This window comes from Sphingobium agri (assembly GCF_023051225.1).
Taxonomy (GTDB): domain Bacteria; phylum Pseudomonadota; class Alphaproteobacteria; order Sphingomonadales; family Sphingomonadaceae; genus Sphingobium; species Sphingobium agri.
In genome coordinates, this window is sequence record NZ_JALKHS010000004.1 from 54,949 (window position 1) to 110,340 (window position 55,392).

60 protein-coding genes and 1 tRNA gene (1 of these 61 only partly in view) are annotated in these 55,392 nt (G+C 63.3%); 37 read left to right on the forward strand and 24 right to left on the reverse strand.

Going from position 1 to position 55,392, the window contains the following annotated elements; all coding sequences use genetic code 11:
• From MU848_RS01455 to MU848_RS01465, 3 genes are all read left to right on the forward strand, one after another.
• Positions 1–62: the end of a fumarate hydratase gene (locus tag MU848_RS01455; protein WP_201515677.1), read on the forward strand. The gene continues 1,459 nt to the left of window position 1, outside the view; only the last 62 of its 1,521 coding nucleotides appear in the window; the start codon falls outside the window, past its left edge; its stop codon occupies positions 60–62.
• Between the two features lie 239 nt (positions 63–301).
• A complete protein-coding gene (locus MU848_RS01460) occupies positions 302–1,321 on the forward strand; it encodes a fatty acid desaturase family protein (protein ID WP_247229755.1) in 1,020 nt (339 codons plus the stop codon).
• 262 nt (positions 1,322–1,583) lie between these two features.
• Positions 1,584–2,504 carry an EamA family transporter gene (locus MU848_RS01465; RefSeq protein ID WP_247229757.1) on the forward strand — a complete coding sequence of 307 codons (921 nt, stop codon included), beginning with the start codon at positions 1,584–1,586 and terminating at the stop codon, positions 2,502–2,504.
• 92 nt (positions 2,505–2,596) lie between these two features.
• Here the strand turns inward: MU848_RS01465 and MU848_RS01470 are convergent, their stop codons facing one another.
• A complete protein-coding gene (locus tag MU848_RS01470; protein WP_201515680.1) occupies positions 2,597–3,115 on the reverse strand; it encodes an outer membrane protein in 519 nt (172 codons plus the stop codon).
• Between the two features lie 413 nt (positions 3,116–3,528).
• Here MU848_RS01470 and MU848_RS01475 point away from each other — a divergent pair, with 413 nt between their 5' ends.
• The 7 genes from MU848_RS01475 (at position 3,529) to MU848_RS01505 (ending at position 8,370) form a co-directional block, all read left to right on the forward strand.
• Positions 3,529–4,257, forward strand: a complete 729-nt coding sequence (locus MU848_RS01475; RefSeq protein ID WP_247229759.1) for a cytochrome b/b6 domain-containing protein — start codon at positions 3,529–3,531, stop codon at positions 4,255–4,257.
• Positions 4,254–5,006: a molybdopterin-dependent oxidoreductase gene (locus tag MU848_RS01480; protein WP_247229761.1), complete on the forward strand. Its 753-nt coding sequence runs from the start codon at positions 4,254–4,256 to the stop codon at positions 5,004–5,006. The genes MU848_RS01475 and MU848_RS01480 overlap by 4 nt, the downstream gene beginning before the upstream one ends.
• Before the next feature lie 33 nt (positions 5,007–5,039).
• Positions 5,040–6,281: an SAM-dependent methyltransferase gene (locus tag MU848_RS01485; RefSeq protein WP_247229763.1), complete on the forward strand. Its 1,242-nt coding sequence runs from the start codon at positions 5,040–5,042 to the stop codon at positions 6,279–6,281.
• Between the two features lie 121 nt (positions 6,282–6,402).
• Positions 6,403–6,699 (forward strand): hypothetical protein, encoded by a 297-nt coding sequence (locus MU848_RS01490; RefSeq protein ID WP_097092417.1) that lies wholly within the window; start codon positions 6,403–6,405, stop codon positions 6,697–6,699.
• An 88-nt stretch (positions 6,700–6,787) separates the two neighbouring features.
• Positions 6,788–7,210, forward strand: a complete 423-nt coding sequence (locus MU848_RS01495) for a DUF350 domain-containing protein (RefSeq protein WP_097092418.1) — start codon at positions 6,788–6,790, stop codon at positions 7,208–7,210.
• Between the two features lie 2 nt (positions 7,211–7,212).
• Positions 7,213–8,067 carry a S1 family peptidase gene (locus tag MU848_RS01500; RefSeq protein ID WP_201515684.1) on the forward strand — a complete coding sequence of 285 codons (855 nt, stop codon included), beginning with the start codon at positions 7,213–7,215 and terminating at the stop codon, positions 8,065–8,067.
• A gap of 30 nt (positions 8,068–8,097) precedes the next feature.
• On the forward strand, positions 8,098–8,370 hold the full coding sequence (locus MU848_RS01505) for a DUF3297 family protein (RefSeq protein WP_097092420.1): 273 nt from the start codon (positions 8,098–8,100) through the stop codon (positions 8,368–8,370).
• 54 nt (positions 8,371–8,424) lie between these two features.
• On the opposite strand, the gene MU848_RS01510 is transcribed toward MU848_RS01505, so the two are convergent.
• The 4 genes from MU848_RS01510 to MU848_RS01525 form a co-directional block, all read right to left on the reverse strand.
• Complete coding sequence (locus MU848_RS01510; RefSeq protein ID WP_247229765.1) at positions 8,425–9,150, reverse strand: CHAP domain-containing protein; 726 nt, start codon at positions 9,148–9,150, stop codon at positions 8,425–8,427.
• A 78-nt stretch (positions 9,151–9,228) separates the two neighbouring features.
• On the reverse strand, positions 9,229–9,762 hold the full coding sequence (locus tag MU848_RS01515; RefSeq protein WP_201515687.1) for a CHAP domain-containing protein: 534 nt from the start codon (positions 9,760–9,762) through the stop codon (positions 9,229–9,231).
• 108 nt (positions 9,763–9,870) lie between these two features.
• Complete coding sequence (gene recF, locus MU848_RS01520) at positions 9,871–10,941, reverse strand: DNA replication/repair protein RecF (protein WP_247229767.1); 1,071 nt, start codon at positions 10,939–10,941, stop codon at positions 9,871–9,873.
• A gap of 78 nt (positions 10,942–11,019) precedes the next feature.
• The gene (locus MU848_RS01525; protein ID WP_315862403.1) at positions 11,020–11,676 is read right to left on the reverse strand and encodes a hypothetical protein; all 657 of its coding nucleotides are present in this window, start codon (positions 11,674–11,676) and stop codon (positions 11,020–11,022) included.
• On the opposite strand from MU848_RS01525, the gene MU848_RS01530 reads away from it, so the two are divergent.
• Complete coding sequence (locus tag MU848_RS01530) at positions 11,654–12,187, forward strand: peroxiredoxin (RefSeq protein ID WP_380800082.1); 534 nt, start codon at positions 11,654–11,656, stop codon at positions 12,185–12,187. The genes MU848_RS01525 and MU848_RS01530 overlap by 23 nt on opposite strands.
• 140 nt (positions 12,188–12,327) lie before the next feature.
• Here the strand turns inward: MU848_RS01530 and MU848_RS01535 are convergent, their stop codons facing one another.
• From MU848_RS01535 to MU848_RS01555, 5 genes are all read right to left on the reverse strand, one after another.
• Complete coding sequence (locus MU848_RS01535) at positions 12,328–13,242, reverse strand: dienelactone hydrolase family protein (RefSeq protein ID WP_247229771.1); 915 nt, start codon at positions 13,240–13,242, stop codon at positions 12,328–12,330.
• A gap of 63 nt (positions 13,243–13,305) precedes the next feature.
• Complete coding sequence (locus tag MU848_RS01540) at positions 13,306–13,692, reverse strand: gamma-glutamylcyclotransferase family protein (protein WP_247229773.1); 387 nt, start codon at positions 13,690–13,692, stop codon at positions 13,306–13,308.
• 305 nt (positions 13,693–13,997) lie between these two features.
• Positions 13,998–14,741, reverse strand: a complete 744-nt coding sequence (locus MU848_RS01545) for a DUF72 domain-containing protein (protein WP_247229774.1) — start codon at positions 14,739–14,741, stop codon at positions 13,998–14,000.
• Positions 14,742–14,799: 58 nt separating this feature from the next.
• On the reverse strand, positions 14,800–15,471 hold the full coding sequence (locus MU848_RS01550; RefSeq protein ID WP_380800084.1) for a peptidylprolyl isomerase: 672 nt from the start codon (positions 15,469–15,471) through the stop codon (positions 14,800–14,802).
• Between the two features lie 32 nt (positions 15,472–15,503).
• A tRNA-Ser gene (locus MU848_RS01555) sits at positions 15,504–15,593 on the reverse strand.
• Between the two features lie 124 nt (positions 15,594–15,717).
• Here MU848_RS01555 and hspQ point away from each other — a divergent pair.
• From hspQ to MU848_RS01580, 5 genes are all read left to right on the forward strand, one after another.
• Positions 15,718–16,089 (forward strand): heat shock protein HspQ, encoded by a 372-nt coding sequence (gene hspQ, locus MU848_RS01560; protein ID WP_247229776.1) that lies wholly within the window; start codon positions 15,718–15,720, stop codon positions 16,087–16,089.
• Positions 16,046–16,855, forward strand: a complete 810-nt coding sequence (locus tag MU848_RS01565; RefSeq protein WP_247229778.1) for a GDSL-type esterase/lipase family protein — start codon at positions 16,046–16,048, stop codon at positions 16,853–16,855. The genes hspQ and MU848_RS01565 overlap by 44 nt, the downstream gene beginning before the upstream one ends.
• 105 nt (positions 16,856–16,960) lie before the next feature.
• The gene (locus MU848_RS01570) at positions 16,961–18,889 is read left to right on the forward strand and encodes an OPT family oligopeptide transporter (protein ID WP_247230086.1); all 1,929 of its coding nucleotides are present in this window, start codon (positions 16,961–16,963) and stop codon (positions 18,887–18,889) included.
• Between the two features lie 134 nt (positions 18,890–19,023).
• Positions 19,024–21,807, forward strand: a complete 2,784-nt coding sequence (locus MU848_RS01575) for a TonB-dependent receptor (RefSeq protein WP_247229780.1) — start codon at positions 19,024–19,026, stop codon at positions 21,805–21,807.
• A gap of 3 nt (positions 21,808–21,810) precedes the next feature.
• Positions 21,811–22,881 (forward strand): phytase, encoded by a 1,071-nt coding sequence (locus MU848_RS01580; RefSeq protein ID WP_247229782.1) that lies wholly within the window; start codon positions 21,811–21,813, stop codon positions 22,879–22,881.
• A gap of 77 nt (positions 22,882–22,958) precedes the next feature.
• Here the strand turns inward: MU848_RS01580 and MU848_RS01585 are convergent, their stop codons facing one another.
• From MU848_RS01585 to queF, 3 genes are all read right to left on the reverse strand, one after another.
• Positions 22,959–25,589, reverse strand: coding sequence for a M1 family metallopeptidase (locus tag MU848_RS01585; RefSeq protein WP_247229784.1), 2,631 nt, complete (start codon positions 25,587–25,589; stop codon positions 22,959–22,961).
• A gap of 123 nt (positions 25,590–25,712) precedes the next feature.
• Positions 25,713–26,048 (reverse strand): endonuclease domain-containing protein, encoded by a 336-nt coding sequence (locus tag MU848_RS01590; RefSeq protein ID WP_281494264.1) that lies wholly within the window; start codon positions 26,046–26,048, stop codon positions 25,713–25,715.
• Positions 26,049–26,182: 134 nt separating this feature from the next.
• Entirely contained in the window at positions 26,183–26,650 is a 468-nt protein-coding gene (gene queF, locus MU848_RS01595; protein ID WP_247229788.1) for a preQ(1) synthase, read from the reverse strand.
• Between the two features lie 101 nt (positions 26,651–26,751).
• Between queF and MU848_RS01600 the strand changes: the two genes are divergently transcribed.
• From MU848_RS01600 to MU848_RS01645, 10 genes are all read left to right on the forward strand, one after another.
• Positions 26,752–28,020, forward strand: coding sequence for a hypothetical protein (locus tag MU848_RS01600; protein WP_247229790.1), 1,269 nt, complete (start codon positions 26,752–26,754; stop codon positions 28,018–28,020).
• Positions 28,021–28,198: 178 nt separating this feature from the next.
• Positions 28,199–29,047, forward strand: coding sequence for a 3-mercaptopyruvate sulfurtransferase (gene sseA / locus MU848_RS01605; protein WP_247229792.1), 849 nt, complete (start codon positions 28,199–28,201; stop codon positions 29,045–29,047).
• Positions 29,044–30,252, forward strand: coding sequence for a cystathionine beta-lyase (gene metC / locus MU848_RS01610; RefSeq protein WP_247229794.1), 1,209 nt, complete (start codon positions 29,044–29,046; stop codon positions 30,250–30,252). The genes sseA and metC overlap by 4 nt, the downstream gene beginning before the upstream one ends.
• Positions 30,249–31,541, forward strand: a complete 1,293-nt coding sequence (locus tag MU848_RS01615) for a mechanosensitive ion channel family protein (RefSeq protein ID WP_247229796.1) — start codon at positions 30,249–30,251, stop codon at positions 31,539–31,541. Before metC ends, MU848_RS01615 begins: the two co-directional genes overlap by 4 nt.
• Positions 31,542–31,675: 134 nt before the next feature.
• A complete protein-coding gene (locus MU848_RS01620; RefSeq protein WP_201515767.1) occupies positions 31,676–32,422 on the forward strand; it encodes a TorF family putative porin in 747 nt (248 codons plus the stop codon).
• Positions 32,423–32,529: 107 nt separating this feature from the next.
• Positions 32,530–33,042, forward strand: coding sequence for a sterol desaturase family protein (locus tag MU848_RS01625; RefSeq protein ID WP_201515768.1), 513 nt, complete (start codon positions 32,530–32,532; stop codon positions 33,040–33,042).
• 47 nt (positions 33,043–33,089) lie between these two features.
• Positions 33,090–33,719 (forward strand): nicotinate-nucleotide adenylyltransferase, encoded by a 630-nt coding sequence (locus MU848_RS01630; protein WP_247229798.1) that lies wholly within the window; start codon positions 33,090–33,092, stop codon positions 33,717–33,719.
• Positions 33,720–33,731: 12 nt separating this feature from the next.
• Positions 33,732–34,121: a ribosome silencing factor gene (gene rsfS, locus MU848_RS01635; protein WP_097092439.1), complete on the forward strand. Its 390-nt coding sequence runs from the start codon at positions 33,732–33,734 to the stop codon at positions 34,119–34,121.
• An 80-nt stretch (positions 34,122–34,201) separates the two neighbouring features.
• The gene (locus MU848_RS01640; protein ID WP_247229799.1) at positions 34,202–34,624 is read left to right on the forward strand and encodes a 23S rRNA (pseudouridine(1915)-N(3))-methyltransferase RlmH; all 423 of its coding nucleotides are present in this window, start codon (positions 34,202–34,204) and stop codon (positions 34,622–34,624) included.
• Between the two features lie 82 nt (positions 34,625–34,706).
• A complete protein-coding gene (locus MU848_RS01645) occupies positions 34,707–35,942 on the forward strand; it encodes a murein hydrolase activator EnvC family protein (RefSeq protein WP_247229801.1) in 1,236 nt (411 codons plus the stop codon).
• Between the two features lie 143 nt (positions 35,943–36,085).
• Here the strand turns inward: MU848_RS01645 and MU848_RS01650 are convergent, their stop codons facing one another.
• From MU848_RS01650 to coxB, 9 genes are all read right to left on the reverse strand, one after another.
• Entirely contained in the window at positions 36,086–36,955 is an 870-nt protein-coding gene (locus tag MU848_RS01650; protein ID WP_247229803.1) for a class I SAM-dependent methyltransferase, read from the reverse strand.
• Positions 36,952–38,352 (reverse strand): threonine synthase, encoded by a 1,401-nt coding sequence (gene thrC / locus MU848_RS01655; protein WP_247229805.1) that lies wholly within the window; start codon positions 38,350–38,352, stop codon positions 36,952–36,954. The genes MU848_RS01650 and thrC overlap by 4 nt, the downstream gene beginning before the upstream one ends.
• Before the next feature lie 44 nt (positions 38,353–38,396).
• Complete coding sequence (locus tag MU848_RS01660; RefSeq protein WP_247229807.1) at positions 38,397–39,038, reverse strand: SURF1 family protein; 642 nt, start codon at positions 39,036–39,038, stop codon at positions 38,397–38,399.
• 315 nt (positions 39,039–39,353) lie between these two features.
• On the reverse strand, positions 39,354–40,184 hold the full coding sequence (locus tag MU848_RS01665; RefSeq protein WP_097092445.1) for a cytochrome c oxidase subunit 3: 831 nt from the start codon (positions 40,182–40,184) through the stop codon (positions 39,354–39,356).
• Between the two features lie 43 nt (positions 40,185–40,227).
• Positions 40,228–40,803, reverse strand: a complete 576-nt coding sequence (locus MU848_RS01670) for a cytochrome c oxidase assembly protein (RefSeq protein ID WP_247229809.1) — start codon at positions 40,801–40,803, stop codon at positions 40,228–40,230.
• Entirely contained in the window at positions 40,803–40,934 is a 132-nt protein-coding gene (locus MU848_RS18945) for a hypothetical protein (protein ID WP_255254778.1), read from the reverse strand. The genes MU848_RS01670 and MU848_RS18945 overlap by 1 nt, the downstream gene beginning before the upstream one ends.
• On the reverse strand, positions 40,931–41,851 hold the full coding sequence (locus MU848_RS01675; protein WP_247229811.1) for a heme o synthase: 921 nt from the start codon (positions 41,849–41,851) through the stop codon (positions 40,931–40,933). The genes MU848_RS18945 and MU848_RS01675 overlap by 4 nt, the downstream gene beginning before the upstream one ends.
• A 114-nt stretch (positions 41,852–41,965) precedes the next feature.
• Positions 41,966–43,633 carry a cytochrome c oxidase subunit I gene (ctaD, locus tag MU848_RS01680; RefSeq protein WP_097092448.1) on the reverse strand — a complete coding sequence of 556 codons (1,668 nt, stop codon included), beginning with the start codon at positions 43,631–43,633 and terminating at the stop codon, positions 41,966–41,968.
• Positions 43,634–43,650: 17 nt separating this feature from the next.
• Positions 43,651–44,658: a cytochrome c oxidase subunit II gene (coxB, locus tag MU848_RS01685; protein WP_247229813.1), complete on the reverse strand. Its 1,008-nt coding sequence runs from the start codon at positions 44,656–44,658 to the stop codon at positions 43,651–43,653.
• Positions 44,659–44,934: 276 nt separating this feature from the next.
• Here coxB and pyrE point away from each other — a divergent pair, with 276 nt between their 5' ends.
• The 5 genes from pyrE (at position 44,935) to MU848_RS01710 (ending at position 48,689) form a co-directional block, all read left to right on the forward strand.
• Positions 44,935–45,516, forward strand: coding sequence for an orotate phosphoribosyltransferase (gene pyrE / locus MU848_RS01690; protein ID WP_097092450.1), 582 nt, complete (start codon positions 44,935–44,937; stop codon positions 45,514–45,516).
• A gap of 5 nt (positions 45,517–45,521) precedes the next feature.
• A complete protein-coding gene (locus MU848_RS01695; RefSeq protein ID WP_247229815.1) occupies positions 45,522–46,259 on the forward strand; it encodes a pyridoxine 5'-phosphate synthase in 738 nt (245 codons plus the stop codon).
• Positions 46,256–46,657, forward strand: coding sequence for a holo-ACP synthase (gene acpS, locus MU848_RS01700; protein WP_097092452.1), 402 nt, complete (start codon positions 46,256–46,258; stop codon positions 46,655–46,657). Before MU848_RS01695 ends, acpS begins: the two co-directional genes overlap by 4 nt.
• Before the next feature lie 47 nt (positions 46,658–46,704).
• On the forward strand, positions 46,705–47,586 hold the full coding sequence (gene lepB, locus MU848_RS01705; RefSeq protein WP_247229818.1) for a signal peptidase I: 882 nt from the start codon (positions 46,705–46,707) through the stop codon (positions 47,584–47,586).
• Positions 47,587–47,654: 68 nt separating this feature from the next.
• Positions 47,655–48,689: an AI-2E family transporter gene (locus MU848_RS01710; RefSeq protein ID WP_380800087.1), complete on the forward strand. Its 1,035-nt coding sequence runs from the start codon at positions 47,655–47,657 to the stop codon at positions 48,687–48,689.
• Positions 48,690–48,735: 46 nt separating this feature from the next.
• On the opposite strand, the gene MU848_RS01715 is transcribed toward MU848_RS01710, so the two are convergent.
• Positions 48,736–49,296: an FKBP-type peptidyl-prolyl cis-trans isomerase gene (locus MU848_RS01715; protein ID WP_097092455.1), complete on the reverse strand. Its 561-nt coding sequence runs from the start codon at positions 49,294–49,296 to the stop codon at positions 48,736–48,738.
• A gap of 73 nt (positions 49,297–49,369) precedes the next feature.
• Positions 49,370–49,576 (reverse strand): 30S ribosomal protein S21, encoded by a 207-nt coding sequence (gene rpsU / locus MU848_RS01720; protein WP_004208618.1) that lies wholly within the window; start codon positions 49,574–49,576, stop codon positions 49,370–49,372.
• Positions 49,577–49,797: 221 nt separating this feature from the next.
• On the opposite strand from rpsU, the gene MU848_RS01725 reads away from it, so the two are divergent.
• The 6 genes from MU848_RS01725 (at position 49,798) to MU848_RS01750 (ending at position 55,168) form a co-directional block, all read left to right on the forward strand.
• Complete coding sequence (locus tag MU848_RS01725; RefSeq protein WP_247229821.1) at positions 49,798–50,556, forward strand: class II aldolase/adducin family protein; 759 nt, start codon at positions 49,798–49,800, stop codon at positions 50,554–50,556.
• A gap of 66 nt (positions 50,557–50,622) precedes the next feature.
• The gene (locus MU848_RS01730; protein WP_247229823.1) at positions 50,623–51,873 is read left to right on the forward strand and encodes a putative DNA modification/repair radical SAM protein; all 1,251 of its coding nucleotides are present in this window, start codon (positions 50,623–50,625) and stop codon (positions 51,871–51,873) included.
• 76 nt (positions 51,874–51,949) lie between these two features.
• Entirely contained in the window at positions 51,950–52,306 is a 357-nt protein-coding gene (locus tag MU848_RS01735; protein ID WP_380800000.1) for a hypothetical protein, read from the forward strand.
• Positions 52,307–52,366: 60 nt separating this feature from the next.
• Positions 52,367–52,831: a hemerythrin domain-containing protein gene (locus tag MU848_RS01740; RefSeq protein WP_201515781.1), complete on the forward strand. Its 465-nt coding sequence runs from the start codon at positions 52,367–52,369 to the stop codon at positions 52,829–52,831.
• A 7-nt stretch (positions 52,832–52,838) separates the two neighbouring features.
• The gene (locus MU848_RS01745; RefSeq protein ID WP_247229826.1) at positions 52,839–54,242 is read left to right on the forward strand and encodes a UdgX family uracil-DNA binding protein; all 1,404 of its coding nucleotides are present in this window, start codon (positions 52,839–52,841) and stop codon (positions 54,240–54,242) included.
• Between the two features lie 74 nt (positions 54,243–54,316).
• Positions 54,317–55,168, forward strand: coding sequence for a D-amino-acid transaminase (locus tag MU848_RS01750; RefSeq protein WP_247229827.1), 852 nt, complete (start codon positions 54,317–54,319; stop codon positions 55,166–55,168).
• Positions 55,169–55,392 lie beyond the last annotated feature (224 nt).

Sequence of the window (55,392 nt, forward strand, 5' to 3'; positions counted from 1 at the left end):
GCCTCGCGCCGCTCGTCTGGCAGGAAAAGATCCGTAAGGAAGGCTTGCTGGAACAGGCCTGATCCCAGTCCCGCGATAAGGAAGAACAGCGACCGCGCCAGACCCGGCGCTGTTCTTCCTCCCGCCGCTTCCACCCACATTGGACAGCGCGAAGCACCTTACCCCCGTTCGCCCTGAGCCTGTCGAAGGGCCTCAGCGTCCTGCCGCCATGCCTTCTCCCAAGCCCCCGCCGTTGACGCAGCGCTGCTCCCCTCATAACGTCGCCGCGCCAAGCTGACGCCGCGCTCGGAGACGCATTCCCGTGGAAGATAACGCCAACCTCTATCCGCCCGGCTATCGCTATGCCCGGCGCGACATGCTGGCGACCGTGCGCAAGCTGTCCGTCATCGACGACCGTCGCAACGCGGTGCTGCTGTTCCTGCAATGGGCTGTCGCGATCGCCGCCGGCGCCGTCGCAATCCATCTCGACAGCATACCCGTCTATATAGTGGCGGGCTTCATCATCGGATCACGCATCCAATGCCTGGCGGTGATGATGCATGATGCCTGCCACTCGATGCTGTTCAGCAACCGCCGCATCAATGACTTTATAGGGGACATTTTCGTCGCCTATCCGCTTGGCTTCAGCATTCACCTGTACCGCGCGAACCACATGCATCACCATCGCTACACGAACACGATGCGCGACCGCGACTATCGGGTGCAGCAACGCGATCCCGATCAGCATTTCCCGAAACGGCCCCTCGCCATGCTGTGGCTGCTGGTGCGCAGCGTGACCGGCCTCAATTTCTATCGCATGGCCCGCGACAGCCGCATCTGGGCCCCCTTCGCCAATTTCCATAATCCGGGGCGCTTCGACTACAACTTTCCCCTCGCCTTGCGCATCCGCTACGTCGTCTGGGCCGTGCTTTTCTATGGCCTGATCCTGATGTCGCCCTGGCGCTGGCAGATATTGGGCCTTCTCCTGATCCCGCAATTCATCTGGGCCAATGTCTTCAACCGGATCAGGGCGATCGCGGAGCATAATGGCGTTGCGAACGAACGAGAACTGAACGGCACGCGGACGATCATCCCGACACTGCTCGACCGGTTCCTGATCGCGCCGCTCAATGTCAGCTACCATCTGGAACATCATCTGTTTCCATCCGTCCCCTGGCAGAATCTGCGCCGGTTGCACGCGCATCTGATGACCGACCCCAATTTCGCCGCCCACGCCCATATCACGCGCAGCTATTGGGGCGTGATGCGGGAGTTGATGCCGCCTTCTACCAAGGATGCGGGCGAACCGCAGGCCACGGCCAGCGCCAATCCGCAGGGCTGAACGGCGCGGCGCGGTACAAGGGCATCTGTGGCCCGGCCACTACAGCATGCGCAAAATCCATCCTATTTCCGCTGCACCGATCAATAATCGCCTGTCCTATTTCGGCAGGGATGCGTATCCCGTCGCTCTACGCGACGTGCCTCGCATCCGCACACGCGCGCTGGGGCACGCGCGCGCATACAGTGTGAACTTCGGGGCAAGAATGGCTGTTTTCCGCCGTTCTTCATCATGACAGCGCCGGGCAAGGCGCTATAGGACCAGCATGATAACTTCGCCCATCTGGCTCCCCGCCACCTTGCTCGCAGGCGCCACCCAGGCCTGGCGCACGGCGGTGCAGCGGCGCGTCAGCAAGAGCCTGTCGGTCAATGCCGCCGGGCTGGTCCGCTATCTTTACGGCTTGCCCTTCGCCCTGCTGCTGCTTGGTGGATATCATTGGGCCTTCTCGACGGCCCTGCCCTCGCCCGATGCCAAATTCCTGCTCTTCTGCGCTGCGGGCGGCCTCGCGCAGATCATCGCCACCAACCTGCTCATCATGGCCTTTGCCCACCGCAACTTCGTCGTCGGCACCGCTTATTCCAAGACGGAGGCGGTGCAGGGCGCGATCCTATCCTTCCTGCTGATGGGGGAGCGGCTTCATCCCCTTGCCTGGACGGGGATCGGTTGCGGCGTCGCTGGCGTGATGCTGCTGTCCGGGGGCGGCAAACGCATGGGGCCAGCCGATTTCCTGAGGGCGCTCGGTCAGCCCGCGGCGCTCACCGGCATCGCTTCGGGCTTCTTCTTCGCGCTGACGGCCATTGGCATCCGCCGCGCCACGCAGGAAGTGGGCGGCAGCGACCCGATCCTCGCCGCGCTCATCGTTCTGGTGGTGACGGTGGCGCTCCAGACTTTGATGCAGGGCGGCTATCTGCTGCTGCGCGAACCGGACGAGATGCGCAAGCTCTGGGGAAGCTGGCGCATTTCCGGCCAAGTCGGCCTGCTCTCTGCCATGGGGTCAGCCTGCTGGTTTACCGGCTTTGCCACAGCGCCGGTCGCGCTCGTCCGCATCGTTGGTCAGGTGGAAATCGCGTTCACGCTCGGCTTCGGCCATTTCTACCTTGGCGAGCGGATGACGCGCAGCGAGGTTCTGGGGCTGCTGTTGGTTGTCAGTGGCGTCGTGCTTGCGCTGGCCGGTTCGCTCTGGTGAACGTTGCGAGGCGCGCGAAACTGAATCATGCACGCAAACAAAAAGGGCGGCCCCAATGGGACCGCCCTTCTGTGTTTCAGATCCGAAAAGGATTAGAAACGGAAACCGATGCCGACGACGGCGGCATCACGGCTGCCTTCGTTCTCATATTCGGTGCGCTGATATTCAGCCGAGATGTAGGCGTTGCCGTTGAATGCATATTCCAGACCGCCACCGAAGCGAACGCCTTCGAGCGAAGCGCCGTTGTTGGTGTTCGAACCTTCGAAACGGGTGTTGGCGTAGCCAACCTTGCCGAACAGCAGAACCTGCGGGTTCAGGATGTAGCCCAGACGAACCGAAGCGGCCAGATCACGGCTGACTTCCGCGCCAACGACATCGGCGTCAGCCGTGCTGTCGCCCAGGGTCACTTCCGGACCGAAGGTGATCGAGGGGGTCAGGGCCACGTCGTAGCCAGCGCTCACGCCATAGCTCACGCCGTCCTTGAAGTCTTCGACGCTGTCATAGCCAACAGTCACGCCAGCGCGGGGGCCGGTGAAGGGAGCAGCGTCCTGCGCGAAAGCGGGAGCCGAGAAAGCGGCAGCAGCAGCGGCTGCGAAAATCACAGTCTTCATAAAGTCCTCATGCAATAAGAAGTGCGTTACTCAGGAAGTGAGCCACACTCTTGATAAGAACAGGCATGGTATCGAAGCATTTCAGCCCCAGGCGCCGCTATGAAGTGACCCCTTTTACGCCATCCCTGCTTGCCCCGATCTTGCGTCGTGAGCTGAAGCGCATATGGTGATCTTTGATCAATGTTGCAATATCGATATGAAGATTGTTGATTAATGATGCTATTTCGCAACAGTCATTCGTCTTCATCTTCCACATTCGACACGCATGCCGTCCGTGCCTGCCAGCCCCGGACGATGATCGTCCCTATCCACGGCGAATATGGCCAGAAGATGAACCGGCCAATCATTTCGGATACGTTCTGACCAAAGGCCGGCTTTTTGACGCGACTGATGCAAAAGGGTAACAGCATCTCATGGACAGCAGCCCCGCCTCCCCCAGCATGACGGCGCCGCTGGTGCTGCGCCACCGCTGGCAGGTTCGGCTGTGGCACTGGCTGAATGCCGGACTGCTCTACATTCTCTTCACCAGTGGCCTTGGCATCTTCAACGCCCATCCACGCCTCTATTGGGGCCATTATGGCGCCAATTTCGACAAGCCATGGCTGGAGCTGGAGCGCTTTGGCGGGTGGATCACCCTGCCTGCCCATTATGATCTCGCGATGTCCCGCCACTGGCACTTGGCGGCGGCTCCTCTCTTCGCCTTTGCCCTGCTCGCCTATATGCTCTGGGCGTGGTTCAGCCGTCATATCGGCCGCGACCTCGCCTTTCGCAGTGGTGAGCTGGCGCCGCGCCATGTGTGGCAGGACATCGCCGATCACGCCCGGCTGCGCTTTCCCACGGGCCAAGCCGCGCTGCGCTACAATGTCCTGCAAAAGGCGAGCTATGTCCTGGTCATCTTCATCGCGCTGCCACTGCTGATCTTCACCGGCCTCACCCTGTCGCCGGGCATGAATGCCGCCTGGCCGTGGCTGGTTGATCTGTTCGGCGGCAGGCAGTCGGCGCGCTCGATCCATTTCATCGCCGCCTTCCTGCTGGCGGCTTTCTTTCTGGTGCACCTTTGCATGGTGCTGCTTGCCGGTCCTGCGAACGAGTTGCGCTCCATCGTCACCGGCCGCTACCGCTTGCCAGAGGCGCGGCCGTGAGCCTTGTCCTGAACCGCCGCACATTATTGCTCGGCGCCGCTGCCACGCTTTCGGGATGCGATCGCTTGGCCCGCAACGAACAGGCGCGAGAGCTGTTGTTCTCGGCGGAGAATTTTCACAAATGGGCGCAGCGCAGCCTGATGGCGCGCGACGCGATGGCGCGGGAGTTCAGGCCCGACCAGATCTCGCCCTTCTTCCGGCCCAACGGCACTGCCAATCCGAACACACCGGAATATCGCGCGCTGTGGCGGTCGGGCTTTGCCGATTGGCGGCTCAAGCTTTCGGGTCTGGTTGGCCGCCCGCTCTCGCTCTCGCTCGCCCAATTGCACAGCCTGCCCCATCGTGAACAGATCACCCGCCACGATTGCGTCGAGGGATGGAGCGCCATCGGCAAATGGCGGGGCGTGCCGCTCAGCCTCGTCCTCGACGCCGCGCGGATGAGCGACAAGGCGCGCTATCTCGTCTTCAAATGCGCGGATTTGATGGGCGACGGGCGGCCCTATTATGAAAGCATCGACATGGTCGACGCCTTTCATCCCCAGACCATCCTGGCCTTCGCGCTCAATGATGAGCCGCTGCGCGTGGCCAATGGCGCGCCCTTGCGCCTGCGTGTCGAGCGGCAATTGGGCTACAAACATGCCAAATATCTGATGGAGATAGAGGCGGTCGACACGTTGTCCGGGATCGGCGGCGGCAAGGGCGGCTATTGGGAGGACCGCGCCAATTATGATTGGTATGCAGGCATTTGACGGCGACGTAATGACCTGACAGGTTGCCGCCCCATGAAACTGTTCGATCGCGTCATCAAGCGGCTGGTCACACGGGGACAGCTGACCATCATCTATCATGACGGCACGAAAGTGACCGCAGGCACCCCCGATCCATCTTTCCCTTCGCTGGCCCTCAAATTCCGGGACGCACGTGTCCCCTTCGACATCATCAAGGACCCGCGCCTCGGCATGGCGGAAGCCTATATCGACGGCCGCGTCGCGATCGAGGGCGGCGGCATCATGGAACTGGTCTCGCTCATCCGCGCCAACAACAGCTGGGAAAGCGGCAAGTCGATCAGCGCCAAGGGGCGGCTGAAACGCGGCATCAAGTCGATCCGCCAAACGCTCTGGCGCGCCAACCACCGCGCGCGGTCAAAGGCCAATGTCGCCCATCATTATGACCTGTCAGGCGCGCTATATGCGTTGTTCCTCGATCGTGACCGCCAATATAGCTGCGCCTATTTCCCGGATGCGGACAATGAGGCCGGCATCAGCCTGGAGCAGGCGCAGGAAGACAAGAAGGCGCATATCGCCGCGAAGCTGCACCTGAAGCCAGGCATGAAGGTGCTGGACATAGGCTGCGGCTGGGGCGGCATGGCGCTTTATCTGCACCGCACCTGCGGCGTGGACGTTACCGGCATCACCCTCTCGGAAGAACAGCTGAAGGTCGCGCGGCAACGGGCCGAGGAGGCAGGCGTCGCCGATCATGTCCGCTTCGAACTGATCGACTATCGCGATGTAGAGGGTCCGTTCGATCGCATCGTGTCGGTCGGCATGTTCGAACATGTCGGCACCGCCCATTACCGCACCTTCTTCGACAAGTGCCGGCAGTTGCTGAAGCCCGACGGCGTGATGCTGGTGCACACGATCGGGCGCGTGGACGGGCCGGGCATCACCGACGCCTTCACCCAGAAATATATCTTTCCCGGCGGCTATATCCCGGCGTTGTCCGAAATGATTCAGGGCAGCGAGGGCACGCGGCTGATGGTCACGGACGTCGAAGTGCTGCGGCTCCATTACGGCCTCACAATCCGCCAATGGTATGCCCGGGCGATGGCACGGCGGGCTGACATCATCGCTCTCTATGACGAGCGTTTCTTCCGCCTGTGGACCTTTTATCTCGCGGGCGCGGCGACCGTGTTCGAACATGGCGGCATGGTGAATTACCAGGTCCAATATGCGCGTGATCGCCGCGCGCTGCCGATCACACGCGATTACATGACCGCAGCAGAAGACGAACTGCGCGGCAAATAGCCTCCCTTAATGATGGCTGACAGTGCCGTTCCCGGACGGTTCAGTGAAGCTTGTGCATCCTCTCTCCCCTAGGCCCCGTCCAACGCTCTGCGTCCGGGGATGCATGTTGAGGAGAGAGGATATGAATATCTTCGTGAAGGGCGCGGCCGCGCTCGGGCTGGCCGTCACGGCCCTCGGCGCGACGGCGATGCCAGCCCAGGCGCAATATCGCGGCGGCTATTATGGCTATGGCGACCGCGAGTGGCGGGGCGACCGTGACTGGGACCGGCGCTGGGATAATCGCCGCTGGCGCGATGGCGACCGGCGCTACTGGCGGGACGGCAGGCGGCATCATTATCGCTACCGCCAACGCTGCTGGACCGAATGGCGCTATGACTATTATCGCGATCGCGACGTGCGGGTGCGCATCTGCCGCTGACGCATAACTGTCTGGCTTAGGGACAGAAACACTTCCGCAACCCGATCCCTGATTGAAGCGGGGATCAGGTTGCGGCATCCTTGGCGGCATGAGCGATCCCATGCCCGTCATTCAGAGCCTGCTGTCCGGGCTCCCCATCTTCCTGCTGCACCTTGCCTGCGCGACGCTGGCGTGGCTCGCGGCACTGGCGCTTTATATGTGGATCACGCCGCACGATGAATTCGCCCTGATTCGCGCCGGGAACGAGGCTGCGGCGATCTCGCTCGGCGGCGCGGCGATCGGCCTTGCCGTTCCGCTGGCCCTGTGCCTTGCCGGATCGGTCAACGTCTGGGACATCATCATCTGGGGCAGCGTCACGCTTGTGCTGCAACTGATCGCCTTCCGCTTCGTCGATTTCCTGCTCGGCTCCCTTTCCGCCCGGATTGAGGCGAATGAGCGATCCGCCGCCACCTTCCTGGCGATGATGAAGGTTGCGATCGCCTGCCTGACGGCCGCGGCCGTGGCGGGCTGAATATGGCGCGGCGGAGCATAGGATGCCTGCCGCTGATGCTGGGCGGCATATTGGCGCTCGCCTGGATCGGCGAGGTGACGCAGCCCACGCCCTTGCAAGTCGAAACCTTCGACCCGCGCTCCCCGCGCCGTCCGATGCCGCAATGGAGCGACGAGGCTTTCGTGATCGAAGACCGCCCGGGCGCGCCATCGGACAGCATGGGCACAGCCTTCGCCGTGGACCGCGACGGTGCCTGGCTGACGGCGGAGCATGTCACCCACGACTGCGCCCGCATCGGGCTGGAGGAAGGCGGCGTCGCGCGAGCCGTGTCCCGCGTGGTAGAAAGCCGGGAGGCGGACGCCGCCCTCGTGCGTGACGGCCTGCCCAGCGATCATGCCTTGCCCTTGTCGGGCCGGGTTCCCGCGCCTGGCTCAGTCGGCTTCCATATGGGCTTTCCCGCAGGACGCGCCGCGCTCGTCGTCTCCGAACTGATCGGCGCGGCGAGCGCCCGGCGTGGGCGGACGGAGGAAACCCAGCCGGTTCTCGCCTGGGCGGAAGTCGCTCGCCTGCCCGAAAGCGACGACACTTTGTCCGGCATCAGCGGCGGCCCCGTCTTTGCCGAAGATGGTCATGTGGTCGGCGTCAACAGCGCGGCGACCGACCGGCGGGGGCGCATCCTGACCACTGCGCCGGATGCGATGATCCGGCTGGTTCAGGCCAGCCGCGCCGTCAACGATCAACCCGTGGCCTATCCCTTCGCCGGGCTTGCCGATGCGGAAGTTCGCTTCGCCTCCTGGCTGGAGCAGGGCGTGATCCGCCGCATCTTCTGCGATGTGGACGATGCGCCCCGGTTGACGGCGGCGCAGCCGAAAGGCTAGGCGGCGCGAAACGAAGGATTTGAAACAGCCATGAGCGACACGCCTCCCGACCGCCTCTCGACCAATCCGCGCAGCCCTCATTTCGACATGGACGTGCTGCAACGGGGGATCGGCATCCGCTTCAAGGACCGCGTCCGCAACGATGTCGAGGAATATTGCATTTCCGAAGGGTGGATCCGTGTCGCCGCCGGCAAGACCAAGGACCGCCACGGCCAGCCGCTGACCATCAAGCTGTCAGGCCCGGTGGAAGCCTGGTTCGAGCGTGCAGCCGAAGGCGGCGAAGAGCCGTCGCAGCCCGAGTGAATAAATTATTCGGGCCGAGCCTGTCGAATGGCTCGGCCCGAATGGCATTTGTCTTTAGCGCAGCCGCGCATCCCGCTTCACATCGGCGATGATGTCCCGCAGCGATCGTCCCGACGGCATGGCGTCCGCAAACTGCACCGCCCGCATGTCGATCTCCAGCTTCGGCTCACGCGCCACCCTGCGCAAGGACCGGCCCAGGCTCGCAAGACGCGCCGGCGCCTCTTCGCCATCCACCTTGACCGCTGCCTTCGACAGCTTCCCCATATCAGCGTCCACCTTGGCGAAGCGCACGCTGGTGCCGAGCGCCGGATCGGCCTCGAATGCGCGCAGCTGCGCCTTGTCGGGATAGATGAAGCCGAAAGTCGGGTTGGTCCGCGCACCCATCTGCCCGGTCGGACTGTGCCAGACACGGACCTGGCTCCAATCGCCCGCTTCGGATACGTCGAGCGCCAGCACATCTTCCTCGATCGCGCCGGGCACCGACCAGTTGGCGTGCCGGATCAGCACGCGCCGGTCGTCCAGCACCTTGCTCACCACTGCGACATGACCAAGCACCATCGGGCCATAGGGGCGGAAGGCCATGACGGCGCCGCGCCGAGGCACATGGCCGCGCGCATAGCGGCTCTCCGCCTGATCCCACCAGGTCAGCGCGTCGCCCCGGATATTCACGCCGGACACGATCCGCGCATAGGGTACGCACTGCAAAGCCGTTGCGCCCCATAGCGGGGTCGCGGCCAGCGAAGCCAGCACCAATGCTGCTCCGCGAAGATATCGAAACATTTTTGCGACCTCAAAATATTGAGAATCGCCCCACCGCCGGTCAAACTAGCCAGCGGCGCTTAGAAAATAGTTAATGTCTTAGAAAGCAGCGCCAGCGGCGGCTGCGGCCGGGCTCACGCGGTCGGCCATGGCGATCTGGACCGGCGCGGCTTCACGGGCATGGCTGGGATAGATGAAGCCCTTGGCGGCGTTCGAGCGGAGGCCCAGGCCGCCGATCGGGCCGTACCATACGCGCACATCGGTCCAGTCATTGTTGGGCGACACGTCGATCGCGCGCACGTTGCGCTCGATGCCACCGCGATAGGACCAGTTGGCGTGGGTCAGCAGCACTTCGCGATCGCTGACCACCTTGCTCACCATGGCAACATGGCCCACGGGCATGGAGCGGCTGGCGGAAAAGGCCAGCACGGCGCCTTCGCGCGGCTCATGGCCACGGTCATAGCGGCCCTCGGCCTGTCCCCACCAGGTGTTGGCATTGCCGTAGATTTCGATGCCGGAAACTTGCCGCGCGTAGGGCGCGCACTGGAGAACGCCGGCAGCGGCAGGGGTTACGATCAAGGCGCCGAGCGCAAGCATGGCAGTCGCGATAAATGCGCGAAAAGCACCGATCATGTGTGAAACGACCCCCGACTTGTTGTGCGTTATCAACCCCGTGGCGCCCTTAGGGCAGAGCAAGGATGAATTGAGAAGCGTCGAGCGGTGAGTTGTTGTGGGCGCGCGTTATTCTGCGGAACGAAAAACACGGCCCGAAGTTACGGTTAACCGTGTCGCGGACCTCAAGTCGTTGAAAAGGCTATCTTCCGTCCCCGTCATCCAGACCTGACCCCCGGTTTCCGTTAACCTGTCGAACAACGCGGCGCGCCGCGACGGGTCGAGATGAGCCGCCACCTCATCAAGCAGCAGCACGGGCGGTTGCCCCCGATGTGCCGCGACCAGGGCGGCATGCGCAAGCAGGATGGACAGCAACAGCGCCTTCTGCTCTCCCGTCGAACAGAGCGCAGCCGCCTGCCCCTTGGCCGCATGTATCACCGCGAGATCCTGCCGATGCGGCCCGGACAGGGTGCGCCCAGCCGCCGCATCCCGCCGCCGCTCGCGCGCGAGCCGCTGGGCAAGCGCCGCGCCGCCCCCGTCCTCACCCTCGATCGCCAGCAATGGACGGGCGAAGGGCTCGTCAGCCTGCCCCTCCAGCTCACCGCCAAGCCGCGCGACCAGGTCGGCGCGGGCCGCCGAAAGCTGCTCGCCATGTTCCTCCATCTGCGTTTCCAGCGCCGCCAGCCAGGATGGATCGGCACGCGGCAGGTCTGACAGCAGCCGGTTGCGCGCCCGCATCGCCGCCTCGTAGCGCGCGCTATGGACGGCATGCTCGGGATGCAGCGCGAGCGTCAGCCGGTCGAGAAAGCGCCGCCGCCCGCCGGGGCTGTCCATGAACAGCCGATCCATCGCGGGCGTCAGCCAGACGATCGCCAGATGATCGGCAAGGGCGTTCGCCGAAGAGGAAACGCCACCGACCCGCACTTGCCGCCGGTCCGGCGCTTGCGGGGAGGTGCCGGTGCCCAGCACCACCCCGTCCACCTCCGCCGCGATGCCGAAGCTGCCTGCCCCGCCCTGCCGCGCCATGTCGCGCAGAGCCGCGCCGCGCAGGCCGCGTCCAGGCGCCAGCATCGACACCGCCTCCAATATGTTGGTCTTGCCCGCGCCATTCTCCCCCGTCAGCACGATGAAGGCATGATCAGGAAGGATCAGCGCATCCGCATGGTTGCGGAAATCGCTCAAGGTCAGGCGGCCGATCATCGCCCCGCTCTAGAGCATCGCGCGTGAAAGAGGGAACCGGTTTTGCGCAAAAAGCAACGACGCGACAAAGGCGGAGTATCAGCAGCGCTTGCGGGTCACCGCCGCCCCGTCATTGATGATGGTCAGTTCGCGGCCACTGGCTGACGGACGTAGTTCTAGCCTCTTGGTCCAACTGTCGCCCTCGCCGGTAAAAGCGGCATCGACCCGCAGCTTGCCGCCGGTGCCGGTGACGACCCCCTTCACCGTGCCGACGCTTTCGTGAAAGATCAGGCTGTCAGGCGTGACCTTCAATTCCAGCTCGGCCGACCGGTCGCCGCAGCGATCGTTAAGGCCGGTCCAGCTGCCCTGCAAGGCGGCAGGAATGGCACCGGCAGGCGTCGAAGAAGCCGACTTTCCCGCTCTGTCCGGCGACGCGGCGTTGACGGGCGGCGAAGCCTCCGCCTCATTGCCCGCTGTCAGCGCTTCATCCTGTGCGGGCGTTTCGTTGCTGACATCATAGCTTGCCTGCTCGTCGACGATGTCGGTCGACATGCGGGGCGTATCCCCGCCCTTGTCGTCACAGGCGGAAAGCAGCAGCAAAGGCATGGCGAAAAGCAGGCGCATCCGTAATGAACCGGCTGGGCGCAGATGGGTTCCGCTACAGGCTTGCCAGCCGCCCGGAGAGGGGCCATCACCTTTGGCACAGCCGCCAAAGGATGGAGTGAAGGTGATGATGAAGCGCATGATGATCGCCATGGGTCTGGCCGCCAGCGTGCTTGGATCGACCGGTGCCATGGCGGCGCTGTCCGCCGGTGCCAAGGCGCCCGATTTCACCACGCGCGGCGCGCTTGCGGGAAAGACCTTCACCCTCACCTTGTCGCACCAGCTGAAGCGCGGGCCGGTCGTCCTCTATTTCTTCCCCAAGGCTTTTACTCCCGGCTGCTCGGCCGAAGCGCGCGAGTTCGCGACGCATATCGATGATTTCAAGAAGGCGGGCGCGACCGTGATCGGCATGTCGGCCGATCCGGTGGACGATCTTGTCGCCTTTTCGACCAAGGAGTGCGCCGGCAAGTTCGCAGTCGCCTCGGCCGGTCCCGACATCATCTCCGGCTATGACGTAGCTCTCAAGATGCGGCCGGGGATTACCGACCGCACCTCCTATGTCATCGCGCCCAACGGCCGGGTCGTATTCGTCCATAGCGAGATGAACTATAGCGGCCATGTGAAAAGCACGCTGGCCGCGGTGCAATCGATGAAGGCGAAATAAGGCGTCCGCCGCAGCCATCACCGTTCGGCCTGAGCTTTGTTGAAGAGCGCCTGTCTTGAGCGCCTTTCTGCTCTTCAAGAGAAAAAGAAGAGACTTCGACAAGCTCAAACCGAACGGGAAGACTGGTCAGCGATGGCGCTTTATTTGCTGCCCTTCACATAACGCCCGAACCATTCCAGCGTAGCGGCCCAGGCTTCCTTCGCCGCCGCCTCATTATAGCTTGGCCGGTAATCGGCCATGAAGCCATGATCAGCCTCCGGATAGACGGTAATCTCGTCCGGCGGCGACTTGCCCGCCGCCTTTAACGCGGTTCGCATCGCTTCGACATCGGCGACGGGAATGCCCTTGTCCAACGCGCCATATTGTCCCAGCACCGGGGCTCTCAACGCCGCCGCCTGCTCGACCACGCTCAGCGGCTGCAACGCCGTCTTGTCGCTCACCAGCCTGCCATAGAAGGCGACACCCGCGTCCAGTTGCGCGCTATGTGCGGCGTAGAGCCACACGACACGACCGCCCCAGCAAAAGCCCGTAATGCCGCGCCGCCCCGCGTCGCCGCCATGCTTGCCCGCCCAGGCATAGGCCGCGTCGATATCGGACATCACCTGCGCATCGGGAGCCTTCGACACGATGCTGCCGATCAGCTGCTTGATATCGGCGATCTTGGTGGCATCGCCATGGCGCGCGAACAGATCGGGCGCGATCGCATAATAGCCTTGGCCCGCGAAGCGACGGCACATGTCGCGAATCCATTCATGCACGCCGAAAATCTCGTGCACGACGACGATGACCGGAGCGTTCTTCGCCTTTTCCGGCCGCGCCACATAGGCTGGCATGGAAAAGCCGTCACTCGCCGGGATGGACACTGTTTCCTGGGTCAATCCTTCGCCCGATGTCTGAACGGCGCTGCTCGACACCGGGCGGCAGGCGGCGGCGAAACCGGCGGCAAAGGCTCCGGTCATCAGCAGCTTGCGCCGGTCCAGCCCCGTGCAGTCGATCCAGCTGCGGTCTTCGGGCAGGCGATCCGTCACCCGCTGTGGTTCATCGTCATGGCTCATGGCGCGTCCTCTCCGCTTCCCCCGCGCCGCAGACTATCGGCTCAGCGGCCGGGCGCAAGCGGGTCAGGCAAGGAAGTCACCGCTCGCGATGCGCTCCAGCCCCGTCACATCGCGGGCAAAAACATAGGTCCATGCATCGGTCAGCCCGGCGGCGCTGCGCACCTTTATCCGTTCACGCCGGAATTCATGGGGCTGAGGAAAATGCGCCGTGCATTCCTCATGCTCATCAAGCACCGAAAGCATGGCCTCCGCATTCGGCAACCGGAACAGCTCACCTGTGACAATTCCGTCAGGCCCGGGGACAAAACCGGGATAATAATCCACCCGGTAGAGCACGCCGCTCGCAAGGGCAGCGCACTCGAAACGCGCCACGGATGCAAGCCATCGGGCCATTTCTCCATCAAATCCGGGACGGAGAGATCCGTACACAAAGAGCAGTGCCTGGCTCATTGCCAAGAACTGCTAGCAATAAAAAAGCCGCCCTGGCAATAGCCGGGCGGCCTTTTTGAAATTCCTCAAGACGAGGAATGAATAAGAGCGATCAATCGCTCAAGCGTAAAGTACCGAGTAGAAGGTCAGCATCTGCGCACCGACCGCAACCATCAGCGCAACGCCCTGCAAAGTGTGCCGCATGTTTCGTTTCCTGCAATTTTTGTTTTGTGCCCTGTTTGGACAAGCGCGCATATGATGGAAGACGCCCTTTGCCTCAATCGCAAAGGGCGCGTTCGCAGTTGCAGCAAACGCAACGGTCGCTGTTACTTCAATGCAACAAGCATCGCCTGAGCGGCGGCGGGCGCACGAACTTTGGCCCCGCTGATGAAGAAGACGAAGACGTCTCCCTTATCCGCCATGCCTTTCGCACTTTTTTTCCAGCCCTCGATATCCGAAGGGGGATAGCCGGTGGCCTCCTCTCCTCGCGATCGCATCAGGCGAAGGTAGGAAAACCCCACATCACGGCCCTTGATCGCGGGATATTCATCATGGTCGGCAAGTACGACCGCCGCCCCCGCATCATGGGCCAGTTGCAGAAAAGCGGGATCATCGAAGCTTTCGTGCCGCACCTCCAGGGCGTGGCGCAGCGGCACGCCGCCTATGCTGTCGGGCAGCAGTTTCAGGAACCCGCCAAAATCTTCAGCGTCGAACGTCTTGGTCGGCATGAACTGCCAGAGGATCGGCCCCAGCCTGTCGCCCAGTTCGGCAATGCCCTGCCCCACGAACTTGGCGATGGATTCCCCGGCTTCCGCCAACACGCGGCGGTTGGTGCAGAAGCGTGAAGCCTTCACCGCGAACTGAAACCCATCGGGCACCGCCTTCGCCCAGTTCGCGAAGGTGGCGGGCTTTTGCTTACCATAATAGGTGGCGTTGATCTCGGTCGCGGTCAGATGCTGGCCGACATAGGCCAGTTCGTCCTTCTGGCGCAGGCCCTCGGGATAAAAGGTGCCGCGCCATGGCTCGAACGTCCATCCGCCTATGCCTACCCTGATCCGTCCCGCCGCCATGGCCGTCTCCTTCCACGCCCATCCTGACGGCTGACGCGCATGAGGAACAGAGAAAATGTCAGGATGCGCCCTTGCGCCGCAATCCGATCAGCCACGGCTTCACACCGCGCGTCGGCCGCGCCGTTCCATCCAACCGCTTGGCGCGAATGATCCTTACCGGCTTCACGATCATCTGCCCGCGCATTGGCCCGGACCCGCAGCAGGTCGGCATGGCAAGGATGCGGCGCACGACATCCATGCCCGCGACTACATGCCCGAACGCGGCATAGCCGATATACGTCCCGCGCGCGTCCATATTGGGGGTGGCTCCGGCCGTGATGAAGAAGTTGCCCATCGCCGAATCCGGCCGGTTCGGCCGCGCCATCGACAGGGTTGCGTCCAGATGGCGGATGCCGGTCTTGCTGGTGGGCTCGTGCGGGATGGGCGGCAGCGATCTGCGCGCATCCGTATCGATTCCGCCCTGGATCAATCCCAGCTTCGCATCACTCTTGCGCCGCGCCGCGCGATAGAAGGTGACGCCATCGAACCGCCCATCATCGACATAGGCCAGGAAATTGGCCGAAGTGCGCGGCGCGCGCTTGGTATCGACGGCGACCACGATCGTGCCCACCGATGTCTCGATCGCCACGCGCGTGTAGCCGGGCGTAGGACGATTGCCTGGCAGGCCCCATGCAGCCGCAGGGGCCAGCAAGAGCAGCAGGGCAAGCGCGCGCAGTAAGGCGGGACGGATCAACGGTTCAGCCACCGATTGGTGAGTTGGAGTGGCGGAGAGGGAGGGATTCGAACCCTCGGTACCGTTGCCGGCACGCCGCATTTCGAGTGCGGTGCATTCGACCACTCTGCCACCTCTCCGCAGAAGGTGCGGCCTGCGCCGACCCGGTCGAGCGGCGGCCATTAGCGAATGATGACCGGCTTGCCAAGCGGAGAGGTCCGTATTTTTCTTGTAAGACCGCACGGGCGTCCTAAATTGCTGTTCATGACCGACACCACTGCAATTTTCGGGGCTGATGTCAGCCCGCCCCCCGTTGTCCATGCGCATTTCAGCATTGGCGATGTCGTGAAGCATCGCCACTTCGGCTTCCGTGGCGTCGTGTTCGACATCGATCCCGTCTTCGCCAACAGCGAGGAATGGTATCAGGCGATCCCGGAACAGTCCCGGCCCGACAAGCACCAGCCCTTCTACCACCTGCTCGCTGAAAATGGCGAAACCAGCTATGTCGCCTATGTGAGCCAGCAGAACCTGCTCGCGGACGACAGCGGGGAACCGGTGGATCATCCGGCGATCGCGGGGATGTTCGGGACCTATGCCAACGGCAAATATCAACTGCGCCCGCTCCATCGCCATTAAGGCGCGGCCTCTTGCGGGAGCATGGTGGCGGATTGCCGCCGCCATTGCTCTGCTGCCCGGCCTGACCGGCATCGCGGCTGCGCAGGCACCCGCCGAACGTGCCGCCGACGAACCCCGGGTCAACGCCGATCCCACCTTCCCCTTCGCCAATGAAGTCGCCGCTTTCGCAAAGGCGAATGAGGCGAACAGCGGCGCGCCGGGCGCGGTCCTCTTCCTCGGCAGTTCCAGCATCAGGCTCTGGAATACGCAGGCAAGCTTTCCCGACAGAAGCACCGTCAATCGCGGCTTCGGCGGGGCGACGACGCCCGATGTGCTGCGCCACTATCCTCGGCTCTTCCCCAAGGCAGAACCCCGCTCCGTCCTCGTCTATATCGGCGAGAACGACCTTGCGGCCGGAGCCACGCCTGACACCGTCGCACGCAACATACTCACGCTGCTCAAGAAGTTGCGCGCTGATTACCCCAAGGCGCGCATCGCCTATCTGTCGCTCAAACCCTCGCCGATCCGGTGGACGCTCTGGCCGAAGATGGCCGCGGTCAACATGACCGTTGCGGCGCGCAGCCGGGTGGGCGGCTTCGACTATCTTGATGTCGGCAGCAGCCTGCTTGCCCATGACGGCCTGCCCGACGCATCGCTGTTCGGACCCGATGGCCTGCACATGAACGGGCGAGGCTACAGCCGGTGGAACAGGCTGGTCGATGGCTGGCTCGACCGGATGGAGATGGCGGCGGCACCCGCACCGCGCCCGCTGTCACTTTCCAATTGATCCACGGCCAAGCAACATTATTACCGTACACCTGTAAAAGACACCCAGAGGGGGACGATGCTGGTGACCACTGATTCGGCCAAGGCCACACCCACGCCTACTCCCATGGCGGAGCTCACCCTTCGCGGCGTCATTCTGGGCGCGCTCATCACGCTCCTTTTCACCGCGGCGAACGTCTATCTGGGGCTGAAGATTGGCCTCACCTTCGCGACCTCCATCCCCGCCGCCGTCATCTCCATGGCGGTGCTGCGCCTGTTCGCGACCGGCACGATCCTTGAAAACAACATCGTCCAGACGATCGCGTCGGCGGCGGGCACGCTGTCCGCGATCATCTTCGTGCTGCCGGGCCTCGTCATCATCGGCTGGTGGCAGGGCTTCCCCTATTGGCTGTCCGCCTTCACCATTGCCTTGGGCGGCATATTGGGCGTCATGTATTCCGTGCCGCTGCGCCGCGCCCTCGTCACCGGCTCCGACCTCCCCTATCCCGAAGGCGTCGCCGCCGCCGAAGTGCTTAAAGTGGGCGCGGGCTCGCGCGAGGGCCTTGAAGAAAATAAGCGCGGCCTTTCCGCCATCATCATGAGCGCCCTCGCCGCCGCCTCCTTCTCCATCATCGCCAAGACGAAGCTGATCGCTGAAGAGGCCGCCACCTTCTTCAAATTCGGCGCAGGCGCGACTTCACTCTCGACCAGCTTCTCCATGGCGCTGATCGGCGTCGGCCATCTGGTCGGCCTGTCGGTCGGCGTCGCGATGTTCGTCGGACTGCTGATCAGCTGGGTCGGCCTCGTCCCCTGGCTCACCGCGCCGCTGCCCGCCGGAGCCGACCTCGCCGAAGTCGTCGGCACCACCTTCCGCATGAAGGCGCGCTTCATCGGCGCCGGCACGATCGGCGTCGCCGCGATCTGGACCCTGCTCAAGATATTGGGTCCGATCATCAGCGGCATCCGATCCGCCATGGCGGCAGCCCGCAAGCGCAAAGCTGGCGACGGCAGCCTGCTTGAACTGACCGAGCGGGACCTGCCCATCGGCATTGTCGGCGGCACCATCCTCGCCTCGCTCGCACCCATAGCCGTTCTGCTCTGGTATTTCGCGCAGGGCGGGCCGATCGCGCTCAATCCCGCGCCGATCCTCATCCTGACCCTCGCCTATATCCTGGTCGCGGGCGTCGTCATCGCATCGGTCTGCGGCTATATGGCGGGCCTGATCGGCGCATCGAACAGCCCGATTTCGGGCGTCGGCATCCTCGCCGTCCTCGGCGCTTCACTGATCCTCGCCGCCATCTACGGCTCGGGCGGCGATCCGAAACAGAGCCAAGCCCTCATCGCCTACGCCCTGTTCGTCACCGCGATCGTCTTCGGCATCGCCACCATTTCGAACGACAACCTCCAGGATCTGAAGACCGGCCAGCTGGTTGGCGCGACCCCCTGGAAGCAGCAGGTGGCGCTGGTGCTGGGCGTCATCTTCGGCGCGCTCGTCATTCCCCCGGTGCTCGACCTCCTCAACAGCGCCTTCGGCTTTGCAGGCGCGCCGGGGGCGAAGGCGACCGCACTCCCCGCGCCTCAAGCCGCGCTGATCTCCGCACTGGCGAAGGGGGTGCTAGGGGGCGATCTGGACTGGGGCCTGATCGGCACCGGCGCGCTGATCGGCGCCGTGGTCGTCGGCATCGACGAAATGCTGGGCAAGGCTGGCAAGCTCCGCCTGCCGCCGCTCGCGGTCGGCATGGGCATCTACCTGCCGATGGCGCTCACCCTGCTCATTCCGGTCGGCGCGGTCATCGGCCACTTCTACAATCGCTGGGCGCGCCGCCAGCCGAGCCCGGATTTTGCCGAGCGCATGGGCGTTCTGATGGCGACGGGCTTCATCGTCGGCGAAAGCCTGTTCGGCGTCGCCTTCGCCGGGATCGTCGCGGCCACCAACAGCGACGCGCCGCTCGCGCTGGTGACGGAAAACCCGCTCGCCGTGCCGCTCGCGCTCATCCTCTTCGCGGCCGTCATCGGCGGCCTGTACGCCCGGCTGCGGCGGCAGGCATCGATGTAACATATTGCCACACTAACATCATCAAACTGTCACCGAACCGGCATGCCAGTGTAAGGAAAATATCTCACTGACCCCCTCGACCAGAAGGGGGACGGCGGGGGCCGATCTCCCTTGGCAACAGGGAGATTTCCACCATGAACCGCTTTTTCCGTGGCGCCAGCCGCGCAGCCATCGCTCTTGCCCTGACGGCGCCTGCCGCCGCTCTGGCAGGCACCATCAGCGGCACCGTACTCGACGGCACCGGCACCCGCGCCCTCCAATCGACGCAGTTGCGCATTGTCGAGCTGGGCCGCGTCGCCGAAGCCGGTCGCGACGGCAGCTACCGCTTCCCCGACGTCGCACCCGGCACCTACACGATCGAGGCACGCTATGTCGGCGCGGACCCAGTGCGCACCACCGTCACCGTGCCCTCGACCGGCGATGCCGATGCCGACATCCGCATCGGTTCGGACATCGACAGCTCGATCATCGTCGTCGGCCAGGTCGCCAACCAGGCGTCGGCCCTGTCCCGCCAGCGCGCCGCCGATGGCGTGGAAAGCGTCCTCACCCGCGATGCCATCGGCCAGTTCCCGGACCAGAATGTCGCCGAATCGATCCGCCGCCTTCCGGGCGTCAACATCCTGAACGATCAGGGCGAAGGCCGCTTCGTGTCGGTCCGTGGCCTTGACCCCGCGCTCAACGCCGCCTCGATCAACGGGACCCGCCTTCCCGCGCCGGAAAGCGACACGCGCCAGGTCGCGCTGGACGTCATCCCCTCCGAACTCATCGAATCCATTGAAATCAAGAAGTCGCTGACGCCGGACATGGATGCCGACACGATCGGCGCATCAATCGAGATCAACACCACCAGCGCCTTCGATCGCAAGAAGGACCTCTATTCGGTCAAGCTCGAAGGCAGCTACAACGACTTCGCCGACGCGCTGACGCCCAAGGGCAGCTTCGATTTTTCGACGCGCCTGTCCGATCGCTTCGGCATCGCGGGCGGCTTCAGCTACTACAAGCGCAAGTTCGAAAGCGACAATATCGAAGCCACTGATTGGGATGTGACGGACGAAGGCAATGCCTATGCCGCCGAAGTCCAGTACCGCGACTACGATGTGCAGCGGAAGCGGATCGGCGGATCGCTCAGCCTCGACTGGCTCGCGACCGACACGACGAAGCTCTATGCGCGCGGCCTCTACAGCCAGTTCGACGATCAGGAATATCGTGGCGACGTGATCCTGATCATGGACGAAGCACCCCGTTCCTCGACCGCGACCAGCGCCGAATTTTCGGACGAGGACGGCCGCATCGAAGTCCGCCGCCGCATGAAGGACCGGTTCGAGCGGCAAAAGATCAAGTCCCTCACCCTTGGCGGCGAAACCAACACTGGCCCCTGGAAGATCACCTATTCGGGCAGCTGGTCGGAAGCGAGCGAGCGGGAAAATGGTTCGATCGATCCCACCCGCTTCCGCGCCCGTTTCAATGATGACGGCGTCAATGTCGGCTTCGACTATTCGGACCCGCGAAAGCCGCGCTTTGCCGTCACGGGCAACAGCGATGCCTTCTTCGATCCGGAAAGCTACGGCTTCAACGAGCTGGAGCGCACGACCTTGTCCGACGCGCGCGACCGCGAATATGCGTTGCGTGGCGACATTTCTCGCGCCTTCGCCTTCGACAACGGCACCTTCACCGTCCAGACCGGCATGAAGGCGCGCTGGCGCAAGAAGAGCTACAATCTCCAGTCGGACGTCTATGACGACTATGATGGCGATTACACGCTGGCGGACGTGCTGGGCGGCCAGACCTACCGCATCCAGGACATCCTGCCGCTGCCGAGCCACACTGGCCCGTCCAACTTCTTCAATACCAATCGCGACAATTTCGTCCTCAACGAAGTCGATACGGCGCTGGCGTCTGCATCGTCCGACTATGGCGTGAAGGAAGATATCCTCGCGACCTACCTGCTCGGCCGCTGGGACAGCGACAAGCTGCGCGTCATTGGCGGCGTCCGCTTGGAGCAGACGCGCAACGACATCAACGCCTTCACCACCCAATCGGACGGCGATACCGTCACTGTTACGCCCAACCGTTTCGTTCGCAACTATACCGACTGGCTGCCCAGCCTGACGGTGCGGTACGAACCGATCCGCAACCTCGTCCTGCGCCTTGGCGGCTACAAGAGCCTGGTGCGGCCCAAGCTGTCCGACCTCGCGCCCCGCTTCGACATCAACGAAGATGACGAAGCGACCACCGGCAATCCGAACCTCAAACCCTACCGCGCCTGGAATATCGACGCGTCGGCGGAATGGTATTTCGGCACCAATGCCGCGCTGACGGGCGGCGTCTTCTGGAAGTCAGTGAAGAATTTCGTCGTGTCGCAACGGCTCACCACGCCTGGCACCTTCAACGGCATCGACTATGAAGAACTGACGATCCCGATCAACGGCGACAAGGGCAAAATCAAGGGGTTCGAACTGTCCTACGCCCAGGTCTTCAGCTTCCTGCCCGCCCCGCTCGACGGCCTGCTGCTGAACGTCAACTACACCTACACCGATGCCAAGGGCACCGTCCTCAACGATGGCGACATCAGCGATCCGCGATCGATCCCGTTGCTGAACTCGTCCAAGAACACGCTGAACGTCGTCATCGGCTATGAAAAGGGTCCGATCTCGCTACGCGCGGCGGGCACCTATCGTGACAAATATCTGGATGAAATCACCGACGCGGCGGAAACCGACCGCTATGTCGACGATCATTTCCAGATCGACCTCAGCGCCAAATATCGCATCGTTCCCGGCGTCCGCGTCTTTGCCGAGTGGATCAACGTCACCAACGAACCTTATTTCGCCTATCAGAATTTCGCAGGAGGCAAGCGCCTGCTCCAGTTCGAGGAATATAACTGGACAGCGAAATTCGGCATCTCGGCGAGCTTCTGATCCATGAAAAAGACCATCCTTTCCACCCTCCCCCTCCTCGCGCTCGCCGCCTGTGCGAGTGCGGAGACCGAAGCCCCCATCGCCGTGCGCATCGCCAATGCCTCCCCTGCCGTCTCCGTGACGGCGCGGGGGGAAACCACCCCCGTGGGCACAGCCAACGCGGACGCCGCCGACGATCCGGCAATCTGGCGCAATGCCGCGAACCCGGCGCAGAGCCTCATCGTCGGCACGGACAAGAAGGCGGGGCTCTATGTCTATGGCCTCGACGGCAAGACCCGCAGCTTCCTTGACGCGGGACGGGTCAACAATGTCGACCTGCGCGATGGCGTGACGATCGGGGGCAAACCCGGCATCCTCGTCGTCGCCAGTGACCGCAATGACGTGGCGAACGCCAAGCTCGCGCTCTTCAGCCTCGATCCCGCAACGGCAAAGCTGACCGCGCGGGGCAAGGTCGATGGCGGCAAGGGCGAGGCCTATGGCGTCTGTCTCTACCGCGCGTCAGACGCCGTCTACGCCTTCATCGTACTGAAGGACGGGACGATCCATCAGGTCGCCCTGGACGCCTCGGGCGCGACTGCGACGGGCCGGACCGTGCGGACGATGAAGCTTGGCACCCAGGCGGAAGGCTGCGCCGTCGACGACCGCACCGGCATCCTCTACGTGGCCGAAGAAGATGTCGGCCTCTGGCGCTTCGATGCCCGCGCGAACGGCTCCACTGCCCCCGTGAAGATCGCCGCCGCCGACGGCAAGAATATCGTCATGGATGCAGAAGGCGTCGCCATCGCTCCGGTCGGGGATCGGGACGGCTATGTCATCGTGTCCAGCCAGGGCGACAATGCCTATGCGGTCTACCGTCTGACCGACGACAGCTATGTCGGCCGCTTCCGCATCATCGACGGCGCCATTGGCGGGGCCGAGGAAACCGACGGCATCGACCTGATGCTCGGCGATTTCGGCCCGGCCTATCCCGGCGGCATCTTCGTCGCGCAGGACGGCCACAACGCCGCCGCCGCGCAGAATTTCAAGCTCGTCGCCTGGGACGACATCGCCAAGGCGCTAAACCTCACCCGATAGAGCCACGAAGTCCCCCTCCCGCAAGCGGGAGGGGTCAGGGGTGGGGCGAGCGCAGCGAGCAGCTAAGCTCTCCCCCCTCACCTCCTCACAAACCAGGCAAGCAAGGCAGGCTTCAACCGCGCCCGCGTCTCGATCCGCGTCCTGATGGCGGAGATAGACCGATCCACTACCTTGCGCGATTCCGGCGTCAGATATTGGGTCGCATAGGCGTCCAGCTTCGCCGCCATTGCCGGGTCAGCCGACCCGCCGCCCAGCCGTGCAATCGCCTGGCTGCGCGCCGACACATCGATCATCGCCTCATATTGCTGGCGGTGCGCCAGCACATAATCGACCGCCAGCATCGGGTGCTCAGCGCCCACTGCCGAAATGATCGCCGCGCTCGTCGTCTTCCCCGGCTCATCGGTCATGGCGAGGTCGAGCGCCTTGCGCGCCAGCCCCTCATCCTTCGCCGCGCCCAGCAAGGCAAACAGCGTGCTCCGATCGAGCGCGCTCGTCGCGCCATTGGCCATCGCCCGCAGCTTGTCCCAGGTCGCAGCATCAGCATTTTGCGCGATGATGCGCAGCCACACATTGCGCAGCGGCCCTTCCATCAGCGCTGGCTCGGCAAAGCGCCGCCGCGCTTCGGCCAGCACCGCCCTGTCACCCATGCTACCCAAAGTCGAAACAAGCGCCGACCGCAGCACCGGCACCTGCGCCCCTTCGCCGGGCGTTGCATCAAAGCCGACGCTCTTCAGCACCGGCCCCAGCTTGCGCGAGGCGTAGGCGGCGACCCGCGCCTGGCCCACCCGATCGCCATCCAGCATTGTGTAGGCGCTGCTCAGATAATCCGGCACCTCGGCCAGCACCGCCGGGCTCGCATTGGCGGGCACCGCGTCCACCATGTCCAGCGCCAGCCCGATCGGCTGATAACCGCCCAGCCCCAGCTGGAAATTGTCGGCCAACAGCCCGATCTGGTCCATCGACGACAGCCGGGTAAAGCCCGCCGCCAGCGCCTTCACATTGGCCTCCGGATAGAGCGAGCGATAATAGCCCGTCTGCCCGGCATTGATCACATATGCCCCGCACCCCGGCAGCGTCACCGAAGCCGTGCCGTTCAGGATCAGCCGCTGCGCCGCGCCGCCAATCGTCTGCGCCATCACCGGCACGTTCCAGCGGAGAGGCGCCTTGTCCTTCCGGTCGCGGCTGAACTCGCCCTGGCTGAGCGCCAACACGGTAGATCCGCCCCGGCACTGCGCGCTCTCCACCTTCACCAGCGGAATGCCCGGCTGGCTGGTAAAGTCATGCGCGATGCCGACCAGCCCCTTGGCCCCCGCGCCCTCGACCGCCTTCCACAGGTCGTCCGTCACCGTATTCCCATAGGCGTGCGCCTTCATGTAGCCCCGGATGCCCGCGCGCCACACATCCTCACCGGCAAAGCCTTCCAGCATGGTGATGACGGCCTCACCCTTTTCATAGGTGATGTCGTCGAACGCCTGGTTGACCTCTTCTACGGTATGGATCTTCTGCACCACCGGATGGGTCGTCGCCAGCGCATCCAACGCCATCGCCCGCTCGCGCCCGCCGACGCGGGTCAGCAGCATTTCCCATTCCGGTTGCAGCTTGTCGGTGACCTTGGTCGCCATCCAGCTCGCAAAACCCTCGTTCAGCCATAGATCGTCCCACCAAGCCATGGTGACGAGATCGCCGAACCATTGATGCGCCATCTCATGCGCGACGATCGAATAGATGGTCCGCCGCGTGCCCTCTGACGTGAATTTGGGATCGACCAGCAGCGCGCGCTCGAACGTGAAGATCGCGCCCCAATTCTCCATGGCGGAAAAGAACTGGCTCTGTCCCGGCCCGGCAACATTGTCGAGCTTGGGCAGCGGGAATGGCACGCCGAAATAGTCGTTATACCAGGGCAGGATCGCCGCCGACGCATCCAGCGCCAGCTGCGCCTTGCCGGTATTCCCCTTGCCGGTGATGACGCCCACTTCCGTCGCGCCCGCCATCTTCGTGGCGCGTTCCAGTTCGCCCAAGCCGAAAAACAGCAGATAGGACGACATTTTCGGCGAAGTGCCGAACGTCACCCGCGTCCTGCCCCCGCCCAGATCCTGCGACGCCTTGACTGGCATGTTGCTGACCGCCAGCTGCCCCGTCGGCACGATCGCGGACAGATCGAACGTCGCCTTGTAGCTCGGCTCGTCAAAGCTCGGCACGAACCGCCGCGCATCGGGCGCCTCGAACTGGGTGAACAGCGCCCGCTTCTGCGCCCCGGCATTATCCTTGTAGTCCAGCGCGAACATCCCGTTCGCCTGCGTGTTGATGACGCCGCCATAGGCGATGTCGAGCTTGTACGCGCCCGGCTGCACCGGCTTGCCGAAATCCAGCGTCACCGTCTGCGCATTGGCATCGACCTTGGCCGATCCGGTCATCGCCTTGCCCTTCGCCGGGGTCAGCGTGACGCGGCCGATGGAAAGGTCAGCGGCATTCAGCACCAGCACCGGCATCGCCTGCGCGACATTGAGGTCGATCGTCACCTTGCCCGTGAACTTCAGGTTCGCCGCATCGGGCACCACCTCGATCGCATAATGGCTGGGCGCAGCGCCAGGCGGCAACTGCGTCGTGATACCCGGCGCCGGTCCCGCAGGCATCTGCGCCAAAGCGGGCTGAACAAGGGCGAGCGGCGCAGCCGCCAGCAACAGGGAAGATAGCTTCGAAAAGGACATCAGGTTCGCAACTCCGACACGTTGAGAACGGCACGGCCCGGGCGGCCATTGCCATGATAGTTGCGGGATCGAACCTTTCCGCGCGCGGGTCAAGCGGTTGATCGAACTTTGTTGTGCGGTTGTTTAATAGGGGAGCGCTTGCCGGATGCTGGCAAGCACGCCATCCAGATTTTCGAAGACCTCATGGTTCCAGAAGCGGATCATTGAATAACCCTGCCCCTCCAGAAAGCGCGTACGCGGCAAGTCAGCCTCTTCACTATGCTCGCCACCATCGACTTCGACGATCAGGCGATGTTCGGCACAAAGTAGGTCAACGACGTAGGGGCCTACCGTTGCTTGCCGCCGAAACTTGAAACCATCCAGTTGCCGATTGCGCAACGCAGCCCAGAGTCGCTTCTCACACTCCGTTGCATTCCGCCGCAATGCTGCCGCGTGAGGATTGGTACGCCCTATCGCCATAGCTCACCCCACCCTCACCCAACCCTCTCCCGCCAGCGGGAGAGGGCTTGCACCTGACTTCCTTCTCCCGCTGGCGGGAGAAGGATACGCAGCCTTGCCCGCAAGGCGGGCTAGGCGAAGTTGGATGAGGGTGCCTACCCCCGCCCCCGATACCCCGGCACATCCTGCGCAGGCAGCCACAGCCCGACCGGCGGCTCGCCCGACTGCCAGAACACATCGATCGGAATCCCCCCGCGCGGATACCAATATCCGCCGATCCGCAACCACAAAGGCTGCATCTCGGCAAACAGCCGCTCGCCAATCCCGACAGTGCAATCCTCATGGAAAGCGGCGTGGTTGCGGAACGCCCCCAGGAACAGTTTCAGCGACTTCGATTCGACGATCGTCGCGCCGGGCGCATAGTCGATCACCAGATGAGCGAAGTCCGGCTGTCCCGTCACCGGGCAAAGCGATGTGAATTCCGGCGCGGTGAACCGCACCAGATAGGGCTTGCCGGGCCGAGGATTGGCCACATAATCGAGGACCGCTTCCTCTGGGCTCGCAGGCAGTGCGCTGCTCTGCCCCAGATGGATCGGTGTCATGCTTTGGGGTATGTCGGTCATGACCGGCCATCTACGCCATTGCACGCCTAATGTCACCGCAACCTGATACCGCCATGCCATTCACCTCCCGTTCAGCGTCATCATTGCCTTGGCTGCTTGCCATGGGGATGCGTCCTGCCATTTTGACTGCCTTGCCGCTGCTGCTGGCCACGCCTTCGTTCGCGCAGGAGCAGGGGGGCAGCGATCCTGTCTTCAACCTGCCGCGAACCTCCCCGCCGCCTGCTGATCCTAGTCGCCAAGGTCCGGAACTCGACGTGTTCCGTGGCGCGCCTGTGACGCCACCAGCCAGCACGCCTGTCATCACGCCACCTCCGCCGGTCGTCGCACAGCCCCAGCCGCAACAGGCGCCCCCGGCCCAACCGCAGCGCCCCGCCACCACAGCGCCGCGCCCAACGCCTGCGGAACCCGCCGCCCCGGCGCGCGAGCCCGAAAGCAGCAGCGCCGCGCCCCAAGCATCGACGCCGCAAGCCCCAGCGCCGCGGCCCGCTCCGGCAGAACCCGCCGAGCCGCAAGCCACGCCCTCCCCGATTCCCGCCGCTCCCGCCAGCGAGCCGCCGCTGGGCGCGCCCGCCGAGTCTGCCTCCTGGGGTTGGATCGCTGGCGCCATCGCGCTCCTCGCCGCAGCGCTCGCGGCCGCCTGGCTGTTCCTGCGCCGTCGTTCCGAAGAAGAGCAGCAAACCTATGAAGAGCCGGAGGCCGCACCAGCTCCTCCCGCGCCCACGCCCGCAGCCGCAAAGCCCGTCCCGGCCCCTCCTGCGCCCCGTCCGGCAGCGGCAAAGCCGGTTGCGCCGCCCGCCGCGCCCCGGCCTGACGCCCCCTCCCCAACGCCCGCCGCTGCGGCAGCCGATCGGCCGTGGATAGACCTTAGCCTTGAGGTGCGCAGCGCCCGCCTGTCCCTGATGGGCGCCACCATCAGCTACCATCTGACGCTCCACAATCGGGGCGAGCGCGTCGCGGACGACATTCTCATCCGCACCTTCATCGCCAATGCCGATGCCCATCAGCAGGCGCAGCTACAGCAGTTCTTCGCCGGAGCTCTTGGCCTGCCCGCTCACTCGGCTGTCTCGCTTGCGCCAGGGCACAGCCACAGCCTGACCGGCGAGTTGCGCCTCCTGCCGGACCAGATCGCGCCCGTGCAGATGGGAGACCGCGCGCTGCTCATCCCCCTCGTCGCGTTCGACGCGCAATATCGCTGGTCGGACGAGCCGGGCGCCAGCCCCACGGGCGCGGGCCGCACCGGCCGCGCCTTCATCGTCGGCCAGGAAAAAACCCCGCCCGCCGACCGCCTCACGCCCTTCCGCGTCGATCAAGGCCCCCGCCAGTTCCGCACCCCCGGCAGCCGCGCCACCGCGCTCGAGCTGGCAAGCTGAGCCTGCCTTGAAGCGTCATCCCAGCCCATGCTGGGATTTCCGGCCCACGCCGCGCGCCCCCTCCAAGATTCCAGCGTCCGCTGGAATGACGACGAGCGGCTCTAAAAGCCCCAACACCCTTCCCACACCCCTCTCCCCCTCCTAAAAAGGCAGTCACGCACCACTGAAAGAGGCCGCATTGGACATTCTCATCTCCACCGATTGGCTCGCGGAAGAATTGGGCAAGGACGACCTCAAGATACTCGACGCCAGCCTGTTCCTGCCCGGCACGCCGCGCGACCCGCGCGCCGAATTCGAGGCCGCCCACATCCCCGGCGCGGCCTATCTCGATCTACCGAGCCTCGCCGATGCCGATGATCCGCGCCCCGGCATGCTCCCGAGCGACGCCTTCATGACCGAGCGCTGCCGCGCGCTCGGCATCGATGCGGACAGCCGTGTCATCCTCTACGACAACAGCCCGACGCACAGCGCCGCCCGCGCCTGGTGGATGATGCGCCTCTATGGCGTCGGGCGCGCGGCCGCGATCCTGGACGGCGGCCTACCCAAGTGGGTCGCCGAAGGCCGCCCTACCCAAAGCGGCTGGCCGGTCATCCCGCGCGGCGACGCCACCGCCCGCCGCGCGGAAAGGCAGGTCCGCACCAAGGAGGATCTGCTGGCCAATCTCGACAGTCATGCCGCGCAGGTCATCGATGCGCGCGGCGCGGCCCGCTTCACCGGCGAGGAAATGGAGCCCCGCCCCGGCATGGCCTCGGGCCATATTCCGGGCTCACGCAACATCCCTTCCGCTTCGCTATTCAACGCCGACAACAGCATGAAGACGGGGGCGCAACTGCGGCAATTGTTTCTCGACGCGGGCACCGACTTTTCGCGCCCGATCATCACGACCTGCGGCAGTGGCGTGACGGCGGCCATCCTGCTCGCAGGGCTGGAGCTGCTCGGCAAGACGGACGTCACCCTTTATGACGGCAGCTGGTCGGAATGGGGGCTTGACCCTTCCACGCCCAAGGCGACGGGTCCAGCCGCATGAGCAAGGACCGCAAGCCGCTCACCCAGTTGGCGCAGGCCGGGCGCAAGCCCGAATGGACCGGCATGCCCGGTCAGCCCGGCGCGATTGTCAATCCGCCGGTCTGGCGCGCCTCGACCATCCTTTATGACGATGTCGCCCATCTGCGCAGCGCCGCGCGCAGCAGCACGCATGAACGGCTCTTCTACGGCCGCAAGGGGACGCCCACCGCCTGGAGCCTCGCCGATGCGCTGACGGAAATGGAGCCCGGCGCGGAAGGAACGATGCTCTTCCCCTCCGGCGTCGCCGCCATCGCCTGCGCTCTGCTTTCGGTCCTGAAACCGGGCGACCAGCTGCTGATGGTCGATAGCGCCTATGATCCCACCCGCAACTTCTGCGAACAGATGCTGAAAAGTTACGGTATCGAAACGATCTACTATGACCCCCTCGCCGATTCCGTTTCAATTGACCATTTCATTAACGAAAACACCCGCGCCATTTTCCTGGAAAGCCCCGGCAGCCTGACTTTCGAGGTTCAGGACATCCCCGCCATCACCGCCCTCGCGAAGGCAAAAGGCATCGTCACCCTCCTCGACAACACCTGGGCGACGCCCTTCTTCTTCCCCGCCCTTTCCCACGGCGTCGACATCACCATCCTCGCCTGCACCAAATATATCGTCGGCCACAGCGACGTCATGCTCGGCTCCGTCATTGCCACGCCCGATCATTTCCCGAGGCTCCGCCAGACCGCCTATCTGCTCGGCCAGATGGTCAGCCCCGACGACGCCTGGCTCGCCAGCCGCGGCCTCCGCACCTTGGGCGTCCGGCTGAACCAGCACCAGGAAAGCGCGCTCCAGATCGCCCGCTGGCTCTCTGACCAACCCGAAGTCGCCCGCGTCCTCCACCCTGCGCTGCCGAGCTGCCCCGGTCATGAGAAGTGGGCCCGCGACTTTAGCGGTTCCAGTGGCCTGTTCAGCTTCGTCCTCAACGGCGGGGACGAAGCCGCTCGCGCAGCCCTGATCGACGGCCTCGCGCATTTCGGCATCGGCTACAGCTGGGGCGGTTTCGAAAGCCTTGCCCTGCCGGTCGATCCAGCACGCTATCGCACCGCCACCACATGGCAGGCCGAAGGCCCGCTCGTCCGGCTCCAGATCGGCCTTGAAGACCCCGCCGACCTCATCGCCGATCTCGATGCCGGTCTCGCCCGCTTCCGCAAGGCAAGGGGATGACCCAAGGCTTTCCCGGCCTGCTTGCCTTGCTGCCGGGCAATCCGGCGATCGTCCATCCTGTGGTCGCGCTGACGCTCACCGCCATCCTGTTCCTGATCGCGGACGGCATTGCGCACATAGCGGCCCCACGTCTGCGCCGCCGCGTCCGGCCATTGGGCGATGCGCTCGCAGGCCATCTGCGTCCCATCCTCCGCCATGCGCTGTCGAGCAGTTTGTTCGCCCTTGCCGCCGCGCTCTGGCCAATCAGTGCTCTTGCCCATCTTATACTGGGGACCGCGCTCGCCCTTTCCGTCGCCCTGCTAGCCACGCATATTCTGCGCAGCCTTGCTATTCCCCGCTGGGCGGTCGTCCCGCTTGCCCTGCTGTTGTTCGTCACGGTTCTTTCGGGCAGCAGCGGCGGCTTTGCTCCGGTGGCGGACATGCTTGACGGCATCGGCATCGACCTCGGCAAGCGGCGTGTAACGCTGCTCGGCCTGTTCAGCACCGCAGCGATCTGTGTCCTCCTCTTTGCACTGGTACGGCTCGCCAACAGGCTGTTCGCGCAGAGCATCGGGCGCGCAAAGGGGCTGGACGCCACGCAAAAGCTTCTCGCGCAAAAGCTCGCCGCCATCGGCGCCGTAGTCGCCGCCTTCTTCATCGGCATCGACCTGCTCGGCATCGACCTTACCGCCTTTGCGGTATTTTCCGGCGCGCTCGGCCTCGCCGTGGGCTTCGGCTTGCAGAAGACCTTCGGCAATCTCTTTGCGGGAATCATCCTGCTCATGGACCGCTCGATCAAGCCGGGCGACGTCATCGTGGTTGGCGACAGTTTCGGCTGGGTCAACAAGATCGGCGTCCGCGCCGTCTCCGTCCTCACCCGCGACGGCAAGGAGCATCTGATCCCGAACGAAAATCTGATGACGCAGGAGGTGGAGAACTGGTCCTATTCCGACCGCAACGTCCGTGTGCGCATTCCGGTGGGCGTGGGCTATGACAGCGACCTTAAGCTCGCCCAGGACCTCATGCTCCGCGCCGCGCAGGAAAGCCCCCGCGTCCTGCGCAATCCGAAGCCTAATGTATGGCTGACCAACTTTGGCGAGAACCGTGTCGAACATGACATTCTCGTCTGGATCAGCGACCCGGAAAGCGGCGTTGGAAATGTGAAATCAGACGTGTTGAACCGCGTGTGGCAGCTGTTCCGCGAGTACGGCATCACCATCCCCTACCCCCAGCGCGTCCTGCATGACCCGCACCGATCTTTGTTGCAGAGTGGCAACATTTCAGAATTAAAAGATAAGAAACAGCAATAATCCCTTGTGCAGCGCGGTATGCGGCGGCATGCCCTCACCTGTTCAGGTCATCCGATCCGGCCCATCGCGGGAATAGAGACTCCGGAATCCTGACGCAGGCGGGACCATCGCAGAACACCATCAAGGGGAATCTCATGCGTAAGTCCATTCTCGGCCTCTCGGCCGTCGCTCTCGCTGCTCTGTCCGTTCCGGCGCTTGCCCAGGACGAGCCCACGCCCGAACTCACCGTCACCGGCAATGCCGCCGTGGTCAGCGACTATCGCTTCCGTGGCATTTCGCAGACGGACAAGCGCTTTGCCCTGCAAGGCGGCATCACCGTTACCCATGAATCGGGCTTTTATGTCTCGACCTGGGGCTCTTCGATCGATGACTATGTTGCCGCTGGCAGCGACCAGGAACTCGACCTGATCGCAGGCTATTCCAGGACCTTCGGGGCCGCGACGGTCGATGTCGGCGTACTCTATTACTACTATCCCGGCTCGGGCGGCGCCAACACCGACTTCGTTGAGCCCTATGCCTCGATCAAGGGCACTTTCGGCCCGGCGACGGCGAAACTCAGCGCCGCCTACGCTCCCAAATCCCGCGCATTGTCCGTCGATGGCGGCCTGACTCGCGAAGACAATCTTTATGTCGCGGGCGATCTGGCAGCGAGCGTTCCCAATACGCCGCTGGGCGTTTCGGCGCACCTCGGCCACAGCTTTGGCCCAAGTTACCTGACCATCGGCGACGAATATACCGACTGGAGCATCGGCGCGACCTACACCTGGAGCCACCTGACCTTCGGCGTCAGCTATGTGGACACCGACAAGTCGCTCTACAGCCCCAGCGGCCGCAACGTCAGCAAGGCTGGCGTGGTGGGTTCGATCACCGCCTCGTTCTGATTTCCGATCATCAATGGGAAGGCCACGGTCCCGGCGGCCGTGGCCTTTTCCATCTTTGCAGTTTTACAGGCTCGCGCCGCTTTATCCGCGCGCTTATATAGGGCGCCATGTCCGCGCTCCTGCTGTTCCTGATCTTCTTCGCCACTGTCGCTGCGATGGAAGGCTTTGCCTATGTCATGCATCGCTGGGTGATGCACGGTCCGGGCTGGTTCCTCCATGCCAGCCATCATCGTCCTCGCACCGGGATGTGGGAGGCGAACGATCTTTATTTCGTAATCTTTGCGCTGCCTTCGATTCTGCTGCTGCTGGGCGGCGTGCAATGGGGCTGGGGCGATTGGGCCACCGCATGCGGCGCGGGGATCGCCGCCTATGGTCTTATCTACCTCGGCTTTCACGATATCCTCGTCCATCAGCGGATCGCCCATCGCCATGTCTCCCGCTCTCCCTATATGAAGCGGATCGTTCAGGCGCACCGGCTGCACCATGCGGTCGAAACCCGCGAGGGCTGCGTCAGCTTCGGTTTCCTGATTGCCCCCCGCCCGGAAGAGCTGAAACGGCAGTTGGCGCAAGAGGGCCGAAAGGGCGTTCGGAAAGCGCGGGCGCTAGTGGAAGCAGAGTGAGTAGCCTGCGCTTTTCCGCCTTGCCGATAATCCACGTGGCCAACTGAATGGCGCGCATCGGCCTTTTGGGCGGCTCCTTCAATCCGGCGCATGGCGGCCATCGCGCGATTTCGCTGTTTGCGGCGAAGGCATTGCGGCTGGATGAGGTCTGGTGGTTGGTTTCACCGGGCAATCCCCTGAAGCCGCGCGCGGGCATGGCGTCTCTCCCCGCGCGGCTCGCCCATGCCCGCGCTACCGCTCGGAGAGCACCCATCCGCCCCACCGCGATCGAGCAAGCGCTTGGCACCCGCTATACCATCGATTCGCTTAAAGTGATCAGGCAGCGCTTCCCCCGCAACCAGTTCATCTGGTTGATGGGCGCGGATAATCTCGCCCAGTTCGGCCAATGGAAGGACTGGCGCGGTATCGCGCGACAGATGCCCATTGCCGTGATCGCCCGTCCCGGCTATGATAGCGTTGCCCGTGGCTCTGGGGCCATGGCCTGGCTGCGGCGTTTCGTCCGGCCCGCGCGCCAGAGTGCAGACTGGACGGATTGGAGACCGCCGGCGCTTGTGCTTCTGCGCTTTCGCCCTGATCCAAGATCGGCGACCCTGCTGCGGCAGGCGAAACCCCTCTGGCATCGCGAATATGAACATGCACGCGTGCGCGATCCGCTCACGCGCCGGTTGATTGTCTAGAATGGAGCATTTTTGACCAGACCTAATCCTGCCAACGACCCGGCCCATGATGCCGACAGCGTTGCCGCCCTGCACGACCTTGTCCTCAAATCGCTCGACGATGACCAGGCGCAGGAAACCATCTCCATCCCCCTGGAAGGCAAGAGCAGCATTGCCGACCATATGGTGATCGCCAGCGGGCGTTCATCCCGGCAGGTCGCGTCGATGGCGCAGAAGCTCGCCGAGCGCATCAAGCAGGCCACTGGCCGCTCCGCGCGCGTCGAGGGGCTGCCGGTCGCCGACTGGGTGCTGATCGATGCGGGCGACGTGATCGTCCACCTGTTCCGGCCGGAAGTGCGCAGCTTCTACAATCTGGAACGGATGTGGGGCTTTGTCGACGCGCCGGTGGCTGGCACGGCCTGAAGGCGCGCCGCATCGGCTTCGTTTCGCCGATGCATGCAGACCTTCGACAAGCGCGCGCTGACCCGTTAGGAGCCTGATCCATGCTCCTCCACATCATCGCGCGCGGAAAGATCGGCCGTTCGGCCGAAGCGGAATTGGTCGAACGCTATGTGAAGCGGCTGAGCATGCCGCACAGGATCACCGAACTGCCTGACCGCGGCGGCAAGCTGCCCTTTGCCCCGGCGGGTACAATCACCGTGCTGCTCGATGAAAAGGGCCGCCAGCTCACTTCCATGGACTTCGCCAAACGACTGGAGGGCTGGCGTGATCAGGGGGCCCGCGAATGCCGATTCCTGATCGGCGCGGCAGACGGCTTTGATGATGAGGCCCGGGCAAGCGCCGACCTGCTGATCGCCTTTGGCGCCATGACCTGGCCCCACATGATGGCCCGCGCCATGCTGGCCGAACAATTGTGGCGCGCCTGCTCCATCCTTTCGGGCCACCCCTATCATCGCGAAGGCTGATGCCGCCACTGCTCGACAGGGATGGCCCTTTGCGCCTAATCATATGTAGCCGGTCGCCAACCGATCCGGCAGGGGGCAAGGGGTGAAAAGGTCAGCGGCCTTGGCAGCGGTCATCGGTAGCGCAGTGGTCTTCACCGCAGCGCGCCTGGCTGCCACGCCCGGAGCGGGCATCATCCTGAGCGGCACGGGCGAGACCAGCCTGCGCCAGGAACAGGCGGCGCTGAAAGCCGCGCGCATCCAATCCGAACAAGCCCGGGACCGTTCCCGGCGGTTTGAGCAACAGGCAACTGCCGCACGCGACGAGGCCGAACAGGCACGCCGCCGCGCCGCTGCCATGGCCGCGCGCATCCAGCAGGCTGAGGCCGATATTCAGGCAGCGCAGGCGCGCATCGCCATCATCGCCCGGATGCAACGCGCCCAGGCGGCGCGCCTCGCCGCCCGGCAGGAGCCGGTCGTACGGCTGACGGCAGCCCTGCAGATGATGGCGCGCCGGCCGATCGCCCTTGCGCTTGTCCAGCCTGGGTCGCTGAATGACGCCGTCCACATGCGCGCCGTTCTCGGCCAGATCCTGCCTGTCATCCAGGAACGAACCGCTGGCTTGCGCGCCGAGCTGGAACGCAGCCGTGCCCTGCGCGCCACCGCCGAACAAGCGACCGCATCACTGGCGCAGAGCCAGTCAGACCTGCGCACGGGCCAAGCCGCCTTGCGGACGCTCGAAGCGCAAAAGCGGCTGGCGGAGAAGGACTACCGCTCCAACGCCAATCTGGAGAGCGATCGTGCCTTGGCGCTGGGCGAACGCGCGCGCGACATCGTCGACCTGATGGACCGGCTCCAGGCTGCGGGCGACCTGCGCGAGGAATTGGCGGCGCTCCCCGGCCCGCTGCTGCGGCCAGCACGGCCGGACCTCGCCATGGCATCGTCACCCGCCCGGCAGCGCGATCCCGGAGGGCCGCCGCCCTATCGCCTACCGGTCATGGGTCAACTCGTCACGGGCATGGGAGAATTGTCGGAAAGCGGCGTACGGTCGCGCGGTCTTACCATCGCCACGCAATCCGGCGCGCTTGCCGTCGCCCCAACGGCGGGACGCGTGGTCTTTGCAGGGCCTTATCGAGGCTATGGCCAGATCATCATCCTTGATCATGGTGGCGGCTGGACGACGCTGATCACTGGCTTGCAGCGCCTCTCCGCCGCAGTGGGCGACAGCGTGCGGCAGGGTGATCCATTGGGCAACGCTGCCAGTCGCCGCCCGAGCATCACCGTCGAACTGCGCCGCAATGGCCGCCCTGTCGATATCGTGCCGCTGGTCGGGCTTGGCTGAGGCCCCTTCATCCGCCTCAATTTGAAGCAGAGCGCGACCCATCCGAATCACTTAATCCATTCGGGCTCAGCTTGTCGAAGCCCCCTTCTTGTAAAGAGTCGAGCCTCTCACGGTGAACGCCATTAAATCCAAAGCGCGCACCCCTAACGCCGCCAGCGCGCCCAAATAGCCGTGGGCAGCTCCAACCCTCTCGCCTCTTCGCGTACCGCCAATTCGCCCGCTTCCACCGTACCCGGAAGGTCGGCAAAGGCCTGCTTCAGCAATTCCCCGATCGCCAAAGCCGACATGCGCACGGCATAGACGGTCAGGAACAGGAACCGGCTGTCGGCATCCAGCAGGCGGCGGCAATCCGCGATCAACCGGGGCAGATCCTCTTCCAGCCTCCAGACTTCGCCATCCGGCCCGCGCCCATATTTGGGGGGATCGAGCAATATGCCGTCATAGCGCCGCCCCCGCCGGACCTCGCGGGCCACGAACTTGGCGGCATCGTCGACGATCCAGCGAACCGGGCGGCCTTCCATCCCCGATGCGGCGGCGTTGGACCGCGCCTGCGCGACCGATTTCTTGGATGCATCGACATGCACCATCTGCGCCCCGGTCGCCGACATCGCCAAGGTGCCGACGCCGGTATAGCCGAACAGGTTCATGATCTGCGGCTGATCCAGCCCGGCTGTCTGCTCGCGCATCCAGTTCCACACGGGCGCCATGTCGGGAAAGAAGCCAAGGTGCCGGAAGGGCGTGCAACTCGCCTGGAACGTCACGTCGTTCCAGCTGAGCGGCCAACCTTCGGCAGGCACCGGCCGATCATAGAACCAACGGCCGCCGCCTTCCTCGTCCGATCCCGGCACGAATTCGCCATCGGCTTGCCAGTCGGCACTCGCGGGGGCCCACATCGCCTGCGGCTCGGGCCGGATGAAGCGATAGCGGCCATAGCGCTCAAGCTTGCGGCCATGACCCGAATCGATCAGGCCATAGTCCGCCCACGGCTCACCGATGAGCGTGTCGAGCTTCATGCTCGCGGCGTAGCACGCTCCGCGACATAGGCGGTGATCGCCTCAAAGGTCGCGGGCAGCTTGGCATAGGCCTCCTCACGGGCGAACAGGTCACCCATGCGCGTAGGCAGAGGCGGACGAAGCCCGGTGGCACGCTCCACGGCCTCCCGGAATTTGGCGGGATGCGCCGTCGCCAGCGTGACGATCGGCACGCCTGCCTCGACCTCCATGCCGCGCGCGGCGGCGAGGCCGACGGCGGTATGGGGGTCGATGACCTGACCTGCTCCATCAAAAGCCCAACGAATGGCCATGTTCATCGCGTCGCCATCAACGCGTGCCGAAGAGAACAGCTTCGCCGCTCCGGCTCTCTGCGCATTCGTAAGGCGCATCGCCCGGCTCGTTTCGAACCCTTTCATCTGTTCGGCCAAGGCTGGGCCGCCGCGCCCACCGGCATCGAACAGCAGGCGTTCGAAGTTCGAACTGATCTGGATGTCCATGCTGGGCGTGGACGTCTGAACGACCTGGCCCTGGCTATAATCACCGTCGGCCAGCGCGCGGTGCAGAATGTCGTTCACATTGGTCGCGACCATCAGCTTGGCAACCGGAAGACCCATCTGCGCCGCGACATAGCCCGCGAACACATCGCCGAAATTGCCGGTGGGCACGGAAAAGGCGACCTGCCGCTCCGGCGCGCCCAGCCTTACGGCGGCGTAGAAATAATAGACCACCTGGGCCATCAACCGCGCCCAGTTGATGCTGTTCACCGCCGACAGGTTGAACTTCGTCGAGAAGGCCGGGTCGTTGAACATCGCCTTCACGAGCGCCTGCGCATCGTCGAAGCTGCCTTCGATCGCGATGTTATGAACGTTCGGCGCGCGCACTGTGGTCATCTGGCGGCGCTGCACGTCAGATACGCGGCCTTCCGGATGCAGCATGAAGATGTCGATCTTCTCACGCCCGGCAACGGCGTCGATCGCGGCAGAGCCGGTGTCGCCGGAGGTTGCGCCGACAATCGTCAGATGATCGTCGCGGCGGGACAGGAACCGCTCGAACAACTGCCCCAGCAGTTGCAGCGCGACATCCTTGAAAGCCAGGGTCGGGCCGTGGAACAGCTCCAGCAGCCAATGCTGATGATCCAACTGCACCAACGGCGTAACCGCCTTATGGCTGAAGCGGCCATAAGCGGCGGTGCACAGCTCGCGCAGCTCGTCTTCGCTGAGCGAGCCGGTGACATAGGGCGCCATGACGCGGACGGCCGTCTCGACATAGGAGAGCCCGGCGAGCGCCCTTATGTCCGCTTCCGAAAAGCGCGGCCAACTTTCCGGAACATAGAGGCCGCCATCGGACGCCAGCCCTGCCAGCGTCACATCCTCGAAACCCAGCGCAGGCGCGCTTCCCCTGGTGCTCACATATTGCATGATGGGGAAGCGCGGTAACGAGCCCGGGGCCCGGGAGCAAGCCTTTACGAAGGATCGGGCGGCGGAGTGGGCCGCCGGCGGAGGGCAAGCACATAGATAATCACCGCGACGGCGGCGAAGAAGAACCATTGGATCGCGTAGGCCAGATGATTGTTCGGGACATCCTTGACGCTTGGCGGCGCGATCGGCTTCAGGCCTTGCGGCGCACTCCCGGCAATCAGCATCGGGCGCAGCGGCAAGGCGTTGGCGGTGAAACGTGACAGCAATGTGCGGTGGTCCGGCTCCTCCGATATCCAGCCTTTGACTTGCCCGCCGCTCCAATCGGGCTTCAGGTCCGGCTGCTTGGCGACGCCCAGCGCGACGAGCGCTCCTGGGCCCTCTGCTCCTGTCGAACATTGCGCGATATAGCGATAGCCGACCGATCCATCGGCCGCCCGGCCCGCTTCGGTCTGCCAGCCCACGACATTCAGGCAGTGTAGGGATGACCGCCGAAAGAGCAGTTCGACGGGAACAGGCGCCATTTGCGGAAAGCTGACGGTCGGCTTGGTTGGATTGGCCGAGGCAAGGGCCAGCATCGCTTCCTTCTCGCCGCGGCGCTGCAATTGCCAGATGCCAAGACCGATCATGACCAGCACGGCGCCCGCGACGATGATGCTGGCGAAAAGAGGGATGCGGCGCGAGGTCATATTGTTAGGCACTCCCAAAACCTCGACCTTGCCCAAAACCCCCATAGGAAGAGCGAAGCGAGAGACGAAGGTGTTCGACCGGCTACCCGCGAGCAGCTCGCCTGCGGCATGGTTTGTTCGACCAACACCAACGGGCGAGCTTTTCGTACAGCAACTCCGCACACAGAAGACATCTGGCCCCAAAGCCGAGGCAGGCAAGATGGAGCGGGCGGAGCGGAGCCGGATGGAAGCATAAGGATAGGCATAATTATCTTCCGCCCAAAAGAAAACGGCCGGGTGATACCGGCCGTTCGCTTGATGAATAAGGTGCAGTCCTTAGCCGCCGTGCATCGGAGCGCCCCAGCCGCCCCACACGTAGATGGCGACGAACAGGAACAGCCACACCACGTCGACGAAGTGCCAGTACCAGGCCGCAGCCTCGAAGCCGAAATGCTGACGCGGAGTGAAGTGCCCCTTATAGGCGCGCACGAGATTGACGATCAGGAATATCGTCCCGACCAGAACGTGGAAGCCGTGGAAGCCGGTCGCCATGTAGAAGGCCGAGCTATAGGGGCTGCCGCCGAACGGGAACGGGGCATGGGCATATTCATAGGCCTGGATCGAGGAGAACAGCAGGCCAAGAATGACGGTCAACCACAGCCCCTTCTTGAGGCCTTCACGGTCGCCGTGGATCAGCGCGTGGTGCGCCCAGGTCACGGTCGTGCCCGAGCAGAGCAGGATCAGCGTATTGAGCAAGGGCAACTCGAACGCGTTCATCACCTCGATGCCCTTGGACGGGAACATCCCTTCGATCGGCGCGAGCTGGCTCGGGAACAGCGAGAAGTCGAAGAAGGCCCAGAACCAGCCGACGAAAAACATGACTTCCGAAGCGATGAACAGGATCATGCCATAGCGCAGGTGCAGCTGCACGACCGGCGTATGGTCACCCGCATGCGCTTCCGCGATAACATTGGCCCACCAGCTGTACATGGTGAACAGCACGCCCGCGACGCCGATCAGGAATACCCATCCGCCACCAGCAGGCATGGCGTCGGGGTGCATCCACATGATCGCGCCCATCGCCATGACCAGCGCAGACATGGAACCGAATAGCGGCCAGATGCTGGGCGGTAGAATATGATAATCGTGCTGCTTGGCGCCTGCCATGACGTACTCTTCCCTGTTCGCGTTCGCGTTATCGTGGATTGCCTTAGCTCGGCTTCTTGTCCTGCTCAACAGGATAGAAGGTGTAGCTCAGCGTAATTTCCTGCGTGTCTCTATTGTCGGGATCATTCAGGATTTTCGGATCGACATAATAAATAACCGGCATGCGCACCTGCTCGCCCGGCTGCAAAGTTTGCTGGGTAAAGCAGAAGCACTGGATTTTCGTGAAGTAAGCGCCAGCCTGCGTAGGCGTCACGTTGAAGCTGGCCGTGCCGGTGACGGGCTTGTCCGACATGTTCTTCGCGATGAAGATCGCCATGTCGCGCGCGCCCACGGTGACGGTATCGGTGCGATGCTCAGGATAGAATTTCCAAGGCATGCCGGGTTGAACATTGGAGTCGAAGCGGATTGAAAATGTGTGACCAACAACCGGCTGCAACTTGACATCAGCGGCTGCTCGCTGGGTCGTGCCCCCAAAGCCTGTCTGCTGGCAGAATATCCGGTACAGTGGAACCGAAGCGAACCCAAGGCCCAGCATAGCCAACCCCACCCCAGCCATGGCGACCAGTGTACGCCGGTTACGCCGGTCGCGATCGAATGGCGAGGGCGGCAGGCTGGCCATCAATGCCCTCCGCCGATTTTCACAATCGTGATCGCGTAAAAGAGAATCACAAGCGCGGCCAGCAGTAGCCCCGTCACAAGGGCACGCGACTTCTGTCGGCTGCGGACCTGCTTTTCCTCTTCAGGCGTCATGCGAACACCCAACGATCAACGACGACCGCGCCGAACAGCGCAAACAGGTAAAGGATCGAATATTTGAACAGCCGCCGTTCAGGTCCCATCCGGCTGGGGTCTGTTTCACGACGCCGAAACACGTCAAACGCAAATATCACGAACAAACCCGTCCCCAGCAGCGCCGTGAGGCCGTAGATCAAACCGGTAAGGCGCAGCAGAACTGGCGCCATAGCCGCAGCCGCCATGATAGCTGTGTAGAACCAGATTTGCCGACGCGTTGCGACCTCGCCGGATACCACCGGTAGCATCGGAATATTGGCAGCGGAGTAATCGGTCTTCACAAACAGCGCGAGAGCCCAGAAATGCGGCGGCGTCCAGAAGAAGGTGAGCATGAAGAGCGCGACCGGCAGAGCGCCGATATCGCCCGTTACCGCCGCCCAGCCGATCACCGGAGGAAAGGCGCCAGCAGCGCCGCCGATCACGATGTTCTGGGCGGTCCGAGGCTTCAGCCAAATGGTATAGATAAAAACATAGTAGAGGATCGACACGGCCAGAATGGAAGCCGCGAGCCAGTTGGTCGCCACACCCATCAGCAGAACCGAAAAGAATGAGAGGCCGACGCCGAAGTGAAGCGCCGATTGGCGATCCATCCGTCCGGCAGGTAACGGCCTGTTCGCAGTCCTCTTCATCTTGGCGTCAATGTCCGCCTCATACCATTGGTTGAGGCTGGCAGCCGCTCCCGCTCCGAGCGCAATGCAAAGAATAGCCGTGAAGGCCAATACGGGGTGAATATGGCCCGGCGCAGCAAGGAGTCCGCACAGGCCCGTGAAGACCACCAAGGTCATTACACGCGGCTTGGTCAACGCGACGAAATCCCGCCAATGTGCAGGCATCGTGGAAGCGGCGCTCCCGGTCATGAACGGCGAACTTGCCATATGCTCCTCATGCGGCAGCCCGGCGCCATCAGGGGCGCCGGGACTGCTAACTTTGGGCCTGCGATCTTTATCGCTACCCGGCATCCTACTGGATGCTTTCCTTCTGACCAGCCGTCAGTCGATGACCGGCAGCGTTTCGAACTGGTGGAACGGCGGCGGGCTGGGCAACGTCCATTCCAGCGTCGTTGCACCTTCACCCCATGGATTGCCTTCCGCTTTCTTACCGAATGCAAGCGACCAGAAGACGTTCACGAAGAATATCAGCACGCCCACCGCCATGATCTCATATCCATGGCTCGCCACGCTGTTCCAGTAGGCAAACGCCTCCGGATAGTCAGGATAGCGGCGGGGCATGCCCGACAGGCCAAGGAAGTGCATCGGGAAGAACAGCAGGTTCACGCCGACGAAGAACACCCAGAAGTGCAGGTGTCCCAGGAATTCGCTGTACATGCGGCCCGACATCTTCGGGAACCAGTAGTAGAAGCCAGCGAAGAGACCGAAGACGGCACCCAGCGACAGCACATAGTGGAAATGAGCCACAACGTAGTAGGTGTCATGCAGCACGTCATCGACACCACCATTCGCGAGGACCACGCCCGTGACGCCGCCCACGGTGAACAGGAAGATGAAGCCCAGGGCCCAGACCATCGGAGTCTTGTAGCTGATCGAACCGCCCCAGATCGTCGCAATCCAGGAGAAGATCTTGATGCCCGTAGGCACCGCGATCACCATGGTTGCGGCAGTGAAGTACATCTTCACGTTCACCGACATGCCGGTGGTGAACATGTGGTGCGCCCACACAACGAATCCGACCACGCCGATCGCGACCATGGCATATGCCATGCCCAGATAACCGAACACCGGCTTGCGGCTGAAGGTCGAAACGATCTGACTGATGATGCCGAAGCCCGGCAAGATCATGATGTACACTTCGGGGTGGCCGAAGAACCAGAACAGATGCTGGTACAGTTCCGGATCGCCACCGCCGGCAGCATCATAGAAAGTCGTGCCAAAGTTGCGATCGGTCAGCAGCATGGTGATCGCAGCAGCCAGAACCGGCAGCGCGAGCAGCAAAAGGAAAGCCGTGACCAGCACCGACCATACGAATAGCGGCATCTTGTGCAGGGTCATGCCCGGCGCGCGCATGTTGAGGATGGTGGTGATGAAGTTGACCGCGCCCAGGATGGAGCTGGCGCCCGCGATGTGGAGCGACAGGATGGCCATGTCCACAGCCGGGCCTGCAGAGCCGCTCGTCGAAAGCGGAGCATAGACCGTCCAGCCCGTGCCCGCACCGTTGCCCGTACCGCCAGGCACGAAGGTCGAACCAAGCAGCAGCGCAAAGGCAGGGATCAGCAACCAGAAGCTGATGTTGTTCATGCGCGGGAAGGCCATGTCCGGCGCGCCGATCATGATCGGCACGAACCAGTTGCCGAAGCCGCCGATGATCGCGGGCATAACCATGAAGAAAACCATGATTAGACCGTGCGCGGTGATCAGTACGTTCCAGAGGTGATAGGCCTGGTCGAGCGTGGCCGAAGGGCCGTCGGTCATCTGGGCCCAAGTATGAAGATACTGGATGCCCGGCTGAGCCAGTTCCGCGCGCATCAGGCCTGAAATCGCGCCGCCGATCACGCCGGCAAGGATCGCGAAGATCAGGTATAGGGTGCCGATGTCCTTGTGGTTCGTCGACATGAACCAGCGCTGGAAGAAGGCTGGCTTGTGATCGGCGTCATGATGATCATGAGCATGATCGCCGTGATGATCTGCAGTAATCGTGGTCATGGCGTTATGCCCTTACATCAAAGCTTTTCGGCGGGGGCGGCGGCAGGTGCGGCCGGAGCAGCAGCGGCGGAAGCCGCCGGAGCAGCACCTTGCAGCTTGCCACCCTGCGAGAGGACCCACTGGTCGAACTGGGCGGGAGGCAGCGCCTCGATCGCGATCGGCATGAAGGCGTGACGCGCGCCGCACAGTTCGGAACATTGGCCGTAATAGACACCCGGCTTCTCAATGGTGAAGGTCTTCTCATTGAGACGGCCCGGCACAGCGTCCATCTTCACCCAGAGCGAAGGCACGGCGAAGGCATGGATCACGTCGGCGCCGGTGATGATCAGCTTGATCGGGCGGCCAGCGGGAAGAACCAAGCGGGTATCGGACGCCAGCAGATAGGGCTCGCCATTCGCCTCGGCCTTTTCCTTGGGCAGCATGTTCGAGACGAATTCTGGGATGCCGTTGTCGGGATATTCATAGCCCCAGTACCACTGGTAGCCAGTTACCTTTACCGTGACCGCATCCTTGGGAGCAGGCTTGTACTGATCGGCCAGCAAGCCGATCGAGGGCACCGCGATCACCAGGAGGATGATGACGGGGACCACGGTCCAGAGCACCTCGATCAAGGCGTTATGCGACGTCTTGGACGGCACCGGATTGGCGCTGCGGCGGAAGCGCACCATGACATAGAGCATCAGGAGCAGGACGAAGACCGAGATGATCGTGATGAGCGGCAGGAGCAGCACGTCATGCAACCAACGGGCGGTGTGGCCAGTCGGGCTGAACTGTTCCTGCAAGGTGATTTCACCCGGACGCGGCATGCCGATGCCTTCGGTCGGCTTCATCCGGGCAGGCGCGGCTACCTTCGCAGCTTCGGCAGCGGGGGCCGCTGCGTTGCCAGCCGATTCGGCCGGGGCGGCAGCATTGTCCGCAGCGGCAGCGACGGCAGAATTATCCTGCGCCAGCGCCTGACTGTTCAACGCCGATGCAGGCGCAAAGGCCAGCAACCCGGCGAGAACGAGCGATTTCACCATTTTCATAAGCGTCTTCTTACCCCGTAACCCCTTGGCGCCGCTGCAACGAAGGCGCGCGCATACACGTCCCCCTCCGCCCGGTCGGTCTGCCGCGGCTTATAGGCATGCTTTTTTCCTGCCTCAAGCGGGCAGGAGCAGATTTTCTTCGCTGTTGCAACGCCCCGGCCGTCCGCCTATCTCGCACCTCGCGCACAGGGGCGCGATCATGGTTACCCATGTTAAAAGATATGTGCCGGACGGCCCGAAGCGGCCGGGGCAAATGCTGATGGATCGATAAACCGGATGACCGACGAGGAAGTACTGGCAGAATTCAGGGCGGCAGGAGCCTTGCTGGAAGGGCATTTCATCCTGTCCTCGGGCCGCCGCAGCGCCAATTACCTGCAATGCGCGCGCGTATTGATGAACGCCGAGCGCGCAGGCCGCCTCGCCCGGGCCGTCGTGCAGCAGCTGCCGCGTGAAATGCGGCAGGAGATCGACCTTGTCGTTTCCCCGGCGATGGGCGGCCTTATCATCGGCCATGAAGTAGGCCGCGCGCTTGATAAGGATGCCGTCTTTCTCGAAAGGCCGGAAGGCACGTTTGAACTGCGGCGGGGCTTCAGCATCACGCCGGGCCAGAAGGTGCTGATGGTAGAGGACGTCGTGACCACCGGCCTGTCGTCGCGCCAGGCGATTGAAGCCGTGGAAGCCGAAGGCGGTATCGTGGTCGCGGAAGTCGCGCTGGTCGATCGATCCGCAGGTGAAGTGGACCTGGGCGTTCCATTCTACCCGCTCGTCAGCATCAACTTCCCGGTCTATGAAGCCGAGGATGTGCCGCCCGAACTGGCGGCCATTCCCGCAATCAAGCCCGGAAGCCGGAAACAATAGACATCATGCAGCAAGCCCCCGCCCACCTGCGCCTGGGTGTCAACATCGACCATGTTGCCACCATCCGGAACGCGCGGGGGGGAGAGCATCCAGACCCGGTCAAGGCTGCGCTGCTGGCCGTGAAGGCGGGTGCAGACGGCATAACGGCCCATCTTCGAGAGGACCGGCGGCACATAAGGGACGAAGACATCGCCACGTTGATGGCGGCGCTTACCGTGCCGCTCAACCTGGAGATGGCGGCGACGCAGGAGATGCTGGGCATTGCGCTCAAGCATCGCCCGCATGCCGCATGTATCGTGCCGGAAAAACGAGAGGAGCGGACGACCGAAGGCGGTCTGGACGCGGCGGGCCAGATCGAGATGCTGAGGCCGATCGTCGGCGCGCTGGGCGACGCCGGGATACGCGTCAGCCTTTTCATCGAACCTGATCCGGCCCAGATCGAAGCGGCGATGCGCCTTGGCGCGCCAGTCGTTGAGTTTCACACGGGTCGCTATGCCCATCTGTCGGGATCAGAGCGCGCCGACGAGTTGCGGCGCCTGGCGGACGCTGCGGCATTGGCGGCCAAGAACGGGATCGAACCCCATGCCGGCCACGGGCTGACCTTCGACAATGTCGGCCCCGTGGCGGCGATTACGCAAGTCGCCGAACTCAACATCGGCCACTTCCTCATCGGCGAGGCGATATTCAGCGGGCTGGAAAGCAGCATCCGAGAAATGCGGCGGCAGATGGACTTGGTACGTTGATCATCGGCCTTGGCTCTGACCTCTGCAATATAGAGCGTATCCAGAATTCGCTGGATCGGTTCGGAGCGCGGTTCGAACAGCGGGTCTTCACCGAGGTTGAACGGGCCAAGGCGGACCGGCGGCCCTTCACCAAGGCGGGGACGCTGGCAAAGCGGTTCGCTGCGAAAGAGGCCTTCTCCAAAGCCGTTGGCACTGGTTTCAACCGTGGCGTGTTCATGAAGGATATCGGCGTCGTCAATCGCGCAGGCGGCGCGCCCACGCTGGAGCTTACCGGGGGCGCGCTTCTACGATTGCAGGCGATGATGCCCGATGGTCACAAGCCGGTCATTCACCTGACGCTAACCGATGATCATCCATGGGCGCAGGCATTCGTCATCATTGAGGCCCTACCCCAGTGACGGCTACCCCGCCACTATCCGAAACGCCCACCACAACGGCAGCCCCCATGAGCGATAACGACCCGCTTGCCACAGAAGAATCAGCGGCGGCATCGCCGGTACGGACGGACAGGAGTTCCGTCGATTGGTGGCATGAGGTGAAGAGCATCGGGTTTTTGATCCTGGCGGTGCTGGCCTTTCACAGCTTCGTCGCCAAGCCTTTCTACATTCCCAGCGAATCGATGATGCCTGTGCTGCTGAAGGGTGACAGGCTTGTGGTCAGCAAATTCCCTTATGGCTGGTCCTATGTTTCCCCGAGCTTCCACCCCCTGCCCTTCCTGAAGGGCCGGATTTTCGGCCGATTGCCCGACCGTGGCGACATCGTCATCGTGTCGCCGCACAATCGGCGCGAGGATTACATCAAGCGCGTGATCGGCCTGCCGGGCGACATTATCGAGGTCAGAGGCGGACAGGTGATATTGAACGGCGTCGCGGTGCCGCAGAAGGCGATCAAGCCGATCCTGATCCCGATCGATGGCAACGCCCCTTGCTCCCCCACCCAGTTTCCCGGAGCGCGCACGACAGGTGCGGACGGGCGGGACTATTGCCAGTTGCCCGTGCGGCAAGAGACGTTGCCCAACGGCAAAAGCTATCTGACGATCGACATGGGACCCAGCGCGCTGGATTGGTATGGTCCGGTGCGCGTGCCACGAAATCATGTGTTCCTGATGGGCGACAACCGGGACAACAGCGCCGACAGCCGCGCCCCGCTTGAGGAAAATGGGCTCGGCGGTCCTGTGCCCTGGGAAGCGATCGGCGGACGCGCGGAGTTCATCACCTTCTCGCTGGACGGTGATTCCAGCTGGAATCCCATGACCTGGGTCCACGGTTTCCGCAGCGGCCGCGCAGGGAACAGCTTGCGCCCGGAGAGCGTTGCACCCCCGAAATAATGTATTCGCAAAGGGGCTGGTGATTGAGCGGGAAAAACGTCCACATCGAGGAGCCAGGCCCAAGCGAGTTGCGCAGCCCGCTTGTCCAGCATGAGATAAAGCGCGCGGGTGTGTGGATCGCCATGGCCGTGGCGGTCGCACTCGTCGTTCTGCTGGCACAACCAATCATGCTGATACTGGGCGCGCTGGTGCTGACGACGATGATGGACGGAGGCACGCGCCTGCTCGGCCGGGTATTGCCGATTGGCCGCGGCTGGCGGCTGGCGATCGTCCTCCTCTCCGCACTGCTTTTCATGGGCTATACCTTCTACCTGACCGGAGCGAGCCTGGCGGCACAGGCCCAAGCCATGCGCACGATCGTGGAAGCACAGGTGACGCGCATCGGCGGCTGGATGCAGCAATTGGGCGTCACCACCACGCCTGATGACTTCAAGAGCCTGGCGACGCAGGCATTCAGTTCGATCGGCCGGGTGACCGCCGCCGTCAGCACGATGATGGGTGCAGTGACGAGCGGGGTCATGATGCTGGTGCTGGCCATCTTCATCGCCGTTGATCCGCGATTGTACGAACGAGGCGTGGCCTGGATGCTCCCCATGAACAGCAGGGTCAGCTTCTACAATGTCGCGGACAAGATGGGCTGGACGTTGCGCCGCCTGATGTTCGGGCGGCTGATCGGCATGGCTGTCGAGGGCGTGGGAACATGGCTGCTTCTGCTTGCCGGGGGCGTGCCGATGGCGGGGCTTCTCGGCATTCTGACGGGGCTCTTTGCCTTTCTACCGAATATTGGGTCGATCATTTCGGGCGTATTGATCGTGCTCGTCGGCTTTTCGGCGGGTGTGGATGCGGGCCTTTATGCATTCGGCGTTTATCTGGTGGTGCAGATCGTGGACGGCTATCTGATCGTCCCGATGGTGGCCAAGCGCGCCACCGATCTGGCGCCCGCACTGGTTCTTGCCGCGCAGATCATATTCGGCGCCTTGTTCGGCATATTGGGCCTCTTCCTGGCCGACCCGATCATCGCGATGATCAAGGTTTATCTGGAGGAGCGGTCCAAAGCGATCAATGACAGCGATGACGCGAAGGCCATCGTCGTCGCCAAATGAAAAAGGGCCCGACTAGCGGGCCCTTTTTGACTTCCAATCCAATCGATCAGTTGCCCGGCAGCGGCGGCGGCACCGCGCCCTGCTGCATCATCTGCTGCATGCGCATGATGTCGGCCTTCGACTTGAAATCATGCAGCTGCACATCGAAGACCAGCACGGAATTCGCCGGGATCGGACCGGCGGCCTGCTCGCCATAGCCGAGCTGCGGCGGGATCCACAGGCGATACTTGCCGCCCTTCTTCATCTTCTGCAGGCCTTCGGAAAAGCCCGGCACGACGCCATCTACGGGCATCGCGGTCTGGGCATTTTCATCGAAGACAGTGCCGTCGAGCAGCGTGCCCTTGTAGCCGACCAGCGCCACGTCCGCAGCGGTCGGGCTGGGACCGGTGCCCTCTTCCAGAACCTTGTACTGGAGACCCGAGTCGGTCGTGATCACGCCGTCTTCACCCGCATTGCTGGCAAGATAACTGGCAGGTGACGGCTCCACGCCGCGCTGTCCGGCCCAGGCGAGGCCAGCGGCGGCGATCGCCACTGCGGCAACGCCGATCCAGAGACGCGTCAGCGACCCCTTGGCGATGGGACGAAGGGGAACAGCGGTCGTGGACATGGACCTTAGCCTCGCAGGTGCGGATGATCAGCAGGATGGAGCGGCAGTCCGCCGCCCCATGGAAACGAACGTCTTAACGGACGCCGTCGCGCTCGGCGCGCTTCCGCTCCAGCTTGCGCGCGCGGCGAACCGCAGCCGCCTTTTCGCGGGCGCGCTTTTCCGAGGGCTTTTCGTAGTGACGGCGCAGCTTCATCTCGCGATACACGCCCTCACGCTGCAGCTTCTTCTTGAGCGCGCGCAGGGCCTGGTCGACATTGTTGTCGCGAACGATGATTTGCATAAGCCAGTCAAACTCCAGTCGAAAACGGGCGGTTCGCCGGGAAACAAACCCTTCCCGACGGGCCTACCAAAACTAATAGCGATGAGTCGTCGCAGGGCAGCCTGCGCCGTGTGGGGCGCGCCCTACCAGCAGATTCGGCCAAATTCAACCCCGAAGCCGTTTCACTCGACAGGAGCGCCAGTGGGGTGGATAGTCAGGGCAGAAGATAAAGGAGGATCGCCATGGCCACCGCCGTTCCTGTTGCCGGGATGTCAGCCGCCGAATGGGAGGCGCGCCAGCAGCTCGCTGCCTGCTACCGCATATTCGACCATATGGGCTGGTCGGAGTTGATCTACAACCACATCACCTTGCGCGTGCCTGTTGAGGATGGTGCTTTCCTGATCAATCCGTTCGGGCTGCTCTATTCGGAAGTGACCGCGTCCAACCTCGTCAAGATCGATATCGACGGCCACATATTGGACGGCAGTGCCTATCTGGTCAATCGGGCCGGGTTCACGCAGCATAGCGTCTTTCACCGGCACCTGCCCGACGCCCATTGCGTCATCCATACGCATACCACTGCCGCGATGGCGGTCAGCGCCACCAGGGAAGGGCTGCGGCCGACTAATTTTTATGCCGCAGCGTTCGCAGGCCGGATCGCCTATCATGATTTCGAAGGCATCACGCTGCGCCCGGACGAAGGCGAGCGGCTGATCGCCAATTTGGGCGAACGGCGGCTGATGATGCTGCGCAACCATGGCTCGCTGGTCATGGCCGATACCCTGCCCAAGGCTTTCCTCCTGCACTGGATGCTCCAGCGCGCTTGCGAGATCCAGGTCGCCACGGGCGCGGCAGGGACGCCGATCGATATTCCGGAAGAGGTGATTGCGGTCCATCAGCGCGATATCGGCGAGGTGCAGTTGCCAGTAGGCCCGGGCGTACCCGACTTTCAAGCCATGGTCCGGTTGATCGACAGGATCGATCCGAGTTGGAAGACCTGAAGAAACAGGTGCGCCAGATCAATCTAGATCAAGGACATGCGCGAACAAAGAACATAATGTGAACGCATGGCTGTTCTTTCGATCCGGCAGAAACTGGAAATCCTCGCCGACGCGGCAAAATATGATGCGTCATGTGCATCGTCGGGGACGAAGAAGCGCGATAGCACGTCCGGGCGCAAAGGCGGCATCGGGTCGACCGAGGGAATGGGTATATGCCATGCTTATGCGCCTGACGGACGATGCATATCGCTGCTGAAGATCCTGCTGACGAATAGCTGCATCTTCGACTGCCATTATTGCATCAACCGCCGGTCGAGCGATGTACGCCGGGCGCGCTTCACCGTGCGAGAGGTGGTCGACCTGACGCTCAGCTTTTACCGGCGTAATTATATCGAAGGGCTTTTCCTGTCCTCCGGGATCATACGGTCGTCCGATTATACGATGGAGCAGTTGGTCGGCGTTGCCCGCGCCTTGCGGGAGGAGCATGATTTTCGCGGCTATATTCACCTCAAGACCATTCCCGATGCCGACCCGGAACTGACCCATCAGGCGGGGCTCTATGCCGACCGGCTCTCGATCAACGTCGAATTGCCGACAGAGCAAGGCTTGCGGCGACTGGCGCCCGAAAAGAATGGCGAGCGCATCGAAGGGGCGATGAAGGGGCTGCGCACGGCGATCGAAGATACCGCCGATGCGAAAAAACGGTATCGCCATGCACCGCGCTTCGCGCCCGCAGGGCAGTCGACGCAGATGATCGTAGGAGCCGACGAAGCGGATGACCGGGCCATCATCCGGCGTGCGCGCTCGCTTTATGATCGGCACGCGTTGCGCCGCGTCTATTATAGCGCGTTCTCGCCGATCCCTTCCGCCAGTAGCGTGCTGCCGCTCAAACGCCCGCCCCTGCTGCGCGAGCATCGGCTGTATCAGTCGGATTGGATGATGCGCTTCTATGGTTTTTCAGTGCAGGATCTGGAGCAGGCAACCGATCCGCAGACAGGACATCTGCCGCTCGACATCGATCCCAAGCTCGCTTGGGCCTTGGCGCATCGGGACATGTTCCCCGTGGACGTGAACTGCGCACCCCGCGAATTGTTGCTTCGGGTGCCGGGACTTGGCGTCAAAGCGGTCGATCGCATCTTGGCCAGCCGCAGGGTGCGCCGTCTCCGGCTGGACGACGTTGCGCGGCTGACAAGCTCGATCGTGAAATTGCGGCCGTTTCTGATCGCGAGTGATTGGAGGCCGGTGCACCTGATCGACAAGGTCGATCTGCGGCGGCAGCTCACTCCTCCCGCGGCACAGTTGGAGCTTTTCGGTTGAACAGCCGTTTTCCCTGTTGATAAGTGCCGCGCTTCGTGATTTCTTGAGAACAATAAAGGTCGAGGGGACAGCGCTGGTGGCAACGGCATTCAATGGTGATTCAGTACGGCCTCATGGCGGCCGTTATGCCAAGCGCATGAGCAGCCATCTGGCCGCTGCACTCGTTGTTTTCTGCCTCATTCAGATCGCTATCGTCGCCCGGATGGGCGGCTCGCTGGTACTACACCTCGCTCTTATCGCCGCAATCGGGGGATATGCCATGATCGCCCGTGGCATGGAGCGCCGCTGGGAGATGCTGGATCAAAGCGGCCTGTCGAGGTCGGGTCTGGGCCTGCGCTTTCGCCGGGATGTGGCGCAGGTGTGGCTGAGCAGCATTGCCTGCAGCCTGTTATGGCTCCCCGTCGCCATCATCTTCCGCTTCCTGTTCGGCTGACCCGCGGACCCAAAGCGTCCTGCCTGTCGTTGTGCCCTCTAGATCAAGAGGAGCACGCCCATGGCCAAGGCCACGATTTTCGACAAATTGAAGCAGGATCATGATGCCCATCGTCAGCTGTTCGAGAAGATGGCTGATGCGCAGGATGATCATGACCGGCTGGAAAAACTGTTCGAGCAGTTTCGCGTCGAGGTGACCGCGCATGCGGCTGCCGAAGAAGAGACGCTTTACGCAACGATGCTCGCCCGCCCCGACCTGCGCGAAGATGCGCAGCACAGCGTCGCGGAACATAAGGAAATCGACGATTATCTGGAAGAATTAGAGGAGCAGGCCTTCAACAGTCCGGAATGGCGTGAAACCTTTGCCAAGCTCAAGAAGCGCTATCTGCACCATATCGAGGAAGAAGAAGAGGAAATGTTCCCCGACGCAGCGGCTGAACTGACGGACGAGGAAGAAGTGAAACTTGCCGCCACCTTTGCGCGGCGCAAACCTGCCGAGCTGGAGCGGGCGGAATCGTCCGACTGATTTCGCCATGTTTCAGGCGCTGCTGAGCGGGCCGGACGATTTCGACGGGTGGCGCGATGCTGCCCGTCGTTTCGCTCTGGCTGGCGTGCCGCCTCAGGACATAGATTGGCGGGTCGAAGGAGATGCGGGATCGCTGCTGGCGTTCGACAAGCCGCCGCCTGCCGATCAGGGCAGCGGAGCATTTTCCGTCCCGCGTGCTTTTCTGGAGTTGGCGGAAAGCGCCATATTGCACCGCGATCCGGAGCGCTTTGCCCTGCTCTATGCACTGCTGCTGGATGTCCGCGAGCAGCGCACGCGCATGGATGACCAGGCCGATCCTCTGGTCCGCAGGGTTGAGGTGCTGGCCAAAGCGGTTCGCCGCGACATTCACAAGATGCGCGCCTTCGTCCGCTTCCGGGAGGTGCAGGATGACGACGGCGCGCGCTTTGTCGCCTGGTTTGAACCCGACCATCATATCGTCCGGGCCAACGCCGCTTTCTTCGTGCGCCGCTTCGCATCGATGCGCTGGTCCATCCTGACGCCCGAAGTCAGCATTTTCTGGGATGGCGAAAGACTGAGCGAAGGGCCAGGCGCATCGAAGACGGATGCCCCTGCGGGCGACCCGGTCGAGGACATGTGGAAAAGCTATTATGCCTCAATATTCAATCCAGCCAGGCTCAAGCAGCGCGCCATGCTGTCGGAGATGCCCAAAAAATATTGGCGCAACCTGCCGGAGGCGGCACTCATCCCCGGCCTGGTCGCCGGAGCGCAGGCAAGGGAGGCGGCCATGATCGCCACCCCGCCCAAGACACCCGCCCGCCCCAGCAACGTGACAGCCGCCTGGGCGGCCCTGCGCGAGGAAGCGTCAGGCTGCACGCGCTGTCATCTATATCGCGATGCCACCCAGACGGTGTTCGGCGAAGGGCCGCTAGACGCTGCGCTCGTCATCGTCGGGGAGCAGCCGGGCGATCAGGAAGATCTTGCGGGACGGCCTTTCGTCGGTCCGGCGGGACAATTGCTTGACCATGCGCTGGAAGAGGCGCGGATCGACCGGGCGAGCATTTACGTCACCAATGCCGTCAAGCATTTCAAACATGAGAGGCGCGGCAAACGGCGCATCCACCAGACGCCGGACACGCCGGAGATCAACGCCTGCCGCTGGTGGCTGGATCAGGAGTTGGACCTGATCCGTCCGCGCGTACTGCTCGCGATGGGCGCGACGGCGGCACGGGCCATCTTGGGAAAGGCGGTGACGATCAGCCGAACCCGGGGCGCACCGATCGCGCTTGAGAATGGCATCGAAGCCTGGGTAACAGTGCATCCCAGTTTCCTGCTGCGGGTGCCGGATGAAGCGCGCAAAGCGCAAGAAAGGGCGCGCTTTGTTGAGGACTTGCGCGGCATCGGCGAGAGAGTGAAGGCCCTTGCCCGATGATCATCGCTTGACCAACGGCCCTGCCCCGGCAACATCGCCACCCGCCGATGTTAGCCGAGGGATTTTGCCGCTTCATGTCGATCGCCTATCATAATGGTCAGTTTCTGCCCCTTGCCGAAACGCGGATTTCGGTACTCGATCGCGGATTTCTTTTTGCCGAGGCAGTCTATGAAGTGACGGCCGTCATCGACGGACGGCTGATCGACAGCGCGTCGCATCTGGCAAGGCTTGAGCGCTCGGCAGCGGCCATCGGTCTTTCGCTGCCCCTTTCAACCGGACAGATCGAAGCCGCGCAGAAAGAACTGGCTGCCCGCAACGGACTTCAGGAAGGGCTCATCTATCTGCAATTGACGCGGGGTGCGGACTCCGGCCGGGACTTCCTGCCCTCGCCCGGTCTGGAGCCCACTCTGGTGATGTTCACGCAGGCCAAGCGCTTCCTCGACTCTCCGGCTGTACAGAGCGGGATCGCAGTGGTCACAACGCCCGACCTCCGCTGGGCAAGGCGCGACATCAAGAGCGTGGGCCTTCTGGCCCAAGCCATGGCGAAGCAGATTGCGGCCGAAGCGGGCGCGCAAGAAGCCTGGATGGTGGAAGATGGCTTCGTCACCGAAGGCGCGTCGTCCACGGCCTTCCTGGTGACGAATGAAGGCATCATCACGCGCGCATATTCGCAAGCCGTGCTGGCGGGGTGCACCGGCTCTGCCATCACCGCGCTGGCGGAGGAAAGTGGACTGACCGTCGTTCATCGCCCCTTTACAGTCGCCGAAGCGGTGGGAGCACGCGAAGCTTTCATCACCAGCGCGTCCACGCTCTGCCAATCCGTCGTGCGTATCGACGGGCGCATTATCGGCAATGGCAGCCTTGGGCCGATCGCGACCCGCTTGCGCGAACTCTACATCGACTTTGCCCGGCGGACGGCAGTCTGAAATCAAAAATGCGGAAAGATCATCCGTTCCGGATACAGTTTCCTTAGGCCTGTCATCCCGCCATTTCGGGGAAAAGCCGGACCATTTTGGCGGTAGCCGTGCTCAACTCTGTGAAATTCAACGGCAAAACGCGCCATCAACATCAGGAACAAGCTTGCATGCTCCGATTTGGAGGAGAGAGAAGCGGCGCAACCGAGATATTGCGGTAGGTTAGGAACAAAGCA

What these genes read in the sequence shown, in the direction of transcription:
- MU848_RS01465 (WP_247229757.1), top strand. Translation starts at nt 1,584, where the DNA reads ATGATAACTTCGCCCATCTGGCTCCCCGCCACCTTGCTCGCAGGCGCC.
- MU848_RS01470 (WP_201515680.1), bottom strand. Translation starts at nt 3,115, where the DNA reads ATGAAGACTGTGATTTTCGCAGCCGCTGCTGCTGCCGCTTTCTCGGCT.
- MU848_RS01475 (WP_247229759.1), top strand. Translation starts at nt 3,529, where the DNA reads ATGGACAGCAGCCCCGCCTCCCCCAGCATGACGGCGCCGCTGGTGCTG.
- MU848_RS01485 (WP_247229763.1), top strand. Translation starts at nt 5,040, where the DNA reads ATGAAACTGTTCGATCGCGTCATCAAGCGGCTGGTCACACGGGGACAG.
- MU848_RS01490 (WP_097092417.1), top strand. Translation starts at nt 6,403, where the DNA reads ATGAATATCTTCGTGAAGGGCGCGGCCGCGCTCGGGCTGGCCGTCACG.
- MU848_RS01495 (WP_097092418.1), top strand. Translation starts at nt 6,788, where the DNA reads ATGAGCGATCCCATGCCCGTCATTCAGAGCCTGCTGTCCGGGCTCCCC.
- MU848_RS01500 (WP_201515684.1), top strand. Translation starts at nt 7,213, where the DNA reads ATGGCGCGGCGGAGCATAGGATGCCTGCCGCTGATGCTGGGCGGCATA.
- MU848_RS01505 (WP_097092420.1), top strand. Translation starts at nt 8,098, where the DNA reads ATGAGCGACACGCCTCCCGACCGCCTCTCGACCAATCCGCGCAGCCCT.
- MU848_RS01510 (WP_247229765.1), bottom strand. Translation starts at nt 9,150, where the DNA reads ATGTTTCGATATCTTCGCGGAGCAGCATTGGTGCTGGCTTCGCTGGCC.
- MU848_RS01515 (WP_201515687.1), bottom strand. Translation starts at nt 9,762, where the DNA reads ATGATCGGTGCTTTTCGCGCATTTATCGCGACTGCCATGCTTGCGCTC.
- recF (WP_247229767.1), bottom strand. Translation starts at nt 10,941, where the DNA reads ATGATCGGCCGCCTGACCTTGAGCGATTTCCGCAACCATGCGGATGCG.
- MU848_RS01530 (WP_380800082.1), top strand. Translation starts at nt 11,654, where the DNA reads ATGAAGCGCATGATGATCGCCATGGGTCTGGCCGCCAGCGTGCTTGGA.
- MU848_RS01525 (WP_315862403.1), bottom strand. Translation starts at nt 11,676, where the DNA reads ATGGCGATCATCATGCGCTTCATCATCACCTTCACTCCATCCTTTGGC.
- MU848_RS01535 (WP_247229771.1), bottom strand. Translation starts at nt 13,242, where the DNA reads ATGAGCCATGACGATGAACCACAGCGGGTGACGGATCGCCTGCCCGAA.
- MU848_RS01540 (WP_247229773.1), bottom strand. Translation starts at nt 13,692, where the DNA reads ATGAGCCAGGCACTGCTCTTTGTGTACGGATCTCTCCGTCCCGGATTT.
- MU848_RS01545 (WP_247229774.1), bottom strand. Translation starts at nt 14,741, where the DNA reads ATGGCGGCGGGACGGATCAGGGTAGGCATAGGCGGATGGACGTTCGAG.
- hspQ (WP_247229776.1), top strand. Translation starts at nt 15,718, where the DNA reads ATGACCGACACCACTGCAATTTTCGGGGCTGATGTCAGCCCGCCCCCC.
- MU848_RS01565 (WP_247229778.1), top strand. Translation starts at nt 16,046, where the DNA reads ATGCCAACGGCAAATATCAACTGCGCCCGCTCCATCGCCATTAAGGCG.
- MU848_RS01570 (WP_247230086.1), top strand. Translation starts at nt 16,961, where the DNA reads ATGGCGGAGCTCACCCTTCGCGGCGTCATTCTGGGCGCGCTCATCACG.
- MU848_RS01575 (WP_247229780.1), top strand. Translation starts at nt 19,024, where the DNA reads ATGAACCGCTTTTTCCGTGGCGCCAGCCGCGCAGCCATCGCTCTTGCC.
- MU848_RS01580 (WP_247229782.1), top strand. Translation starts at nt 21,811, where the DNA reads ATGAAAAAGACCATCCTTTCCACCCTCCCCCTCCTCGCGCTCGCCGCC.
- MU848_RS01585 (WP_247229784.1), bottom strand. Translation starts at nt 25,589, where the DNA reads ATGTCCTTTTCGAAGCTATCTTCCCTGTTGCTGGCGGCTGCGCCGCTC.
- MU848_RS01590 (WP_281494264.1), bottom strand. Translation starts at nt 26,048, where the DNA reads ATGGCGATAGGGCGTACCAATCCTCACGCGGCAGCATTGCGGCGGAAT.
- queF (WP_247229788.1), bottom strand. Translation starts at nt 26,650, where the DNA reads ATGACCGACATACCCCAAAGCATGACACCGATCCATCTGGGGCAGAGC.
- MU848_RS01600 (WP_247229790.1), top strand. Translation starts at nt 26,752, where the DNA reads ATGGGGATGCGTCCTGCCATTTTGACTGCCTTGCCGCTGCTGCTGGCC.
- metC (WP_247229794.1), top strand. Translation starts at nt 29,044, where the DNA reads ATGAGCAAGGACCGCAAGCCGCTCACCCAGTTGGCGCAGGCCGGGCGC.
- MU848_RS01615 (WP_247229796.1), top strand. Translation starts at nt 30,249, where the DNA reads ATGACCCAAGGCTTTCCCGGCCTGCTTGCCTTGCTGCCGGGCAATCCG.
- MU848_RS01620 (WP_201515767.1), top strand. Translation starts at nt 31,676, where the DNA reads ATGCGTAAGTCCATTCTCGGCCTCTCGGCCGTCGCTCTCGCTGCTCTG.
- MU848_RS01625 (WP_201515768.1), top strand. Translation starts at nt 32,530, where the DNA reads ATGTCCGCGCTCCTGCTGTTCCTGATCTTCTTCGCCACTGTCGCTGCG.
- MU848_RS01630 (WP_247229798.1), top strand. Translation starts at nt 33,090, where the DNA reads ATGGCGCGCATCGGCCTTTTGGGCGGCTCCTTCAATCCGGCGCATGGC.
- MU848_RS01640 (WP_247229799.1), top strand. Translation starts at nt 34,202, where the DNA reads ATGCTCCTCCACATCATCGCGCGCGGAAAGATCGGCCGTTCGGCCGAA.
- MU848_RS01650 (WP_247229803.1), bottom strand. Translation starts at nt 36,955, where the DNA reads ATGAAGCTCGACACGCTCATCGGTGAGCCGTGGGCGGACTATGGCCTG.
- thrC (WP_247229805.1), bottom strand. Translation starts at nt 38,352, where the DNA reads ATGCAATATGTGAGCACCAGGGGAAGCGCGCCTGCGCTGGGTTTCGAG.
- MU848_RS01660 (WP_247229807.1), bottom strand. Translation starts at nt 39,038, where the DNA reads ATGACCTCGCGCCGCATCCCTCTTTTCGCCAGCATCATCGTCGCGGGC.
- MU848_RS01665 (WP_097092445.1), bottom strand. Translation starts at nt 40,184, where the DNA reads ATGGCAGGCGCCAAGCAGCACGATTATCATATTCTACCGCCCAGCATC.
- MU848_RS01670 (WP_247229809.1), bottom strand. Translation starts at nt 40,803, where the DNA reads ATGGCCAGCCTGCCGCCCTCGCCATTCGATCGCGACCGGCGTAACCGG.
- MU848_RS18945 (WP_255254778.1), bottom strand. Translation starts at nt 40,934, where the DNA reads ATGACGCCTGAAGAGGAAAAGCAGGTCCGCAGCCGACAGAAGTCGCGT.
- MU848_RS01675 (WP_247229811.1), bottom strand. Translation starts at nt 41,851, where the DNA reads ATGGCAAGTTCGCCGTTCATGACCGGGAGCGCCGCTTCCACGATGCCT.
- ctaD (WP_097092448.1), bottom strand. Translation starts at nt 43,633, where the DNA reads ATGACCACGATTACTGCAGATCATCACGGCGATCATGCTCATGATCAT.
- coxB (WP_247229813.1), bottom strand. Translation starts at nt 44,658, where the DNA reads ATGAAAATGGTGAAATCGCTCGTTCTCGCCGGGTTGCTGGCCTTTGCG.
- pyrE (WP_097092450.1), top strand. Translation starts at nt 44,935, where the DNA reads ATGACCGACGAGGAAGTACTGGCAGAATTCAGGGCGGCAGGAGCCTTG.
- MU848_RS01695 (WP_247229815.1), top strand. Translation starts at nt 45,522, where the DNA reads ATGCAGCAAGCCCCCGCCCACCTGCGCCTGGGTGTCAACATCGACCAT.
- lepB (WP_247229818.1), top strand. Translation starts at nt 46,705, where the DNA reads ATGAGCGATAACGACCCGCTTGCCACAGAAGAATCAGCGGCGGCATCG.
- MU848_RS01715 (WP_097092455.1), bottom strand. Translation starts at nt 49,296, where the DNA reads ATGTCCACGACCGCTGTTCCCCTTCGTCCCATCGCCAAGGGGTCGCTG.
- rpsU (WP_004208618.1), bottom strand. Translation starts at nt 49,576, where the DNA reads ATGCAAATCATCGTTCGCGACAACAATGTCGACCAGGCCCTGCGCGCG.
- MU848_RS01725 (WP_247229821.1), top strand. Translation starts at nt 49,798, where the DNA reads ATGGCCACCGCCGTTCCTGTTGCCGGGATGTCAGCCGCCGAATGGGAG.
- MU848_RS01730 (WP_247229823.1), top strand. Translation starts at nt 50,623, where the DNA reads ATGGCTGTTCTTTCGATCCGGCAGAAACTGGAAATCCTCGCCGACGCG.
- MU848_RS01740 (WP_201515781.1), top strand. Translation starts at nt 52,367, where the DNA reads ATGGCCAAGGCCACGATTTTCGACAAATTGAAGCAGGATCATGATGCC.
- MU848_RS01745 (WP_247229826.1), top strand. Translation starts at nt 52,839, where the DNA reads ATGTTTCAGGCGCTGCTGAGCGGGCCGGACGATTTCGACGGGTGGCGC.
- MU848_RS01750 (WP_247229827.1), top strand. Translation starts at nt 54,317, where the DNA reads ATGTCGATCGCCTATCATAATGGTCAGTTTCTGCCCCTTGCCGAAACG.